The organism is Vibrio natriegens NBRC 15636 = ATCC 14048 = DSM 759, from assembly GCF_035621455.1.
Taxonomy (GTDB): domain Bacteria; phylum Pseudomonadota; class Gammaproteobacteria; order Enterobacterales; family Vibrionaceae; genus Vibrio; species Vibrio natriegens.
In genome coordinates, this window is sequence record NZ_CP141823.1 from 461,370 (window position 1) to 519,040 (window position 57,671).

The following is a 57,671-nucleotide window of genomic DNA, read 5'->3' on the forward strand; positions in this document are numbered from 1 at the left end:
CAAATTCATGAGTAAACCCAATACCGCTTGGTTGTACATGGGTACACCCCGTCAACATCAAGCCGACCCCATGAGCACGCGATCGATAATACGCCAGTTCTTCATCAGAAATAGTTTCATCTTCATTAGATGACCAAGTGGTCATCGGTGCCATCACAACACGGTTTTTTAAGGTGATACCGTTAGCAAAAGTAAAAGGTTGAAATATTGGGTCAATCATTAGTAACTAAAACCTCTAATTACATCGTTAATCATTAAGACATTCATCAGCAATGGTATTAAAAATATTTTTCAGTGAGTGAGTCATTCTGTCTCGGATAACGTCACTACTTTCAAACAGACTTGTTCTTAAAAATCTGTGGATTGAGTTAAGCTTGCGAATTGCGACGTTTCAGCCAAGCGAGACACCAACGTTGGCGTCACAAAATCAATGGCATCATTGCCAATCAAAAGCTGTTTCGGTTGCTTTTCTAAGTTTGCGACTCTCATGATTACGTTGGCTAATTTCGCTGGATCTCCTTGCTGCTGACCGTCCGCAGCGCTTAACAACTCTCGTGCGTGGCCGTAAGGTAAGTAATCCTCAATTTGGTTTTCACCGTAACTCGCTGATGAATCATTGAGAAATTCTGTACGGAAAAAGCCAGGTTCAATCGCCGTAACTTGTATGCCAAATGGGGCAACTTCATCCGCTAAAGCGAGCGTCATCCCTTCAACAGCAAATTTTGATGCCGAGTAGAAGGTTGCATTTGCCACTGCTTTCACCCCTGCAATTGAAGACGTATTAAAAATGCGCCCACTGCCTTGAGAACGCATGACTGGTAGTACAGCACGCAAGACATTGGCCATGCCAAATACGTTAGTGCCAAACTGCGCTTCTATTTGTTCTGAAGTTGCCTCTTCAAATCGTCCCAGTAAACAGTAACCGGCGTTGTTAACCAGCACATCAATCCGTCCAAAACGTTTGACTGCTTCACTTACTGCTTGTTGTGCCTGAGACTCGCTCGTAACGTCTAATTCCAATAGCTGAATTCTATCTGCTGGGGCGTCAGCAAACACTTCTCTCAATCGGTTCAAACTGCGGCCTGTCGCCACAACTTTATCGCCTTGTTCCAATGCGGCTTTAACAATGTCTGTTCCCATACCACGGGAAGTACCCGTTACAAACCAAATGCGGCTCATGATGGCTCCTATTTGTTGCGTATGATTAGTTCCCGCGTACAAGTGTCTCGCCTGCTATTGCGGTTGCTAATGTAATAATCCTCTCGAAAGTCACTCATATTGCCATTCTGGGTAATGAGGAGTGACTCAGAAGCATGTTTTGATTTACATGAAATACGGCTTATCTGCGTCAGTATTCGGTTTATTTACACCTAGGTTCGCGCCAATGTGCAGATCTGGATTGACGATGACTTTAGCAATCAAATCACCGACACTCTTACGTGAGACGACAGTGCCTTTAAAAGGCTGCCCCTTCTCTGTGATTTCATAATCCACTTCGTCGTCGTCCATCAGCCAAGCAGGTCGCAAAATGGTGTAATCTAAACCAGAGGCTTCAATGGCATCAGCAGCGCGGCGATAATACTTCAGCGGCTCACCGATAATGTTGTCGTTCCACTCACCAAACTTACCGGGGATTTCATCATAGATACCCAGAGACAGAACAAATATAAGTCGTTTCACGCCAGTTTCTTGCATCGCATCGATAACAGCTTCTGCTTGTTTATCTAGGTCATCACCGATTAGGTTGGCATAGACAATATCTTGGCCTGACATTGACGATTTAAGTAATTCACGATCGAGCACGTTACCCACTACGATCTGAGCTTGGGCCGGGTCAAATTCGGCTAATTTTTTAGGGTTTCGTAAGAACAACGTTTGATTAATTTCTGGTTGGTTAGTCAAAAATTTCACCACCCATTGCGCTATCTGTCCACTGGCACCAAGAACAAGAACATTACTCATATTTAATTTCCTTTAATTTCTAAATAGGATTTAATATTTGCTTATTGCCTGAATTAAATTTGAGTTATGGAGATATTAATTGCTATCAACCATAACAACTCGGTATCGAGCTCCCTGAAATCTATACTTCACAACGTCCGCGTAATCTGGACTGTGATACCAGGCTAACGCATCCGACTTTGATGGAAACTCTAAAAGGACGACACCTTCCGGCCCTTGTCCTTCTAATGCTTGTTGACTTCCGTAAGCAGAAAGCACTTTTACAGAATGGCCATCAAGGGTAGGACGCACATTCTCCATGTACTTGTCCAAAGAACTCTGGTCCGTCGTACTCTCACGAGTAAAAATAACGTAAGTTGGCATAATGACGCCTCTCTGAAAAAAGATAGAGTGGTTAACACACAGATTCTTTGCTAGAAGAAACCTCGTTTGAGGAAGACGACCTAGCTTTTGTTCATAGCACCGACACAGAATTATCAGTGTCAGTGCCTAATCCATTTATCGATGATGACTATTTCAGCGCATCTTTGAAGAATGGGACCAGTTGAGATACGGCTTCGTCGACATACTTTGGTACGTCATACAGCGACATGTGGTTCGCACCTTCAATCACATACAATGTTTTATCTGCACTCGCCGCACGTTCAATCAAGTCGTCACTCATCCATTTACTGCCTGCAACACTGCCTGCAATCGCGAGAATTGGTTGAGTCAGAAACGCTTCTGCTTTGTGGTATGCGTCATAAGTAATGATTTGGTTTAGGTTACGTGTTAAAGCAAAACCTGGTGCATTCGGATGCGCGCAACGTGGTGTGTGGTAGTATTCCCATGCTTCACGGAGCTCTTCATTTGGCGCATCTTCTTCACGCATCGGCGCAAGAGGAATAATGGCGAACTCACCGCTGCTGGCGTCCGTGGTCCGAGCGTTAGAGCCGAACTCTAAATAGCCCACCGCATCAGCGTCTTGGACATTGTTTTCCCAACCGTTACGGAACATTTGGCCGATGTTAACTGCGCTTACCATGCCGAGAGCTTTAATTCGACGGTCATTAATGGCTGCATTTGCACTATATCCAGCACCTGCACAAATACCCATCGCGCCAATTTTGTCATTGTCGACATAAGCCAGAGTGGTTAGGTAGTCAACGACCGCACTAACATCTTCCGTGCTCGTATAAGGATTTTCCATCTGACGAGGCTCACCCGTGCTTTCACCTTGGTATGAGCGGTCGAACGCTACAGTGATTAGACCGTTTTCAGCCAGTTTTTTTGCATACAAACCCGCTGTTTGTTCTTTCACACCGCCGCCTGGGTGTGACACAACGACTGCTGCATATTGCTTGCTTTCATCAAAGTCTTTCGGGAAATTGATGACGGCAGAAATTTCTATACCTTGACCATTTAGATTTTTGAAAGTGACTTTAGACATAACGGAATTCTCCTGTAGGGGTTAACTGTTCGTCATGGGATGACGTAAGCTTCGAGGTAATCTTAATGAATGGACTGTGTTTGATAAATATCGTTTTACCTACATGACTGTTTAGCTATACTTTACAAACGTTATTTTGTTAGGCTCTGAATATGCCAATTGAACCCTCTCTTGTTTCTTCGTTGACGTGGTTTGCACATGTTGCTCGTCATCGCAGTTTTACCAAAGCAGCCTCTGAAATGGGGGTAACGCGCGCAGCCCTATCACAACATGTCAAAGGGTTAGAGCAGCAGCTACAAGTCCGTTTGTTAAATCGCACCACACGTAACATGTCGCTGACAGAGGAAGGCCAGCGTTTACTAGACATCTTGCACCCATCACTTATGAGTATTGAACAGGTTGTCAATGAGTTGAATGAATCTCATATTGAACCCTCAGGCTTGATACGGATAAGCGCATCTAGGACGGCAGCTAGGCTTCTTATCGAGCCACATCTCAACGAATTTTTGACGCTATATCCCAAGATACGTTTAGAGCTGATTATGGAAGATGGATTTACGAATATCGTCGCGGAAGGTGTCGATGTGGGTATTCGTTTGGGGGTCAGTTTAGAGGAACATATGGTTGCGGTTCCCATTACTCCCTCTTTAACGAATGCGATTGTGGGGTCCCCTGCTTACTTCAAGCAACATGGTATCCCCAAAAATCCAAATGACTTAGAAGCACACAACTGTCTCGCGTACCGATTCACCTCCAGTGGAACGATAGACCACTGGTCTCTGACATCACCGGATCAAGAGAAACACACGGTCATTTATGAACCGAAAGGGAGTGCCGTGTTTAATGACGATTACAGTATGTTACAGGCCGCTATACAAGGGGTCGGATTGGTTAAGCACATTGATTTGTGGGTATTAAAACATTTAGAAGAAGGAGCATTAACGCGAGTCCTTACTCCTTGGTGTCGGCCTTTTCCCGGATTTTATCTTTACGTTCCTTCACGAGAGAACATGCCTAAAAAAATACGTGCCCTAATGGATTTCTTGGTCGAAAAACGTGAACTTCTTAAATCGTCACTAAAGTAATCCCTATACTAGGATTGTCTCAGATGAAGTTGCTGCACTGCGTCGGCGGTGCTTTTCGTATAGCATGTTGATCTGGCTTTCCTCACTACAGAACAAATCCGCGATTTACTCTCTCTCGCAGGCCAACACGAACTAACTGACATGCTCGAAATTGTTAAGCTGTGTTTATCCACTGGTGCGCGTTGGAACGAAGCCGCACAATTAAAAGGCAGTCATTTTATGATGAACGGTGGCAACATTCTGGTTCTGCGCGACGTATTAGGCCATGCTGATATCTCGATGACAATGCGCTACGCACACTTCGCTCGCGATCATTTATCTAATGTAATTACCCGTAACCCTCTTAGCAATTTATAGCCTGTCGCCACAAAATTTTTTAGAGCTCTGTCGCCACTTTGTCGTCACTCGTCAAATTTAGGGCAAAAAAAGAGCCGCTAAATGCGGCTCTTAATTATTCGAATTTTCCGATATTCAGTCGACTTACTCTTTGCCGAATACGTTGTTCTCTTGCTCTTGTACGCGGATGAAAGTCGTACGCTTCGTTAGCTCTTTAAGCTTCGCTGCACCTACGTATGTACAGGTTGAACGCACGCCACCAAGGATGTCCTGAATAGTGCCGTGAACACTGCCGCGGTAAGGTAATAGTACGGTTTTTCCTTCAGCTGCGCGGTACTTAGCCACACCACCTGAGTGCTTGTCCATAGCCGACTGAGAAGACATGCCGTAGAATTTCATGAAGGTTTTGCCATCTTTCTCGATAACTTCACCGCCTGACTCTTCGTGACCAGCCAGCATACCACCAAGCATAACGAAGTCTGCACCGCCACCGAATGCTTTTGAAACGTCACCCGCGCAAGAACAACCACCATCACCGATGATCATACCGCCAAGACCGTGCGCCGCATCACCACATTCGATGATTGCAGAAAGCTGCGGGTAACCAACACCGGTTTTAACGCGTGTCGTACAAACTGAACCTGGGCCAATACCCACTTTGACGATGTCTGCACCAGCAAGAATTAGCTCTTCACACATGTCACCTGTAACAACGTTACCAGCAGAGATAACTTTGTCTGGGAATTCTGCGCGTACGCGTTCTACATACTCAACGAGGTGCTCTGAGTAACCATTGGCGATATCAACGCAGATGAAAATGAACTCATCAGAAAGTGCCATGATGTCCTTGGTTTTTTGGAAGTCTGCATCCGACGTACCGGTAGACACCATCACGTTGTTCAGTGTTGCTTTGTCTGCTGATTTCGCAAACTCCGCCCAATCTTCCACTGTGTAGTGCTTGTGCACTGCTGTCATTACACCATGCTCAGCTAACGCAGTAGCCATTTCAAAGCTACCAACCGAGTCCATGTTCGCTGCAATTACAGGCACACCAGACCATTGACGACCACTATGCTTGAATGTAAAATCGCGGGTTAAATTTACTTGAGAACGGCTTTTAAGGGTAGAACGTTTCGGGCGAAACAGTACATCTTTGAAACCTAACTTAAGTTCTTGTTCGATACGCATTGTGTAATTCCTTGATTCATATGTCTATGTGTCATCTCAGAGTGCGTAGTGAAGTCGTTGGCAGACGAGTTCACTGTTCTTCGGACACAAAAAAACCGGAGCGTTGGCAGACGCTCCGGTTTTCAGCATTATAGGCTGTGATTTATTTCCTACAAGTCTGATATTTGAAATTTTTTTGTGTTACCATCTTGAAAATCGCATATCAAAAACACCGCTAAAACCATCAAATTTTTTTCTTATTTAACAAATTCAACAAGTTAAAATGTCATGGCTCTCAAACGATTGCGCAAACCGTTGCGTCTCAGTGACCAGATTCAGACGTTTCATATCTCAAATCCGTCAAATTCCACGCAAGTAATACCCTAATCGGCAGCTTGAAATACAAAGATTTTCACAAAATCGGACCAAAATTTCATGGATTCATGGCAAAGCGAAGCGTTTCTACGACATCACTGGCTAACAATCCTCGCTCTCCATATTGGCTCACATTGATATCCGCCGCGTGGCTATGGATCATGACGCCTAATCTGGCAGCGATAGAGATTGGTATACCTTTCGCCAGCAACGCACCAATAACACCGGAGAGCACATCTCCCATTCCTCCGCTTGCCATACCCGGATTACCAGCCAGACAAACATACATTCGTATGCCATCATAAATGAGCGTCCCAGCGCCTTTCAGCACCACCACACCACCAAAACGTTCGTGCAACTGCCTAGCGGCTGAATACCGGTCACGTTCAACGTCTTGCGTGGTCACATTTAACAAACGCGCGGCTTCTCCCGGATGTGGGGTCATCACTCGTTGGTTATCGCATACTAACGTTCCATCATAACGCTGGCTGAGCATCGCCAATATATTCAACCCGTCGGCATCGACGACTTTGGGTTTATGCGGCTGTGACAAATATTGATACGCTTGATATGCCCACTCATCATCGCCAAATCCAGGGCCAAAAACTAATGCATCAGCCCATCTAATTCGCTTAGTCAGTTCATTTTCGGTATTCCGCAACTCATCAGCGGTAATACTTTGGCTCATCACTTCTGGGCAAGCGATTTGCAGTGGCACTAGGCTCGTTGGATGGGTTATCCCTGCAGTCAGTCCCGATCCACTGCGCACAGCAGCCGAAGCGCAGAAGCGAATCGCGCCGGACATTCCGAGATTGCCACCGACGCAAAGCAATTTACCGTTATCGCCTTTGTGAGCGGTTGGTTTTTGTGGAGGTAAAAGTCGAGGGATGACTTTGTGATCGATACCTAACGCACTCTCCTCTTCTATAGAGTCAAACTCTACATTGACGCCCAAGCCACGAAAGTGCAATTCACCCACATGACTTCTCGCCTGGGCCGTCACTAAACCTTGTTTGACACCGATAAAAGTAACCGTGTGGTTTGCGTATATTGCATCACCTAACACAGAGCCCGTGTTGGCGCATAATCCTGAGGGAATGTCGACTGAAATGACCGGACACAGAATTTGGTTAATTTGCTCAATATAGCGGCGATACTCTTTTCTCACTTCACCGCTCAACCCTGTCCCCAGTATTGCGTCGATGATGACATCCGCTTCAAGTAATGCGGTGTTCCAGTCATCCCAGCTGCTGTTTTGGCCATCAACGGTTTGCCAATCTTCGTAAGCACAGCGAGCATCGCCAGTAAGTGAAGAAGTATCTCCAAGCTGAAATACCTTCACATTGAGTTGGGCTTGCTTAGCGAGAGAAGCAAAAACATAACCATCTCCACCATTATTGCCTTTACCGCAAACGACCAATACATTCTTTGCTCTGGGGTAGAGATGCAGAAATTGCTCGTAAACGGCCATCCCAGCTCGTTGCATCAAGCTATACATTGAAACGCCAGCCATCTGCGCAGCAATCACTTCACCATTTTTGACTTGTTCTGCTGTATAAAGTTTTAAAGCAAGATTAAAGTCCATAACCACATTCTTCGTCACAAGCACACAAAATAAGTATACAAAAAAGGCACCCAATGTGGATGCCTAATACAATTATTGATGCTGTGAGGGCGCTCTATGGCACACCGTGTCCTTTAGACGCAACCCAAACACGATACCACTGTTCACGAGTCAATTCGATGTTTAATGCATCAACAGCCGTTTGAACGCGCTCAATCTTACCAGAGCCAATAATTGGGATTGGATTAGAAGGCAGACGACGAACCCAAGCGTAAATCACCTGATCAATACTGGCCGCACCGACTTCCTCACGAATGGCTTCTAGCTCATTACGTACACGAACCGCCTGTTCACTATCGCCGCTGAAAATAGAGCCACCACCTAAGCAAGACCAAGCCATTGGACGAGTGCGCAACATTTGCATCTGATCCAACGTACCATCGTGCGCAACCTCAAAGTTAAGTGGGTTGATTTCCACTTGGTTTGTCACGAGTGGTTTGCCCAAACGCGATTGCAACAACTCAAACTGACGCGGCGTAAAGTTTGAGACACCAAAGTGTTTCACTTTACCCACTTTATGCAGCTCTGAAAATGCTTCTGCCACTTCGTCAGCGTCCATCAAAACGTCTGGGCGGTGAATAAGCAGAACGTCGATTTCGTCTACATTTAAACGCTCAAGTGAGTTGTTCACCGATTGGTAAATGTGCGCAGAACTCGTGTCGTAATGGTTGATTTTACGCTCTGGCGTTTTATCACCACATAAGTTGATATCACACTTGGTTACGATCTGAATGTGTTCACGAACGCTTTTGTCCAACGTTAACGCTTCGCCAAACAGTGCTTCACACTCGTAGTTACCATAAATATCGGCGTGATCAACCGTTGTAATACCTAGCTCCACATGTTGCTTAAGGAAGGTCAAACGCTCTTGAGCCGTCATTCCCCAATCTACAGCGCGCCAGTATCCTTGAACCAGTTCTGAAAATTCTGGGCCACTTGGTGCAGTCACTACTTTTGCAACCATTGGTTCTCTCCTTTATTTAATCTGCTTTCATCCTAGTCTTGTTTTCGCGCTGTCTCAACGGGTAAACTTTCGCAATTCGAACTGGAGTACGAAATATGTCTTTTGCCCAACGATTATCGACTTTAATTGGCGAAGAAAGCATCAGCGGGTTTGCACGCCGTGTTGAAGTGTCAGAAGCCTTGATTAGAAAATATTTAAAAGGTAGTGAACCGAGCCTAACAAAAGCGAACCAAATTGCGATGCGAGCAAACTGCTCTCTTGAGTGGTTGGCTACAGGGTGCGGGTACCTTTATCGCCGTGCTGAAGTGGTGGATTTGGAGGCGTATAAACTCGCTTTTCAACACGTGATGAACGAAACACTGCCAGAAGATGAGCAAGAGATGCATCGTAAACTTATCGCTGGTTACCAATATCTGCGCTCACATAAAAAAGCGGATGGCTTTTTAGATGAGTCTGCGATGGCAACGTTTCTCTCATTACATCATGAGAACAAAAATCAGCACGAGCCTAAAAGCGCGTAACTCGAAGCGTGATCATGTCACCATCACTAATCAGCGACACCGCCAAACTTGGAGACGCTGATTGAAACTCACTTGATCTTACCCACTGAATTCTCCGATTGGCTTCTGGTGGGTAACGATTCATCATTAAGATGACTTCTTTATCTACATCGTCTGCTGACTTATTTTTCAGCGAGCTAAGCACATCCATTTCTTGATCATCAAAATGGATACTTTTTATTACCAAGCCATCTTTTCTTAAGTTAAGAATTAGGTCATTCCAGCTCTGCCATTGGAATTGCGCCAAAAAAACAAATTCTGCCGTTTCCTGACGTAAAATAATTTCACCGTACAAATGCTGGTGATAGTAGCTAAATTCGTCTAAACAAAGCGTATCAACAGACGGTTCCGAATCGTTCCATTCGGTATCACACCGATACCAAAGGCCACCTTTTTGAATGGTGCTTTTTACCTGATCCAAGGGTTGATCAGACAATACGCTGTGCCACCAATGATTATCCATCGCCAAGGTGGACTGTGGCAATAAAGCACTACAAAAGGAAATTAAGAAAAGGGATAAGAAACGCATTGGGTTTTATCAAGGCAGCAACAGTTGGCAAAACATTATCGTGGAATGAAAAATTATCAAGCAGGGTGCAACAAATAAACTCTAACAATTCAAGATGACAGACATTAAGAAGGCGCACATTTCAAGTGCGCCTCTACCTCGTTACTCAATCGTGAGTGTGCGAATCGGGAAGTCTACAGATGCATCCCAAACTTAAAACGAGGAATTACCGTAGGGTTTGAATCCATCCAAATTGTGAGTAAAACGTCACATCCCTCCTTCTGAAGCAGTCATGTTGCTTTACACTTAAAGCATGGTTCATTTTTCTCAGAAAACAAGCTTTCTCTGTAAAAAAACAACGTCAGATATGAGATCAATAGCACAACATTTGCGAATACTATCGAGTCAGAATCTTTGAGCTACCAATAGTGGAAAGCTAAATTGCAACTTTGCCGATTAGGTCTAGACTCTTCCGGGCGTATAATTTCCTCCGTCCCATCAAACAGAAGCAGGAGAAACCGTTAATGACCAAGAGAGAGAGAATTGTGAAGTCTGTGTTAGCGCACGTGCCGAAAGATGCGATTAACCAGTTTATCTCTCGAGGGTCGACACCAATATCGGTTTTGTTAATGGCCGCTATCGTAGGCATACTTGCTGGCGTTGTCGGAACTTACTTCGAACATGCCGTCCACCTCGTTTCTGAAACTCGTACCGAATGGCTAAAAAGTGAAATTGGTAGCATGTTACCGCTATGGCTGGCAGCCGTACTTATTAGCGCCATGTTGGCTTTTGTCGGCTACTTCCTTGTTCACCGTTTTGCTCCCGAGGCTGCAGGTTCCGGCATCCCTGAAATAGAAGGCGCGATGGACAATATTCGTCCAGTCCGTTGGTGGCGCGTGCTACCAGTGAAGTTTTTCGGTGGTATGGGTGCGCTAGGATCAGGCATGGTGTTAGGCCGTGAAGGTCCAACGGTACAAATGGGTGGCGCTGTCGGTCGAATGGTGACAGATATTTTCCGCGTAAAAGATGACGACACAAGACACTCTCTGCTCGCTTCAGGCGCGGCCGGTGGCTTGGCCGCGGCGTTTAACGCGCCGTTAGCAGGCATCATGTTTGTCGTTGAAGAGATGCGCCCTCAATTTCGCTATTCATTGATTTCCATTCGTGCGGTGATCATCTCCGCCATCATGGCCAACATTGTGTTTCGGGCGATTAATGGCCAAGATGCGGTGATCACTATGCCTCAGTATCAGCCACCAGCATTACAGTCTCTTTGGCTGTTCCTACTACTAGGGGCTTTGTTTGGTGTATTCGGCGTTATCTTCAATAAACTCATCACCATCGCTCAAGATAGCTTTGTGGCTATCCACAAAAACGATCGTAAGCGTTACCTTATTACGGGATCGATTCTAGGTGGTGTATTCGGTTTACTGCTTTTATACGTGCCACAATTGACGGGTGGCGGCATCGCACTCATCCCCGACGTAACCAACGGGAACTACTCCATCACACTGTTAGTTCTGCTGTTTGTTGGCCGTGTTGTAACAACATTACTTTGTTTTGGCTCTGGTGCACCTGGCGGTATTTTCGCGCCAATGCTCGCTTTGGGTACCTTATTTGGTTATGCATTTGGTGCCAGTGCAGAAGTGCTGCTACCAGCCCTAGATATTGAACCGGGCATGTTTGCGATCGCAGGCATGGGCGCTTTATTTGCAGCGACAGTACGTGCTCCAATCACAGGCATTCTGCTGGTTATCGAGATGACCAATAACTACTACCTTATTTTACCGCTCATCATTACCTGTCTGGGCGCAGTAATTATTGCCCAGTTACTAGGCGGACAACCGATATACAGTCAGTTACTTCGTCGTACGCTTAAAAATGACAAGCTACGTCAACAAGATCTACCAGAAAATCAAGCGTCTTAAGCGTTTAGTCCCCATTTCGCTCCAAATAATCTTTTATCCGGAAGGGTTGTTTGGAGCCGATTACCTGCTACTTTTGCATCTTTTACCAAATATTCGATACCAAACTCACAAAATTGCCATTCTATGATCGTTCCCCTATACCTTTATGAGTAACTACCAATAAAACTTGCTAGTATTCGCGCCTGATAGAGCAATTGTTCCATGACATTTGGCTTTGTTTAACCTGAGCAAAAAATAGACACTAAGACATTTTTTCAGGTAAAACCTTTTCAGAAAGCTAGGTCGGTATTAACGTTTTATACGAATAGAATCATTTCGGAGTAGATTTGAACTGGAGAAGACTTGTACAGTTTTATAGTGTCCCACCCTCTCAGGCAGCATTGGCACTTGGTATTATTGGTTTAGGTCAAGCCTGGGCGCTTTACGTTCCAGCTATCGGTGAACCAATTCGACCATTTCTCTCGTCACTTGGCGCTCTGTTACTTGCTCCGGTGCTGATCAAATATGCGACTAGCCCTCGCTTATTCATCGTCGATATTCGTAATCCATTAAGCGGCAGTTTAATGGCACCGATGAGCATGGCACTTCTGATCCTGACAGATTACCTTGCTTCAGTGTCACCTATTATCGCTTACCCATTGTGGTTTTTAGCGCTTTTGCTCCATTTTTCTATGATGGTGCTCTTTTTCGGCTTTCAGCTCACTAACTTTAAAATGTCGAATATTGTTCCCAGTTGGTTTCTGTACCCTGTGGGGATAATAAGTAGCTCGCTCGCTGGCTCTCAATTCGGGCATAACGTGTTCTCAGAAACCGTTGCGCTAATGTGCATTGGCATTTATTTCTTTATGTTGCCTTTGGTTTTATACCGCTTAGTTTTCTTTGGGTCGTTACCCAGAAAGGCGCGCCCTACTCTGGCGATCATGGCTGCTCCTGTAAACTTGTCACTAGCAGCCTATTTAGTGAACTTCCCTGAGCCAGACCCAATCCTCACAGGAGCGTTAGCGGGTATCGCCATCACAATGACCTTGCTGATTTACCTGTGTTATTTCCGACTACTGCGATTGAAGTTCCAACCGTCTATAGCAGCGGTCACATTCCCGTCGGTTATCAGTGCAATTGCCATGCACCGATTAACCACATTTTTTGCAGAATCACACCCGCAATGGAATTGGCTGCATGACTTTGGCTTTTTAGAGCTGAGTATTGCTACGGTATTGGTCGTTTGGGTGTCGGCAGGCTATGTGAAAATGTACTGGCCAGAAATTGTCAGATCCCGCTCCAAGCAAGCATAAAAAAAGGATGGCATCGGCCATCCTTTTTTCGTCAATTCGATTTATCGTAAACCGTGCAGAAATTCGGCACGTGTCGCTGGGTTGCTCTTGAAAATGCCTCCCAACGCAGTGGTCGTTGTTTCACTGGTTGCGTCCATAACACCACGTGATTTCACGCAGTAGTGCGTCGCGTCAATCGTCACAGCCACATCGTCAGACTCTAGAAGCGTTTGTAACGCGATAAGAATCTGCTGTGTCATACGTTCCTGAACCTGTGGACGCTGAGCAAAGAAGCGTACAATTCGGTTAATCTTCGACAGGCCAATGATTTTGCCACGAGGAATATACGCTACAGCGGCTTTACCATCTATTGTCACAAGGTGGTGCTCACAAGTGCTGGTTACAGTGATGTCTTTCACTCGAACCATTTCACTCACGTTCATCTTATTTTCGATAACAGTGATTTTCGGGAAGTTCGAATAATCCAGACCAGAGAAAATTTCGTCCACGTACATTTTTGCAATGCGATGCGGTGTTTCTTCTAGGCTATCATCCGTAAGGTCAAGCTGAAGGAGGCCTAAGATCTCACGCATGTGGTACTCGATCTTTTCCTTTTTCTCTTCACGGCTTACGTTATTAGGACGCATTGGCGTTTCTAATCCACGTTGCTCTAGCGCTTCTTTTACTAACTTCGCTGACTCGCTAAGACCTGACATTACACTTCCTCTTTCATAACTGCCGCTCTCAGATTGAAACACATTTCTCGTTGATTCATTCCGTTTGCGCTTCGGTCGCTCAGTTTAGTGATTTATATCCAAAACACATAACAAAAATAGACTGAGCGGTTTTCTCGACTCCACGAGGACTTTTTACCCCTTTTGGATGGGTGACAAGGATACTCGGATTTTTGAATAATTACATCCATATTTTATCGGTGGGCTTTGTCACTTTATGATAAAGTTGCCTCAAAACATAAGAATATAGGACTATCTCAATGGGCTGCTGCGACGCACCTGGCTTGATGCCAATTGAAGAAGCGATGGAGAAGATGCTATCGCAAATCAAACCAATCCAAACGACTTTGTCTCTGCCACTCGCTGAAGCATTGGGTTATGTACTTGCCGAAGACATTTTATCTCCAATTCACGTACCTCCGTTCGACAACTCCGCAATGGATGGTTATGCAATCCGTATTCAAGATCTGCAAGCGTCATCAACGTTGCCTTTAGCCGGAAAGTCATTTGCAGGCCAGCCATTTGAAGGCGAATGGCCGCAAGGCACGTGTGTTCGTATCATGACGGGCGCACAAATACCGCAAGGCTGTGATGCCGTCATCATGCAAGAAAACACGGAAGTAACGGATTCTGGAATCCTGTTTAACCAAACTGATGTAGAGCCTCAGAACAACATCCGTCCTACTGGTGATGACATCCAGCAAGGTGATATCGTACTCGCCAAAGGCGCACGCCTGACACCTCGCGATATTCCGATGATCGCCTCTTTAGGTGTCAGTCATGTGACTGTCGTGCGTAAACCAAAAGTGGCCTTTTTCTCTACCGGTGACGAGCTAAAACCATTAGGTGAGTCGCTTGAAGCGGGTCAAATCTACGACAGCAACCGTTACGGTATTAAACCTCTGATCGAAAATTTCGGTTGTGAACCAGTAGACCTTGGCATCGTCCCTGATTGTCCAGAAACTCTTAAAGCGACATTTGAACAAGCGCAAACACTGGCGGATGTGGTTGTCACATCGGGTGGCGTGAGTGTAGGTGAAGCCGATTACACCAAAGATATTCTTGAAGAGCTGGGCGAAATCGGCTTCTGGAAACTGGCGATTAAACCGGGTAAACCTTTTGCTTTTGGCAAACTTTCCACAGCTTGGTTCTGTGGTCTTCCAGGCAACCCGGTGTCTTCAATGATGACGATGTATGTTTTGGTTCAACCAATGCTGGCTAAATTAGCCGGGCATACAGAGTGGAAAGAGCCATTATCCATCCCTGCGATTACTAAGACGGCTTTCAAGAAAGTACCGGGACGTGCGGATTACCAGCGCGGGATTTATTCGTTAGAAGACGGCAAGTTCGTTGTAGAAAGAACAGGAAACCAAAGCTCTGGTGCATTTCGCTCAATGAGTTTAGCCAATTGCTTTGTTGTACTTGAGCGCGAACGTGGCCGAGTTGAAATCGGTGAGACGGTAAACATTCAACTATTCAACTCAACACTTTACTAGGATTGCACCGTGGATATTCTTTCTGATCAAGAAATGCTGCGCTACAACCGCCAGATCATTCTGCGTCAGTTTGATTTTGACGGGCAGGAAGCACTTAAGCAGAGCTCAGTCCTGATTCTTGGTGCTGGCGGGCTGGGCTGTGCGTCAAGTCAGTACCTTGCGACTGCGGGTGTTGGTAGGCTGACATTAGTTGATGATGACATTGTCGAGCTGTCTAACCTTCAGCGTCAGGTACTGCATCACGATGTCGATATCGGTCGTAACAAGGTTGATTCAGCCCGCGATGCGCTACGAGAGCTTAACCCTCACATCGCCATTGATGCCATTGCCAAGCGTCTTGATGATGCAGAAATGCAATCCCTGATTGAACAACATACGCTTGTTGTGGATGCATCGGATAACGTAGAGACGCGTAACCAGCTTAACCGTCTGTGCTTCGCAACGAAAACGCCGTTAATCTCCGGTGCAGCGATCCGTATGGAAGGTCAGGTAAGCGTATTCACGTACGATGATCCAGCACAACCCTGTTATCAGTGCTTAAGTGCCCTGTTTGGCAGTGATGCTTTAAGCTGTGTGGAGGCTGGGGTAATGGCACCAGTGGTTGGCATTGTCGGCGCAGTGCAAGCGATGGAAGCGATTAAAGTGATCGCCAATTACGGTCGGCCAATAAAAGGCAAAATACTTATACTTGACGCACTAAGCATGTCCTGGCGAGAGATGAATTTAATGAAAATGCCAACCTGCCCGGTTTGTAATTAGCGAGATAACATTCAAAAGCTCAACCTATCGTTGAGCTTTTTGCTATGGGACGAAAGCGATTTTTGCGCAAAGCGGCATCCAACTTTGAACAGACATTTATTTTCCTGTAAAACAGTAAGATTACTCAGGTTTGAATATACGGAACTCAATCTTGGACAATCCCCAAAAATACATTTTGGTTCTAATCAGCTTGACCGCCGTTTTACTGCTTCTCTGGTTAAGCGCTTCAAACACTGAGAGAACCGTGACGGCAACCGTAATAAATAACACGCTAACACAATCTTTAGATGGTCAGCGTCGCTACCTGACTATCAACTCACCCGAGACTGGCCAACAACGCGTTTCTGTTCCAACATCAGTGGTATGCCCTGTCGGTTCGACGGTAACATTAAGCCAAGCCACAGAAACAACCATTGAACAGTCATTCTCATTTGTTCGTTGTGATTAGCGTGTCTCCAGATCATATGGGTATTAATAATAAGGATTTAACGATGCAAACATTGATTGACGCGAAGGAATTAAGTGCCCTATTAGGCCAACCCAATGTGAAAATATTGGACGCAAGCATAAGCTTCCAAATCCCTTCTGAGGGAAAGAAGATCACCGATAAATGGATCCCGGGCTCACTGCGTTTTGACTATGACAACGACTTTTGTCTACCCGATTCCACGCTGCCACATATGATGCCGACTGAAGATGGATTTAATACCAGCGCACAACAGCTTGGCCTGCATAAAGATGATCTTATCGTCGTCTACGATAACTCTGGAACGCTTGCATCGCCTAGGGCATGGTGGATGTTCAAAGCGATGGGACACGATAACGTAAAAGTCCTCAATGGCGGATTACCTGCGTGGATAGACAGCGGCTTCCCTGTCGTAGATTCACTTTCAGCACCTTCTGAATTAGGTACATTTGCCGGGACTCTGTTTGAAGAAGCGTTCTTAGACGCGCAAACCGTACTCGAACACTCAAAAAATCAAAGCGCAAATATCATTGATGCACGTTCGAAAGCGCGCTTTTTAGGCGAAGTACCGGAACCACGTGCTGGCCTTCGCAGCGGACGCATTCCAACCTCAATCTGTTTACCATTTCAGGAGCTGATGACGGATGGCCACATCAAACCCGTTTCGGAATTAGAGCAAGTGTTTAGTGATCTTACGATTCAAGATGACCAACGCCTTATATTCAGCTGTGGTTCAGGCGTTACTGCCTGTATTTTGTTGTTAGCCGCGCATCAATTAGGCCTGCGAAATGTGTCTGTGTACGATGGTTCGTGGACGGAGTGGGGTTCAAGCCTTCACTTGCCAATTGAAATTTAGCAAACAAACAAGTCACGAAACTGCATAACAGTGAAAACAAAAACCGCCCTCAAATGACGGCGGTTTTTCTTCTTTTAGATACAAGTAATATCACTACTTTCTCATCATGATGCCTGAGAAGCCGGTTTTTCCGGCTGACGATAGTTGATCATACAGATCACGACGATCACAGCGAGCGCTACCAATCGGTAAATGTCTGACATAAACAGCACACCTAGAGCCATCGCCAGTAAAACACCACGTTGCCAGTATTGTAATGGCGAGAACAGACGCCCTTCGATACCACCCGCAAAGGCGACAAACAGGCTGATTGTCGAAATCACACCAATCACAAAGTGCATCGGTTCACCTTCAATCCAGATCAGGCCAGAAAAGGCCATCATTGCCGGAATGAGGAAAAAGCCCTGAGCTAGTTTAAATGCCTGCACCGCAGAACGCATTGGTGATGCATTCGCAATCCCCGCCCCCGCAAATGCAGCTAGCGCAATTGGCGGCGTCACATTTGAAGTTTGCGATAACCAGAAGACGATCATGTGCGCAGTTAGTACCCCTAGGCCAAAGTCCATCAGGGCAGGAACCGCCATAATTGACAGAACGATGTAGGCCGCCGTTACGGGTAACCCCATTCCGAGAACCACGGCAGCTACCGCAATCAAGGCTAATACCGACCATAAGTGGCCGCCCGACATTGCGATCAGGAACTGCGTAAACTGCAGACCAATCCCCGTCTGACCAACGACACCCACCACGATACCAGCGGTTGCACAGGCGACAGAAATAGGAATAGTCAGAAACGCACCTTCTCTCAAGCCTTCAATAAACAGTTTGAGACTGATTCGACTATGCTTACGCGTCATCGCCGCTAACAGGATTGCCACACACCCGAAAACACCAACCAACACTGGAGAGTAGCTCATCATTAGCAGTGCGGTGATCAGAACAAGCGGCAGTAAATAGTGCCAGCCATCTTTCAACACTTTAGAAATCTGCTCAGTTACCGTCATCCCCTGAAGACCTAGCTTACAGGCCATCAGGTGCACATAGAGCAAGGTACAGGCAAAGTACAAAATAGCCGGAGCGATAGAGACCAATAAAATATCGCTGTATGGGATACCGGTAAACTGCGCCATGACAAACGCCCCCGCCCCCATTACCGGTGGCATGATCTGCCCACCAGTCGATGCAGCCGCTTCGATGCCCGCCGCTTGCTCTGGCTTATAACCGAGCTTTTTCATCATCGGTATGGTTAACGCACCTGTGGTTACGGTGTTTGCGATTGCCGATCCTGAAATTGAGCCAAGAGCCGCTGAAGCAACCACACTCGCTTTCGCCGGACCACCTCGATATTTACCTGCCAGAGCAAATGCCATATCGATAAAAAACTGACCAGCACCAGTCACCTGCAAAAACGCGCCAAATAAAACGAACATGAACACTACACCAGCGGCAATCGCTAGCGGCGCACCATAAACGCCATTGGTCGAATAGATGTGGAAGCGAACAATCTCTTCTACAGAGAACCCTTTGCTCGCGACGTTATCGGGTAATACATCACCAAACATCGCATAGGCTAAAAACAGTGCTGCGATCACTACCATGACCAGCCCGACAGTACGCCTTGTCGCCTCAAGCAGCATTACGATTAAAACAACGCCCGCCGCTTGTTCCACCGAGCCTAAACCATCAAGCAGGAAACTGATGTCATCGTAGTCAAACATGGCAATAGTGGTCGAAGCCCAGCAAGTTAGGGCAACGAGAACAAAATCAATCACTCTTCCTGTCAGGTAAACAGGTACAGAATGTCGGGACTTGAAGGTCGGGTAAACCAAGAAAGCAATCGCTAAGACCCAACTGACGTGAACTGGGCGAAATACTGGCGCCGATAGGCTGGCGACAATCCCCTGCCAAACTTGAAAGACAGATAAAGCGATAGCCGCAACGGCGGCTATCGAAAGTATCACGTCGGTAATTTTCTGGTTACTCGGATGAATCTTACTCATCACTTACTCCATGTAACTTTATCTCAATCCACTTAAGCGCTTGAACATGCGTTCAAATTGAAAACTGACAAGTGCCGCAGTGGATTGGTTTTACTTCTTTAATACGAATTACTTGGTTTGTTCCTGAAAGTACTTCTCAGAACCTGGGTGTAGAGGAACACCGTCCAGTTTGGTCATATTTTCGATGGTGGTGAACTTAGTTACGCCCAATACCTGACGAATCTCATCGATGTGCTCAAACGTCGTTTTTGTCAGTTCATAAGCCATATCTTCGCTCATGTTTTTATTCACAACCAAAACGTTCCAAACCGCTGGCACCTTAAATGCAGGCACTTTGTTGTAGGCATCAGCAGGTACGTCAAGCTCTAGATAAGAAGGGTAATCTGCCGCTATTTTCTTCAGCTCTTCATCGCTGAAACTTAGTACACGAATGTCACGAGTCAGAGCCAGTTCAGTGATTGCACCAACACCAACACTACCAACGATGACACCAGCATCAATCTGGTTGTTCGCGATAGCACTAGTGGTCGCAGTGTAGTTCAGAGACTGAGCTTTGATGTCGTCTTCTGTCACACCCAATGTGTTTAGGATATTGATTGCACTAACGCGAGTACCTGAGCCCGGCGCACCAAGAGAAACGCGTTTACCTTTTAGATCGGCAACCGATTTAATGTCTGAGTTAGCTGGAACAATGAACTGCACAGCATTTGGATAAAGTGCAAACAACACCGCAACGTCCATCTTACGAGGGAACGGTTTCGTGCCTTCATACGCTTGCAGCACTACGTTGCCTTGAGCAATACCAGCAAGCTGTTTATTGGTAGAGACTTTAATGGTGTTTTCAACAGAGGCCGCAGTCACTTCTGCGCGCATATTAAAATCCGGTAAGTTCTCGCTCCAAATCTTAGCCAACATGCCACCTAGCGGGTAATAAGTACCACTTTGACTACCGGTACCAATAGTGTAATTTTCCGCCATCGTTGATGCTGAAAATACGACAGCAAGTGCCACTAGCCCATTCCTTAGTGCTTGGTACATAAATGCTCCTTGTTCTTTTAGATTGATTGTTATAGCCAAATAACCTTGAGATCTTTGAGTCGCAGAAACGGCAACGCTCTGACCCTGTTTCTTGAAGTCATTTGGATATACTTCATAAAGTTATGGTGTGCTCAGGGAGAAATAGCAAACGAGAATGAGATGAAATGAGAGCTTTGTGCGCTATTTGTGTGCCACTCAGAAACGGATTGAAACTTTCCCTGTACTTTATCGCAGTCAGAATGCGTGGGAGAACACGACGACTAACCTGACTGAATTCGCAACAAAACAATGAAAATTGTTCTTCTTCCAACCATGGAGAACTGCGAGTGCGGGCTAATATTTATATACTTTGCTTCAATTTGCAATCATTAAAAATGCACACTGCAACAAGAATTATGTGATCAGAAAGGCGATAAGCAAGGTGATAGAATTGAATGAGTCATATTTAAAATCAATAAATTACCATTGAATTATCATTTTAACGATCACTAGAACAAACCGTAAATTCCGATTTATTTAAACAGCACAAGTGAATATAAAATCATCATCAACGAATAAAAAGTGTCTTGTTCATGATTTACCCCTAGCTAATCGGGTTCCAATGAGCCGCGAGGAATGCTTTAAACTAATACTTTAAACTTAGGAAGGAAATCCGGCTGCGAGTGATTTCTAAACACTCGCAACCCTATTACATTAATCGCACAATATTCGTACTAACTATCCGATACTGTTTTGCCGTTCATTTGCTCATCTAAGTTGAGTACCGTTAATGCGTTACTCACGCTAGTGGCAATAACGTCAATCGCGCCCGTTCTTAAAGCTCCGAGTAATGCCAAAGGTTTACTGTTCTCGGCAGCAATAGCGATCACTTCAGAAACGGAGCGGAATTCATCAATGCCAAGACCGATAATACGGTCGCTCATCACCGTCTTTGCGGATACGCCATTAATGTCGAAAAAATCATACCCCGCGAAATCTCCAACGACACCTTGCATCATTCTCGACTGCACGACTTCTTCTGCGGTAAACCAACCGAGATCGACCATGTAGCTGTTTTCACTCATGTCGCCGATTCCAACCAGAGCCACATCGGCTTTACGTGCGAGGTCCAGAGTCTGCTTAACCGTCGCGTTTTGCATGAAAGCAAGTTTCTGCTCCCGGTTTTCTGCATAGGCTGGTGCATATAGCGTTTCTGATGTGCCGCCGTAGCTTTTGGCGAACTGACGGCAAATATGGTCAGCGTTAAACATGCCTCCACGTGGGTGAATACCGCCGATACCACAAACAAACTTAACGTCTCTTTGAGGGATAACGCCTACGTGATGCGCGACCGCAGACACATTGCGCCCCTGACCCACCGTCACTACAGTACCATTTTGTAGCGTGCTCGCCATGTATTTAGATACCAGCCCAGCGACTTGTAACCTTTGCTGCTCTTCGCTTGGCTGATCTAAAGCCACCAAGGCGCGCTTCACGCCAAAACGTTCGATCAGCCTTTGCTCAATCTTAGCGCTAAATACCGGGTGATATTTAACTGTGATCTCCACGATGCCTTCATCTCTTGCTTGCTTTAGCATACGTCCCACTTTCGCGCGGGAAACAGCAAACTTTTTCGAGATCTCTTCTTGTGTTGCCCCATCTTGGTAGTAAGCAACCGAAATCTCAGTCAGAAGATCGGTACTTTCATCAGATACATCGTTAATAGATTTACTCATATTCAACCTGATTTGTATTTTATCTGTGCCCTTCACTCGAGCAAATACTCAACGCCATTACAAGCGCTCACGAGCGTAGCATATGTCACACCTGCCCTTCACTTCAACATTTGCTCATCACAAAAACAAATTCTCAGATTAAAATAGGGCTTCGCTAATGCCCTTATAAGCCATGTGCTATATGGGCAAACGTTTATCTAGATAATAGTGGGCCAAGGCGGGAAAAAATAATTGATGAATGTCACTTTCCCCCCAGATCAACAATTGACTTTTCGCACAGATCAGATAATTATGGAGGCATCATTTACTCAGAGTTAGAGCAAATGTTCACAACAAATGTTCAAACGCTGAAAAGTTAAAAGTTAGTGAGCAGAACAGATTTCTACTTCCGCTGGCTAACGCGCTTGCAAATGCACTTTTCATACTGACAGCAAAGTATGAGCCCAATGAAATAGGATGATCGGAATGAGCAACAAATTAGAGCAACTTCGTAAACTGACGACTGTAGTCGCTGACACTGGTGAAATCGATGCAATCAAAAAATACCAGCCAGAAGACGCAACAACTAACCCTTCTCTGATTCTGAAAGCCGCTCAAATTGCTGAGTACGCTCCTCTAATCGATGCTTCAATCGAGTATGCAAAATCACAGAGCGACGACAAAGCTCAACAAGTTCAAGACACTTGTGACATGCTTGCTGTAAACATCGGTAAAGAAATCCTGAAAACTATCCCTGGCCGTATCTCTACAGAAGTTGACGCACGTCTTTCTTACGATATGGAAGGCAGCGTAGCAAAAGCACGTCAGCTAGTTAAAATGTACAACGATGCTGGCATCGCTAACGACCGCATCCTTATCAAACTGGCTTCTACTTGGGAAGGTATCCGTGCTGCTGAAATCCTAGAGAAAGAAGGCATCAACTGTAACCTAACGCTTCTATTCTCATTCGCCCAGGCTCGTGCATGTGCTGAAGCTGGCGTATTCCTAATCTCTCCATTCGTTGGTCGTATCATGGACTGGTACAAAGCGAAGGAAGGTCGTGACTTCGAAGCTTCAGAAGATCCAGGCGTACTATCTGTATCTAAGATCTACAACTACTACAAAGAGTACGGCTACAACACAGTAGTAATGGGCGCAAGCTTCCGTAACATCGGTGAAATCCTAGAACTAGCAGGCTGTGACCGTCTAACTATCGCTCCAGCTCTACTTGCTGAACTAGAAGCGGCTGAAGGCGAAGTTGTTGAGAAGCTAGTTGACTCTAAAGGCACTCAAGAGCGCCCAGCGCCAATGACTCATTCAGAGTTCCTATGGGATCACAACCAAGACCCAATGGCAGTAGAGAAGCTTGCGGAAGGTATCCGTAACTTCGCGATTGACCAAGGTAAACTTGAAGACATGATCGCAGCGAAGCTGTAATTACACAGAATCACAAAAGGGGAACGTTTGCGTTCCCCTCTTAATTTTCCTTTCCTAGAATTAAATTTATTCGGTAACTATTATGGATCGTAAACATCTTGCCAATGCAATCCGCGCACTAAGCATGGATGGTGTTCAACAAGCTAACTCTGGCCACCCAGGTGCACCTATGGGTATGGCTGATATCGCTGAAGTTCTTTGGCGCTCTCACCTAAACCACAACCCATCTAACCCTGAATGGGCAGACCGCGACCGTTTCGTTCTTTCAAACGGCCACGGCTCAATGCTGATCTACTCTCTACTGCACTTGAGCGGTTACGAGCTATCTATCGACGATCTGAAAAACTTCCGTCAGCTTCACTCTAAGACTCCAGGTCACCCAGAGTACGGCTACGCGCCAGGTATCGAGACAACAACAGGTCCTCTAGGTCAAGGCATTACTAACGCAGTTGGTATGGCAATGGCTGAAAAAGCACTTGCTGCACAGTTCAACAAAGAAGGCCACGACATCGTTGACCACTTCACTTATGCATTCATGGGTGACGGCTGTCTGATGGAAGGTATCTCGCACGAAGCATGTTCTTTGGCGGGCACTCTAGGTCTTGGCAAACTGATCGCGTTCTGGGATGACAACGGCATCTCTATCGATGGTCACGTTGAAGGCTGGTTCTCTGACGATACACCTAAGCGTTTTGAAGCGTACGGCTGGCACGTAATCCCAGCGGTAGACGGTCACGATCCTGAAGCAATCAACGCAGCAATTATCGCAGCTAAAGCAGACCCTCGTCCGACACTAATCTGTACTAAAACTATCATCGGTTTCGGTTCTCCTAACAAGTCAGGCTCACACGACTGTCACGGCGCGCCTCTAGGTGCAGAAGAAATCGCAGCAACACGTAAAGAACTAGGTTGGGAGTACGGTCCTTTTGAAATTCCGCAGGAAATCTACGCAGAATGGTCAGCGAAAGAAACAGGCGCAGCTAAGGAAGCAGCGTGGGACGAGAAATTTGCAGCTTATGAAGCAGCATACCCTGAGCTGGCAGCTGAATTTAAACGCCGCGTAAACGGTGAACTGCCTGCAGAGTGGGAAGAGAAAGCGAACCAAATCATTGCTGATCTTCAATCAAACCCAGCAAACATCGCGTCACGTAAAGCATCTCAAAATGCGCTAGAAGCGTTTGGTGCTCTACTACCTGAATTCATGGGCGGCTCTGCTGACCTTGCACCTTCTAACCTGACTATGTGGTCTGGCTCTAAGTCTCTTGAAGCGAATGACTTCTCAGGTAACTACATCCACTACGGTGTGCGTGAGTTTGGCATGACAGCGATCATGAACGGTATCGCGCTACACGGTGGTTTCGTTCCTTACGGTGCAACGTTCCTAATGTTCATGGAATACGCGCGTAACGCAATGCGCATGGCTGCTCTGATGAAAGTTCAGAACATCCAGGTTTACACGCACGATTCTATCGGTCTTGGCGAAGATGGCCCAACTCACCAACCAGTTGAGCAAATGGCTTCTCTACGTCTGACTCCGAACATGAGCACATGGCGTCCATGTGACCAGGTTGAATCAGCAGTGGCTTGGAAACTGGCTATCGAGCGTAAAGATGCACCAACAGCACTTATCTTCTCTCGTCAGAATCTAGCACAACAAGAGCGTACTGCAGAGCAAGTTGCAGACATCGCGAAAGGTGCTTACATCCTGAAAGATTGCGAAGGCAAGCCAGAGCTTATCCTTATCGCAACAGGTTCAGAAGTTGAGCTAGCGGTTGAAGCAGCAGCGCAACTAACTGCAGAAGGCAAGCAAGTACGTGTTGTTTCAATGCCATCAACCGATGCATTCGACAAACAAGACGCCGCTTACCGTGAAGCAGTACTACCATCAGACGTGACAGCGCGTATCGCTATCGAAGCGGGCATCGCAGACTTCTGGTACAAGTACGTAGGCTTCGGCGGCAAGATCATCGGTATGACTACCTTCGGTGAATCTGCACCAGCAGGCGAACTGTTCAAGATGTTCGGTTTCACTACAGAAAACGTAGTAAACACAGCGAAAGAATTGCTTGCTTAATCAAAGATTAGCTTTCAAGCAATTGCTATAAAAACAGAGCCCCGCTAATACAGCGGGGCTTTTTATTGTCTGAATAAACGAGAATTCTTACGACGGCTTATCTTCAAATCGAAGCGCCAGTTGATAGAAATCTTTGACCTGCTCTTTTAGCTGCAGGCTGTTTTTCTCCACAGAATGAGTCGCCGCCAGGTTTTGCTCCGCCGTCGAGGCGATAGACTGGATATGCAAGTTCACGTCACTGGCCAGTTTTAACTGATTATCCGCGGTCTGAGCCACATCAACCATTAAGCCGCTCATGGTCTGCATCATCTGTTCGACTTCCGATAGACGTACCGTACTTTGTTTTGCAACTTCAGAACACGTATCCGTCTGCTCTTTATTCGCCAAAATGTCTTGTTGCCAGCTATGTATGGTCGACAACATGGTAGAGATGGACGCCTGTATTTGCTCGGTTGCATTAGAAGTGCGGCCAGAAAGTGCTCTTACTTCATCCGCTACTACGGCAAAGCCACGACCTTGCTCACCTGCTCTTGCCGCTTCAATTGCCGCATTTAATGCCAGCAAATTGGTTTGATCAGCGATGCCACCGATTTCTTCCATCAAGTGACTCACTTTTTGTGCCTGATCACTCAATTTATACGTCGTTTCAGTGGCTTGCTCAGCTTGTAAACTCAGCTGGGTCAAATTACTGTGGGTCTGAATGATGGTCTCTTTTGCCATCAAACACGATTTTAGCGTGTCATCAATCAATAGATGGGCATCATTGGTTGTGGATGATGCAGAGTTTGCTGAGATCTCAACTTCTTGCATGGCATCGCGGACTCTATGAATATCGATATTTTGCTGATTGAGCGCATCATGCACTTCAGCCGTTGTCTGGCTGAGATCTTCGGCGCACTCTTGTAACGGTAAAGCGGAGTCTGTCATACGCCCCAGCACTGTTCGAATACGAGCTGACAGCATTTTGATATGGAAATCCGCTATAGAGAACGCGCTATCACCCGAGTATATGAGCCTACTAACACTGTCGTACTGCTTTTGTAATTTTTTAAGTTGTTGAGGAGTATCAATCAATTCTTGGCGAAATAGCAGGGCTAACACACCAGCTGGCAAGAGACTGGCGATCCAAGCTAAAGGGCCTTCAGCAGACAGAGCATAAGCAGCAGCTGGGGCGCTCAGTGCACCAAGCAGAATAGCGTAGCGTAACGATTCATTGATCTTTAAAGACCAAGTTCGACCAGATTTCTCTGCCGCTTTCATACTCTTATAAGCTTTAGCAGCAATATCAACCCATTCACGTTTTGGCTTAACACGCACAGACTGGTAGCCTACGACCTGATTATGTTCATATATTGGCGTGACATAAGCATCAACCCAATAATATCTACCAGATTTAGTACTGTTTTTGACCATGCCACGCCACGCCTTACCTTGCTTAAGACGAGCCCACATGTCACCAAACGCCCCTTTTGGCATATCGTTATGACGCACGATGTTATGATTTTGGCCGATCAACTCTTCATTTGTATATTCTGCAACACGACAAAATGCGTCGTTACAGTAAGTGATAACACCTTTCAAATTCGTAGTTGATACCAGTTCCTCAAACTCTCCGACCAGAGTCTCCTGAGTTTTGTTATTTGAATTGACTGACATAGACAATGCTTCTCACATTTTTAGTTATCATTCGGTAATAATTTGTTGAGCTATTACGAAGTATTTGATTCACGACCCTCTACGGGTAACTCTTTAACGGCAAGTCCTCACTTTTCTTAAGAGTAAACACAGAGAAATTTACGCAATTGCATGCACTCAAAGGACTGGCCAAGCCTTTAAGAAAACACAGGCGCTAAGCAGTTTTTACGCGGGAATAACCAAACTGCATGTGGATTCAGATCGGTATGTCTGTCAGGAAAAAATATAAAGAGCCAGAGGCATCGACCTCTGGCTCTTTATAAGTATATAAGGTTAAGGAGTGTTACTTATTGCGACGTGCTTTCACTGCATCTGAAAGCTGACGTAACACAACTTCAGTGTCTTCCCAGCCGATACATGCATCAGTGATAGACTGACCATAAGTTGCAGCCTTACCATCAACAAGATCTTGGCGACCTTCTACCAGATGCGATTCAATCATCACACCAAAAATAGCATCTTCTCCGCCAGCAATCTGCTCTGATACATCATCCGATACCAGCATCTGACGCTTGAACTGCTTAGAGCTGTTAGCGTGGCTGAAGTCGATCATCACTTTCTTAGGCAGACCTGCTGCATCTAGCTCATCTTTAATTTGGGTAACATGAGCCGCGCTGTAGTTTGGTTCCTTACCACCGCGCAAAATAATGTGACAATCTGGGTTACCTGCGGTTTCAACAATCGCAGAGTGGCCGTATTTGGTTACCGATAAGAAGTGGTGAGACGCACTTGCCGAACGAATTGCGTCAGTCGCAATCTTGATGTTTCCGTCAGTACCGTTTTTAAAGCCAACCGGACAGGACAAACCTGAAGCTAATTCGCGGTGTACCTGTGATTCTGTCGTACGTGCACCTATCGCGCCCCAGCTAATAAGATCGGCAACGTATTGAGGCGTGATCATGTCAAGGAACTCACTGGCTGTTGGTAATCCCATATCAGTGAGGTCAAGAAGCAGTTTACGTCCGATACGCAGACCATCGTTCAGTTTGTATGTGTCATTTAGGTACGGGTCGTTAATAAGTCCTTTCCAACCTACGGTCGTACGTGGCTTTTCAAAGTAGACTCGCATCACAACTTCTAACTGCTCACCTAGCTCGTCGCGAAGTACTTTCAGCTTTTTACCGTATTCAACAGCAGCTTGCGGATCATGGATCGAACATGGACCCACGATAACAAGCAGTCTGTCGTCTTTTCCTTCCAAGATGTTATGAATAGCATTACGACAATCAAAAGTAGTTGAAGCAGCGGTTTCAGTGGTTGGAAATTTCTCTAAAACTGCAACAGGTGGCAACAGTTCTTTTACTCTATTTATTCTTACATCATCAGTTTGAAACATTACTTCTACATCCTGGTTGTTGTTTATGACCCAGCTTTTTGCTTACTAAGAGCATTGCAATATTGTTCATAAAGCAAGCAGCAACAAGGGCTGTGGTTCATTTTTGACTTTCGATGCAAGTAACTTATCGGCTTAGCCGTAGACTTTCAATCACTTTTTGCAAATAAATGCAAACAATCTACCAGTGTTAAATAACAAACACAGTGTAAATTTTTATTTACGGAGAAAAGTTCAAAATTATCATATATTTTCTTATACCTTTGAAAATCTTTACTACAATGTAAGAAATATCAGAAGTTTGTGAGGTATTGAATACAGAAAAGTATAGCTAGTTCTTATATTTTGTTGCTTGATATGAAATGAATTAACTAATAAACTAATTTCCTATAATAACTGGTTTTTTCTTTAATTTTGATAACACGACGTATAAATTAATATGCAATCAATACAAGGAAACATTATGAACAAAGTAGCAATTGCAGTAGCAGCGGTGGTAGCTGGTGGTAGCGCTCTTTTGAACACTGCGCAAGCTGAAATGTATATCGGGGGCAAAGTGGGCATGAGTACACTCGATGATGCTTGCTATCTAAACAGCCCTTGTGATGATGAAGCATTCGCGGCCGGAATGCACGTTGGCTATGGCTTTAATGAATATTTTGATCTTGAATACGGTGTAGACTTCCTAGGTAACTACGAAGCTAACTTCAAGACAGCTGCAGGCGCTGATACTATCGATGGCGACCTGTGGGCAATGACTCTTGCACCTAAGTTAAACCTACCTCTTTCAGACGATTTTAACTTGTTTGCTAAGATCGGTGGTGCTTACATGATGTCTGGTGACGAAAAAGATTTCGTTCCAACAGGCTCGCTAGGTGCTGAATACGCTCTAAACCGAAACCTAAGCCTACGCGCTGAGTACCAACGTTACCAAGATATGTCTGATGACGTATGGGACGATATGGACGCAAACTTCTTCTCTGTTGGTGTTAACTACACATTCGCAGCTGCTCCTGTAGTCGCGGCCGTAGTTGAGCCAGAGCCAGAGCCAGAACCAGTTGCAGTTATGAAAACTCACAAAGAAGAGTACGGTTCAGGTACGTTTGAGTTTGATAGCGCAAAACTTACACCTGAAGCTACTGGACGTCTTGACAACTTCGTTGAACACTTGAACGAATACCCTCAAGCTAACGTAGAGATTACAGGTTACACTGATAGCTCAGGTCCAGCAGCGTACAACCAAAAACTGTCTGAGCGTCGTGCTCAAGCGGTTGCTGATTACCTAACAGCAGCAGGTATTGATGCAGGCCGTCTGACTGTGTCTGGCATGGGTGAAGAAAACCCAGTAGCTGACAACAGCACTAAAGAAGGTCGCGCTCTAAACCGTCGTGTTGAAGTTGTGGTTCCAGAATTCGAGTACGAAGTAATCGAAATGGTTCAACCATAAGCTCAGTGATATCAGTATATTGATTGACAAAAGGGGTGCAAACGCACCCCTTTTTAATGGCAATTACATAATATACAAATGGCTAACGGTTAAACTTCTCATTTATTTACGGTTTAGCGAAGAATACCAGCTCATCACCGTCGACCATGACACAATCCATCCCTGCCGCATGTGCAGCTCGCTTACCCAACTCCGTATCTTCAAAAACTAGGCAACCTGACGCATCTAAACCGAGTTGTTCTGCCGCCATAAGAAATGTGTCTGGAAACGGCTTATGATTTTCAACATCTGTAGCAGTAACGACTGTATCCAGCTTGTCTAACAGACCCGCATGACTGAGTAAACGCATCGCACTGTCGCGTTGGCTCCCCGTCCCTACTGCGATTTTTTTAAAACCGCGATACTCTTCTAACACGACGTTAGTACAAGGGATAATCTCACCGTGCAATTCCATCGCCGCGAAGGTTTCCATCTTAAACTTAGAAACTTGCTTAGGGTCAAGTGATAACCCATGTCTGTTATTTAATTCGATGACAATCTTAAAGCTCGGCATACCACCTAAACTATGGAACCAATCCTGACAAAATGGAAATTCGAACCGGTCGGCGGTTGCTTGCCAAGCAGCAAGATGGGCCGGCATCGTATCAAGCAAGGTACCATCCATATCGAAGATGAACCCCTGATATGGCCTGAAATCAATCGTGCTCATGTCTTTTCTTCTATTCTTACATCTGTAATGTTAATTTATCAGCTCTTTCAATCGTCCCTATCGGCATTCTCTTATCATGCTCAAAATTTCGAACTCCGTCACACTTCAGGAATGGGAAATCCAGTTATCCCCAATAAGAGCTCAAGGAAATGGTGGGCAGAACGTTAATAAAGTAGCGACTGCAATTCATTTGCGCTTTGACATACGTCACTCAACTTTACCGGAGTTTTACAAAGAGCGATTACTCGCGCTTTCGGATAGCCGTATCACAAAAGATGGCGTGATTATTATTAAGGCACAACAGTTTCGCACGCAGGAACAAAATAAAGAAGACGCTCTGAATCGGCTGCAAGAACTGATTGAATCTGCTGCTATACAAAAGAAGAAGCGCATTAACACTAAACCGACTCGCGCTTCACAACGTCGTCGCCTTGACAGTAAAAACAAGCAGGGCACTAAAAAGCAGCAACGTAAGAAAGTACAGTATTAAGCAAAAGCAGATAACAAAGTAAAAATTTCATCCTCACCTCACCGGCAGCTCAATACGCCCGAGCAATTTTTCAGGAAAAAACAATATGACTATTCGGCAAAAACTCTACTTCCTAGGAGCTATCGCCATTTTAGGCATTGTGACCCTTTTGGGTACCTCATCTCATTTCGCCAACCAGAGTAATGAACTTAACCACGCCATTAAGCATGTGGGTGATTTGGAAATTCGCTTATTAAATTTGCGACGTAATGAGAAAGACTTTCTTCTTCGTAGCGATTTAAAGTACTTAGAAAAATTTAACGACAATGTTGACCTATTTATCCAACTTGAAGAGGAACTTGCTGAAATACTAACGCATTATGACCTCCCATCAAGTCACCAGTTAAAAACAGACCTGCTGGCTTACCAAAGAGGATTTCAGACTCTGGCATCCGCTTCTCAACAATATGGTCTTAACAGTGAAAGTGGACTTTTAGGACGATATGAACCGCTATTGCTCGATGCGAAAAAACTTGCCGACCACCAGCAGATTCTGGCACTTATTCATTTTGATAACGCGGTAAAGGCAGGTCAATTCGAACCTAACTCGCTAGGTGGTATTGATGCACCGGAACTGCTGAAGGTTGCAAAGCAACTTGCCAATCAGAAACAATTCATTGGGGTCGCTTACAACAAAGGATTACTTGGTGAGACTAGAGCACTCTCTCATGCAGTAGAAACGCAGTTCGATACTTTCTCGTCGATGATTGATTCTGCAGCCACTCAGCGCGAAGAGAGTATGAGCACCATTAAGCAAGTCATTACGGCTCTGGTACTGATCGTTCTATTTGTGCTTATCTGGCAAATATCTCGATCAATTAACGTTCGCGTAAGTAGCCTATTAACAACAATAAAGACCATCAGCGAGAGCAACGATATATCAATACGCTCCGATCTAGCGGGTAAAGATGAATTGTTTGATATCAGCCATCACCTTAATGATCTGCTGGAAAAACTTGAGCGTTTAATTCAGAACACGCAAGAGAAGTCGATGCAACTGACCGCAAGCACCGACAATATGCACCGTGAGCTTGAAGGCGTCATGGAGCAATTTCACACTCAAACCGATCACACCGCCTCTATGGCGACAGCGGTTCAACAGATGGTCGCGACCATCGGTGAAATATCAGAAAGTACGTCTGTTGCTGTAGAAGGCGTTCATCAAGCCGCCAACAATGCAGAGCAAGGACGTACAGTCGTCGAAGCCACTGTGACGAATATTGGCCAGCTGAGTGGCATTTTATCTAACAGCCAGCAATCTATCAGCTCTTTAAATCAGCATGTCGCTAAGATTGGCGGCGCGGTAAATATCATTCAGGAAATCGCTGAACAAACTAACCTGCTCGCGCTTAATGCAGCTATCGAAGCTGCGCGTGCTGGTGAGCAAGGTCGCGGTTTCGCCGTGGTTGCTGATGAAGTTCGAGCACTGGCCAGTCGTACGCATCAATCTACTGAAGAAATAACGCGAGTGGTCACCGATATTCAGGTGCAAATGTCGGCCGTCGTGTCCGATATCGACCAGTGTAACGATCAAGGGCAACAAACGCTGAGTGCTTCTGAGCAGCTGGACGCTAGCCTGCAACAAATTATCACTGACATGCATACGATTCAGGGGAACTCGGAGCGTATTGCTTCTGCGATTGAGGAGCAAGGTATTGTGATGAATCAGGTTAGCGACTCAATCAATGAGCTCAATGTGATCTCGGAAAATAATATGCAATCAGCAAAAGAGTGCTTACTGGAAGTAGATTCCGTCTCGGCTCAAGCTCATGATATGGATGATGCCGTTGCAGAGTTTAAAACTCGCGTCGCCTAATCCGCTAAGATAGTTCCAAATAAAAAGCCCGAAGTGCATGACACTTCGGGCTTTTTCATTTAAAGGGCGATGACCAACGTTTGCTCATCACTACTCATCATCAAGAGGGACCATTTTAGTATTGCCTCCATGCACCTTCTCACGTTGTTTCTGAACCAGAGCATAGAAACCCGGGATCAGGAATGTACCCGCAAGAAGCACACATAGCAGGCCACCAATCAGGGAAATACCCAAAGAGTTCTGACTCACATGCCCGGCACCAGCAGCAAAAATCAATGGGAAAATACCCAAGATAAATGACCACGACGTCATGTTTACCGCTCTGAAGCGCAATGTACCACCCTTCACCGCCGCGCTGTCGATGTCCGCATCTTTTTCTTCGCGTTCTTGCTTAGCAAACTCCACAATCAAGATCGCGTTCTTCGCGGCTAAGGCTATCAGCAGAACCAGACCAATCTGCGCATACAAGTTCAACGGCGTTCCAGTTAAGTTCAGTGCGAGGAAAGAACCGAGTGTCGCAACTGGCACGACGAGAATAATAGCCAGCGGGATACTCCAGCTCTCATACTGTGCCACCATGAACAGGTAAATGAAGATCAGTGCCAATGCAAAAGCATAGATAGCCTGATTGCCAGCCAGCACTTCCTGATAAGCCATACCCGTCCACTCATAGGTGTAACCTTGAGGCAGAACCTCTGCCGCGACACGCTCCATGGCTGCGATCGCGTCACCACTTGAATAACCCGGTGCTGGTTGGCCTTGAATAATCGCGCTGCGGTACATGTTGTATCGCCATGCAACATCTGGCTCAAACACCTGCTCATAACTAACCAGTGTGCTTAGCGGAACCATATCTCCACCAGCCGTACGCACGTGGAAACGTTCTAAGTCCTGCATGCTACTACGATGTTGGCTGTCCGCTTGCATGGTCACTCGGAAGTTCTTACCAAACATGGTGAAGTCATTCACATACAAACTGCCTAAGTTGCCTTGCAGTGTCTGGAAGATTGAGGACAATGAAATACCGAGTTGCTGCGCCTTTTCACGATCAATATCAACGTAGTAATGCGGCACGTTGGCACGGAATGTACTGAAGGTATAAGCAATTTCCGGCGCTTGGTTTGCCGCCTGAATCATCTCACCCATCACCATGGACAAGTCGGTACGGCTGCGTCCCAAGGTATCTTCCAACACAAATTCAAAGCCCGACGCAGCTCCCATACCCGGAACCGCAGGAGGCCCCATCGCAAACACTACTGCCTGTGGTAATTTCATCGCAGCAAGACCGTTGATACGGTTAGCAATGCTATTTGCAGAGTGGTCACCATCTAACGCGTTTCTCGTCTCCCAGTCGTGCAATTTAATGAACATCGAAGCGCCATTTGAAGCGGCAGCTCCAGTCATGAATGAATAACCGTTTGCGACAGTCACACCGTCAACACCAGGTTCCTGCTCTACCATTTGCATTAGCTCACGCGTTACCTCTTCAGTACGAGACAAAGACGCAGAATCTGGTAGTTGAACATTTACCAGCAAGATCCCTTTATCTTCCTGAGGAACAAATGCAGTGGAGGTTGTCTTGGCAAAGAAAGATACCGCCGCAACTGCAACAATAAAGAAAGTCACAAGTAAAAGTGATTTCTTCACCAGGAAGCCTGCAACCTGACCATAGCCTTTGGTCACACGCTCTAGACCACGGTTAAAGGCCTGGAACCAGTTTGCCGTGTTGCCACCACCTTGCTTTAGCACCAATGAACATAACGCTGGAGAAAGCGTTAACGCATTAATCGATGAAATCACTACCGAGATACAGATAGTCAGCGCGAACTGACGATACATGATGCCGGTAATACCAGGTAGCATTGCCACCGGAAGGAACACGGCAAGAAGCACTAAGGTTGAGGTAATGATTGGCCCAGTTACCTCTTTCATCGCAAGCAGAGTGGCTTTACGCGGTGAAATGGTTGGATCCTTCGCCATGGTTGTATCCACGTTTTCGATAACCAAGATAGCGTCATCCACCACGATACCAATCGCGAGAATCAAACCAAACAGAGTAACAGTATTAATGGTAAAGCCTGTTACTTGCATGATGGCAAACGTACCGATCAGCGACACAGGAATCGCGACCACCGGAATCAACGTGGCACGCGCACTGCCTAAGAACAGATAAGTAACCGCGATAACCAATAAAATCGCTTCTATCAGTGTTTTGACGACCCCTTTAATTGACTCAGAAACAAACACCGTTGTGTCATAACTGGTTTCGTACGCCATGCCCTCTGGGAAGTCTTTACTCAAACGCTCAAGCAGTTCCATTACCGCTTGGCCACTTTCCAGCGCATTGGCATCTGACTGAAGGGACAACGCAACGATAGACGCGTCTTGACCACGGAACTGACCATTACCGTCGTAGAACTTTTTACCCAGTTCTACGCGTGCGACATCTTTTAAGTAAACGGTTGAACCATCGGAATTGGCGCGAAGTACGACATTTTCAAACTCGCTAACACTCTCCAAACGGCCTTTTGTCACTAGGTTGAACTGTACTTCTTGCGGGTTATTGTATGGCGCGGCGCCTACTCGACCAGCCGCGACCTGAACGTTTTGCTCGGCCAACGCAGAATACACATCTGATGTTGTCAGCTTGAGATTGGCCATTTTTTCAGGGTCCAACCAGACTCGCATCGCGTATTCACCACCGCCAATCACGTTAACTTCACTGATCCCTTTAGCGCGGGCAAGCTGATCTTTTACATTCAAGTTAATGTAGTTGATCAAGAACTTATCGTCATACTTGCCGTCTGGAGAATAGAAGTTCAGCACCATCAGAAGATCAGGAGAACGCTTTTTAACCGTCACGCCTACCATGCGTACTTCTTGTGGCAATTTGGATTCAATCTGCGACACTCGGTTCTGAACGTTAACTTGCGCCATGTCGGGATCGGTTCCGACATCGAAAGTAACGTTCAAACTGTAAGAGCCATCGTTGGCACTTTTCGAAGACATGTATATCATGTCTTCAACACCGTTCACCGAGGTTTCTATCGGGTCGGCAATCGCTTGTTCGACAACTTCAGCACTTGCTCCGGTGTAATACGCCGACACACTAACTGAAGGTGGACTGATTTGTGGGTATTCTGCAACTGGCAGGATGGCTAATGAGATAGCCCCCGCCAAGGTCAAAATGATGGAAATGACCAGAGCAAACTTTGGTCTTTGTATAAAGAAACGACTTAGCATTCTGCCCCCTACTGCTTATCTTCAGTCGGAGTTTGAATACTCACTTCTACGCCATTGCGAACACGCTGTAAGCCCTGTGTGATCACCGAATCGTTTTGATCCAGACCATCACGAATAATGATCCCTTGCTCTACTTGCGGCCCCAGCACAACGTTACGTCGCTCAGCCACATTACCTTCGGTGGTGATCATTACAAAGTCTCCCTCCAGATCCGTTTGTACCGCGCGACGTGGCACGACAATCACATCTCTTGTGTTCTTATCGCGCAAGTTCACTTTGATGTGCTGACCCGGCAATAGCTTATGATCAGGGTTGGTGACAATCGCTCGCATCGCAATCGTGCCAGTTTGGGTGTTAATGCGGTTACCCAAGAAATCGAGTTGCCCTAAGTGCTCAAAGAATTCTCCATTTTCCAGCTCTAGCTGTACTTCTACATTACTGGATTCCGCGGAGCCATCCCCTTTCACTTTGTCCATACCCATCGCCAGACGTTCGCGCTCACTGACACTGAATGAGGTGTGAACGGGATCAAGGCTAACTAATGTGGTCAACACCCCTGATGATGGAGAAACCAAATCACCAGTACTTACTTTGGTATCACTGATACGGCCGCTAAATGGTGCACGAATCTGGGTATAAGAGAGGTTAACCTCCGCTAATTTCAACTGGGCGTTAGCTGCTTCAAGTTCCGCTCTGGCACCTAATAGCGCCGCGGTCAGAGCGTCAAACTCTGACTGAGAAATACTGCCGCGAGGAAGCAAGTTTTTCCCGCGTTGGTGGTCAAGCTCTGCTTTCTTAAGTGCCGCTTTAGCTTGCGCCAATGCTGCTTTCGCACTTGCTACCTGAGCTTCGAAAGAAGAAGGCTCGATGGTATAAAGCAATTGGCCTTTTTCTACCATTTGCCCTTCATCAAAATGACGCGCTTTCAGGTAACCTGAAACTTGAGCGGTAATATTGGTATCTTCTACCGCTTCAATTCGGCCGATATACGACTTGCTTGGTTGATAGTCGATAACAATGACATCCTGTGTCACAACGAGAGGAGCCTGACTCCCTCCCTGGGTATTTTTCACTTCTCCGCATCCTGCAAGGATAGTAGTGGCCGCTATTAGTGCGACAAGTGTTTTCTTTTGCATGTATTTACCATTTTTATGGAACAGGATATTATTAAAAAACCCTTCAACCTTACCGTCTGTAGAGTGCGAATTCTCCTACATAAATTATGCAAATCGTTTCTAATTGTAATTAAATGAAACCAAGTAAAATTAACGTGATGCGATGGAAATTTTTTTATGATCTTTATTAATTCTGGAGTATGAAAATCCATCAAACATCAACGCAGTGTATGACTACTTTTCTCTCCCCCTTCACCAACATCTAGAGCCTGTCGACCAGACTCCCTTACCTGACAGAACGATGAAAAGTGAGCAATTAAGCGTCAGCACTCGTTTTTTGACTATTTTTTACAACAAAATGAGTTATCATTTCGATATTTCAAAGCCTTCGATCGAGAGGATGTACATGATTTCTAAATGGGCGAAACGTTTTTACCAAATGGCCGAATTGGTGGCATCTTGGAGTAAAGATCCCTCCACACAAGTTGGTGCAGTAATTACTAAGCAAAACCGTATCGTTTCTGTTGGCTTTAACGGCTATCCACACGGGGTTTCCGACAGCGTGGATACCGATGAGCGAGAACTTAAATACTTAAAAACACTGCATGCAGAAGAAAACGCTATTCTGTTTTCTAAGCGTGATTTAGACGGCTGTGACATTTGGGTCACGCATTTTCCGTGCCCTAACTGCGCGGCAAAAATTATTCAGACTGGCATCTCACGCGTACATTGCCCAGAGCAATCAGAAGATTTTCTGTCTCGCTGGGGAGATAAGATTCAGGTGAGTCAGGATATGTTCGATCAAGCTGGCGTAGAAGTGGACTGGCTGCCGTTAGAAGAAATCGAAATTGAAGGAACAGACGTTCGTTAACCTTCATTTAAAGTAACACTAAAAACACAACAGCCCAGATATCGTCTGGGCTGTTTCTATTTGTTCGCGGCAGTCACTATCACTTTTGGTATTTCTTCGCCGTGAGCTCTGCAATTTTGGCGATCACCAACACCGATTTTTCCATCATTTCTACTGACACGAATTCATGGATACCATGAAAGTTAAAGCCGCCAGTAAAGATATTTGGGCAGGGTAGCCCCATAAACGACAAACGAGCCCCATCGGTTCCGCCTCGTATTGGTTTAATCAGAGGCTCAACATCACAGGCTTCCATCGCTTGCTTTGCCAGGTCGATAATATGCGGATAAGGCTCGACCATCTCACGCATGTTGTAGTAGCTGTCTGTGATTTTGATTTCTACACAGCCATGTTTCAGACCGGCGTTCATCTCATCGACGAGCTGACGCATAAAAGCTTTACGACTTTCCAAACCTTCTCGCTCAAAGTCACGAATAATATAGCTCAGCTCACTATGAGCAATGCCAAGGCTGCCTGATTTAAGGTGGTAGAAGCCTTCATAACCTTCTGTGGTTTCGGGCGTTTGGTCTTCGGGCATCTGAACCTGAAATTTGGCCGCCAGGTTCATCGCGTTGACCATCTTTCCTTTTGCAGTTCCGGGGTGAACGCTGACTCCGTGAAAAACAACGTCAGCGGTCGCTGCATTGAAATTCTCATATTCAAGTTCACCTTGAGGACCACCATCAACGGTGTATGCCCATTGTGCACCAAACTTTTCAACATCGAATTTATCAGCGCCCCGACCGATCTCTTCATCGGGCGTGAATCCAATGCAAATATCGCCGTGAGGAATATCAGGGTTTTCAATCAGCATCGCCACTGCTGATAATATCTCTGCGATACCTGCTTTATTATCTGCGCCCAAAAGGGTCTTGCCATTGGTCGTGATTAGGTTGTGACCATGAAGCTGATGCAAATCAGGATATTGAACAGGTGATAACACTTCGTCACCGAGCCCCAGCGCAATATCGCCCCCCTGATAGTCTTCCACAAACTGAGGCGAAACATTTTTACCGGACGCATCTGGCGCAGTATCCATATGCGCGATAAAACCGATAGCGGGCACATCGTAATTCACATTAGAAGGCAACCTCGCCATAAGGTAACCATGGTCGGTTAAAACAACATCACTTAAGCCGAGGTTAATCATTTCCTGTTTTAAATGTTGTGCAAAAACGAGCTGCCCCGGACTACTTGGACAGGTCGTCACTTTGGGATTTGATTTGGTATTGAACGTGACGTAGTGAAGAAATCTTTCAACTAAATGCTTCATAATTATTCTCATTACTCTAGGCTTCTTAGCATGTTACGCCCAACGTAGAATAAGAACTTGCTTTGAATCATTTTCTATTTAAAAACAGAGCTAATCCTACCGTTCAATCGAGAAGCTCCTGTGCTAACGAACGCCACTGGGCAACCTCGCCGCGAAAATGGTTCCACTGCTTTTTCGTCATGGACTTAGAGAGCGAAAGGGTGAGTTGGTCCACCAGCGCGAGATTGTGATCCATATTTTGAGATAGTTGGTCACTATAAAAACTTTCTGGCTCAAACATTAATTGCATGAACACTTTCTGATAAATAACACTGTTGGATTTATTGTCGAACATATATTCGATCTCTTGATATATTGATGCTCGATAATTACGCCATAAAGGGCTATTGAGAATAACTTGATTAGAAAATTGCGTCACATAGCGTTGTTGATCATCATTTAGCTCCCCTATCCATTCTGTCACCCACTCTTCCGTATTTTCAAAAACAATCTTTCTCACTTCCTTTTCTGTCTTATCCGCATATTTAGCGTTTCTCTTCTTATAGTCCTTTTGTACGTTAAGTAAAAACTCACGTTGCTGCTGCGGCGTTAATAACAAGCTTAATGAGAACAATTCGGGCGCGACCTTACTAATAATGCGGTTATAATGCTCTCGGAATCTTTCTCGGCTTTGCTGTAAGTAATTTAACGTAATATCTTCCTCTGTCATGGTTTCCATTTCCTTTAAATGGTCGACATAACGAGGCAGCTCTTCTTGCTTGTGCCACTCAGCTAAGAATAACAACCGCTCTTCTAGCAAACTTTCTTGCTCTTGGTTGAGCGTGACATAATCGTCCAGATATTCGAGGACAAACCAATCTAAATTGTTATAGAAAAACTTTTTAGTACAACCAGCCAGGAGAAAAATGGAAACCAATATAAGGCTGTACCGAAGTACTTTATTAGATACGTCATGTAATTTAATCACTTACCGAATTCCCTTTTCTTTTGTTTACCCTCTATAATCAGTGGTATCACTTAATATTGCGGCAAACTTACCTTGATGTGACAAATATTTGTTGTCACCCTAATAGAATATAGAGTTTGAAAAGAACTTTTTGATCACTACTATCCGCAAAAAAGTGAATTAGAGCGTATTGGTTGGCTAAAAAACAAATCGAATAGCGCTCCCTAAACGGCATATAATTTGCTTGAATAATTCTAGGATAGTTTATGGAGGCTAAGTATGGCTGCCGTTGAGCAACTTGATAACTGTGTAGAATATGAAATTCTATATTTTGAACAGGGAAGAATGTTCCGCATGATGGTTGACGCCGAGAACAAAGACTCGGCTTATGAATTTTATTTAGGATGTGGGAAGCATATTAGCGACTTGTACTCTATTCGCCCAGATTATTGAAAATCCACCTCTATGCATAATAGAGGCGGGGTTGATCATTGTTATTGCTACTTGCTATCGCCAAAACGTTCTAAATAGAGAACAGTAGCCGCTGTGCGAGAAGGGACTTTTAGTTTTTTGAGCAAACTCTTCATATGCACTTTGACTGTCGACTCTGAGATGAATAGACGGTCTGCAATTTGTTTGTTTCGAAACCCTTTCGCCACTTCTTTGAGTATTTGGCTTTCACGTTCGGTTAACGCATCAAATACGTCTTCTTGCTCGCCGCGCTCACTAAGATACTTTGCTACTTCCTGACTGTATGTTTTGTCGCCACTATGAGCCTGCTTCAAAAGCTCTACTAGCTCATCTGGCTCAGTATCTTTCAGCAAGTACCCATCGGCACCGGTGCGAACAATCGCATCAATATCCGCCGGGCTATCCGAGACCGTTAAAATAACAATGCGCGCTTCACATCCGTCAGCTCGCAAGGCTTTCAGCGTATCCAAACCAGACATTCCCTTCATATTGAGGTCAAGAAGCACTAAATCCAGTTCCAATTCATGCGCTTTAGCAACAGCGTCTGCACCGTTACTCGCTTCTGCAACAACTTCAAACTCTGGCTCGAAACTTAATAGTTGTTGAATACCACGTCGCATCAGTGGATGGTCATCCACCAGCATTACTTTACACGCTGTCAATGTTTACTTCCTTACTATGTTGGAATTCTAGTGTTACGGTACAACCATTGTTTTTCGACGCGACTACATGAAGATCTGCATGTAGTCTTGTTGCTCGCTCTTGCATGATACTCATACCGTAATGATTAATTTTTTGGTCTTGATGATCAAAGCCTACTCCGTCATCTTCTATTGTTACAGTGATCTTGCCGTCACAATCGAGGCACTGAATAACAATATTATCCGCCTGTGCATGCTTTATCGCATTCAGGGTCGCTTCTCTGATCAATTGCAGTAAATGCACCTGTTGATGCGCGTCTAATTCTGTTGAAGAAAGACGGTTGTTTAAGGATATCTTAGTCGCCGTTTGTTCATTTAATGTAGCAACCATTTCTTGTAATGCCTGCCCAAAACTCCCCTCCTTTATTGTTAAGCGGAAGGTTGTGAGTAGCTCTCTTAACTGAGTATACGCAGCCGATAACCCCGTATCCAGCTCAGCAATCACCTGATTCGCTTGTGATATAGCCTTTTCATCCGGCAAATTTTTCACGCTTCTCTTCAGCAAAGCGACTTGAATTTTCAGGTAAGAGAGAGCCTGAGCCAGTGAGTCATGCAGTTCACGCGCGATGGTCGCCCGCTCTTCCATCAACAATATTTGTTCCGCTTGTCGCTGAGCTCGATTGTAATAAACTGCTCGGGAAAGAATCTGTACAAAGTTTTCAATTAGCGTTTCATTTGGGCAAGGCAGCCCTGCCTTCCAATACAAGTACCCTAAGTGCTCGCCATCAAGTACGAGCGGATCTGCGTGGCACGCTTCATCGCAGTCATGGCAGCACTCTTCCCCCTCGGCAAGAATCCAATTTGGCTCCCCCACCTGCTCGATCTCGAGCTTAACCGCCTTAATACCTTCCAGACTTGCAAGGTGCTGTAAAATAGCCTGAAAATTATCTTGGCCGATTCGTGAAGCCGTCAGTTCTTTTGATGAATCATAAAGCACTTCGAGAGACTGGTTCGCCTGCTGCAATTTACGAGTTTTTTCGTCAACCGCTTTTTCTAACCCCCGGTAGAGTTTGCCAAGATCGGTAGCCATACGGTTAAAAGTACGTGTTAGTATGCCCATTTCATTATTGCTTTGAACTTCAAGCGAAATATCAAAGGTGCGGTTTTTAATCTGCTCACTCGCGACGACCAAAGATCGCAACGGTTTAACCACTTCGCGGCGGACAAAGAGAACAACAAAGACACTTGCGCACAGAATCCCGCCAAGACCAAGGCCACCGACCCACGCTAAGTTGATCAACTTTTGTTCTGAAAAGCTTTGCAGCTTAAACACAAACGCATCAATCTGCGCAACAAACCCCGCAACCAACATTTGATAGTCGCTCGGATCCTCTTGCTTCAGAACCAATTTGAGTTCATGCCATCGAGCAATTAATCCGTAATAGTCTTGGGTTATATCTTCAGGTACTGACCAGTTTTGCAACGCTTTCATCGAAGGTGAATAAATCGAACGCTCAAAAGTTTCAATATGATCCGAGTAATCTACCGACTGGATTTGAATATCATTAGCCAACCGATAACTCTGCATGCGCATTGACCCTGCAACATTGACCGCTTCAGCATCGTTGAGGCTAGACGCGAGCGTGAAAATAGCGAATCCAGTGGTAGCAATCGATAACAGCAGAATGATCAGCATTGCAGATGCAATCGTCCCAGTTACTGACTTTTTCACATTTTTAAACAATCTGAATTCCTTACTTTATTGTCCGACTGGCTTATGCAGTGAGCCCGTGACGCTTCAGCGCCCTCAATATGTGATCACTCGCGACAGAATTAATTGATCTAAAACAATATTACCCCCCAATTAACCCCTTGGAGGTATTTATACGAATATGTCAAAAACTACAATTTCGTTAGCGTTAATGACAGTTTATTAATGAAAATTGTGGGCTAAGCTTATTTGAGTACCAAATTTTAAGATGAACATCCGCATTGAGGTGGTTAAGTGGTAAACCTTTCAAGAAGAAGACTCTTTGCAAGAAAAACGCACACCAATGATGCAGTACGCTTACCTTGGTTAGCACAACCTGAGCAGTTTACAGATGGTTGTACTCGATGCGGTAAGTGTATCGATGTCTGCGAAACTAAAATTATAACTAAAAGTGACGGCGGCTTCCCTTCGGTCGACTTTAGCATTGATGAATGTACGTTTTGCTATCAATGCGCAGATGCCTGTCCCGAACCACTATTTTTAGCAGAAACAGAGCAACCTTGGCAGGCAAAAGCACAAATAAATGACAACTGTTTAGCAAAACAAAATGTTGAATGCCGTAGCTGCGGTGATATGTGCGACCCAATGGCGATTCAGTTCAAATTGGAGCTTGGGAAAGTAGCGCAACCAAATTTAAACCTTGATGAATGTAACGGATGTGGCGCATGTGTCTCTGTGTGCCCTACTTCATCCATCAATGTGAGCAATATAACAGCCTGAGCCGTACACATAGAAAGGCAATAACTGAGAGAACGATATGTCTCTAAATGAAGTGCATATTTCAAGTTTGGTAGTACACGTACTGCCTGAGCATCTGGATGAGATCAAGGCCCAGATCGAAGCGTATGAAAACGCCGAGATATACGGTGACAGTCCAGAAGGCAAAATCGTTGTGGTGCTGGAGACCGAAAACCAGGGATTCATTACCGATACTATCGATGCGATTAATAATTTACCGAATGTCTTAAGTACCGTCTTGGTTTACCACCAAATTGAGACTGAACTTGAACAAACAGATAACCAAGACACTGGAACACAACATTCCCAAATTGAGGGTGAAGTATGAAAATGACAAGACGTGCGTTTGTGAAAGCAAACGCGGCTGCATCGGCTGCTGCTGTAGCAGGTATTACATTACCAGCCTCTGCCGCAAACCTGATTGCCAGCTCTGACCAGAGCAAAATCACATGGGACAAAGCGCCTTGTCGTTTTTGTGGTACAGGTTGTTCTGTTCTAGTTGGTACGCAAAATGGCAAAGTGGTCGCTACACAAGGTGATCCAGAAGCGCCGGTAAACAAAGGTCTGAACTGCATCAAAGGCTATTTCCTGTCTAAAATCATGTACGGTCAAGACCGTCTGACACAGCCATTGCTGCGCATGAAAGATGGCAAATACCACAAAGATGGCGAGTTTACGCCAGTATCTTGGGATGTCGCTTTCGATACGATGGCTGAGAAGTGGAAAGCATCGCTAGAGAAAAAAGGCCCAACTAGTGTCGGTATGTTCGGTTCTGGTCAATGGACCGTAATGGAAGGCTACGCTGCAGCAAAAATGATGAAAGCAGGCTTCCGTTCAAATAACATCGACCCGAACGCACGTCACTGTATGGCTTCTGCGGTAGTTGGCTTCATGCGCGCCTTTGGTATTGATGAGCCGATGGGATGTTACGACGACTTCGAGAACGCAGATGCATTCGTTCTTTGGGGTTCTAACATGGCAGAAATGCACCCTGTACTGTGGACACGTATTACTGACCGTCGCCTGAGCCACCCTCATGTTCGAGTTAACGTCCTTTCTACCTACTACCACCGTTCATTTGAGCTGGCGGACCATGGCTACATTTTCAATCCTCAGTCTGACCTTGCGATCGCTAACTTCATCGCCAACTACATCATCGAAAATGACGCGGTAAACTGGGACTTCGTTAACAAGCACACCAACTTCACTCAAGCAGACACCGATATTGGTTACGGCTTACGTGATGACGACCCGTTACAAAAAGCGGCTAAAAATCCAAACTCAGGCAAACTGACTGCTATCTCTTTTGAAGAGTACAAAAAGTCTGTTGCTCCTTACACCGTTGAGAAAGCATCGGAAATCTCTGGTGTAGAAAAAGAGAAACTCATCGAGCTTGCGAAACAATACGCGGATCCAAACACAAAAGTGATGTCACTTTGGACCATGGGTATGAACCAGCATACTCGCGGCGTATGGATGAATAACCTGGTTTACAACATCCACTTGCTAACCGGTAAAATCGCGACTCCGGGTAACAGCCCGTTCTCATTGACTGGTCAACCATCAGCTTGTGGTACTGCGCGTGAAGTGGGTACCTTTGCTCACCGTCTGCCAGCAGACATGGTGGTAGCAAACCCTAAACACCGTGAAATCGCAGAGAAGATCTGGAAACTGCCTGAAGGCACCATTCCACCAAAACCAGGCTTCCACGCGGTTCTTCAAGACCGAATGCTAAATGACGGTGTATTGAACTGTTACTGGGTTCAATGTAACAACAACATGCAGGCGGGTCCGAACATTAACACTGAGCGTCTTCCTGGTTACCGTAACCCAGAAAACTTCATTGTGGTGTCAGACCCATACCCAACTGCGACAGCGCAAGCGGCCGACTTGGTACTTCCTACCGCAATGTGGATTGAGAAAGAAGGCGCTTACGGTAACGCAGAACGCCGTACTCAAGCCTGGTATCAACAAGTTGGTACGGTAGGCGAAGCGAAATCGGATCTATGGCAAGTCATGGAGTTTGCGAAGCGCTTTAAGATGGAAGAAGTGTGGCCAGAGGAGTTACTCGCAAAAGCTCCTGAATACCGTGGTAAAACCATGTATGACATGCTGTTTAAAAACGGTCAGGTCGACAAGTTCCCTGTCGAAGAAGCACGTGAACTAAACGACGATTCTCATCACTTCGGCTACTACGTTCAGAAAGGCCTGTTCGAAGAATATGCAACATTTGGTCGCGGTCATGGTCATGACTTAGCACCTTACGATGTTTACCACACTGTACGCGGCTTACGCTGGCCTGTGGTTGATGGTAAAGAAACGCAATGGCGCTTTAAAGAAGGCTCTGATCCGTACGCTAAAGCAGGCTCTGGTTGGGACTTTTATGGTAACGCAGATGGTAAAGCGAAGATCATCTCCGCGCCATACGAAGCGCCACCAGAAATGCCAGATTCCGAATACGATTTATGGCTATGTACAGGCCGTGTTCTTGAACACTGGCATACTGGTACCATGACTCGCCGTGTTCCTGAGCTTTACAAAGCGGTTCCAGATGCGGTGTGCTACATGCATCCTGAAGATGCGAAAGCACGTAATGTTCGTCGCGGCGAAGAAATACTGATCGCGAATAAACGTGGTGAAGTACGAGCACGCGTAGAAACGCGTGGTCGTAACCGCCCTCCACAAGGTTTGGTATTCGTACCGTTCTTTGATGCTCGTATTTTGATTAACAAGTTAATCCTTGATGCAACTGACCCACTGTCAAAACAGACAGACTTCAAAAAGTGTCCGGTCAAAATCACTAAGATTGCTTAACCCTTCAGATATCGAATAAAACGGCCGCCCACGCGGCGGCCTGAAAAAGAACTTAAGCCTTAAAGGCGGAGAAGAAACGATGAAAAAATTACTTGTCGCACTTTTATCTGTAGGTGCTTTGGTGACAGGCATTGCACAAGCTGAGTTAAACAACCCAGGTGGTACTGGTGGACTAGAATCTTTGCGTGGCATGTCTCAACTTGAAGATACTCGCCCTGCTGACGAGTTTAAAGACTTCCCAAAAGATCAAATCGTTGAGGATAGCTTTGTTTATCAGCCACCGCTGATTCCACATAGTATTCGTAACTATGAGGTGTCTTTAAACGCGAATAAATGTCTTGCCTGCCATAGCTGGAAAAATGCAAAAGACTCTGGCGCGACAAAAATCAGCGTAACCCATTATGTTAACCGTCAAGACGCTGTGCTTGCCGATGTCTCTCCTCGTCGCTTCTTCTGTTTGCAGTGTCACGTTCCGCAAACCGATGCGAAGCCATTAGTGGAAAACGAATTCCAAGCTGTAGATTCGCTTCAGTAAATGAAACGCGAGTGCTAAGAGGTTACTTATGAAAATACTTAAAGCGTTTTGGAATAGACTGAAGAGCCCAAGCAAAGCTGCCGCTGGTGTGGTTTTATTCCTCGGTTTTGCTGGCGGTCTGCTGTTTTGGGGCGCATTTAACACGGGAATGGAAGCGACAAACACCGAAGAGTTCTGCTCTGGTTGCCACGCGCCAATTGTTGCTGAGATCAAAGAGACTATCCACTACTCAAACCGCTCTGGGGTACGAGCGATTTGTTCAGACTGTCACGTTCCGCATGAGTGGACAGATAAGATCGTACGTAAAGTTCAGGCTTCAAAAGAGTTGTTTGCTCACTATGTTTTGCGCACTATCGATACGCCAGAGAAATTCCAGGAACGTCGTGGACATTTGGCAGAACGTGAATGGGCTCGTATGAAGAAAAACGACTCTTTAGAATGCCGTAACTGCCACGAGTTCGACTATATGGACTATTCACAACAAGGCTCTCGTGCTTCTGCGCAACACTCTACAGCGTTGGCTTCAGGCGATAAAACCTGTGTAGATTGTCATAAAGGTATCGCACACAAATTACCTGATATGCACGGCGTAGAAGGCTGGCAATAAGGAGAACTGACCATGAGTACACTAGAATCTGTGATTTGGCACATCCTAGGATACAGCGCAATGCCAGTAATCATCTTGTCTGGCTTTGTTGGCGTCGCTGCCGTTTCTCTATGGGTGTTGTCGCTGGGTAAAGACAAGAACCTGTAATCCAAACAACGCAATGCATGGATACCCGAAAGCAACCATGTTCCAAACTTGTTCATGCATCAACCATTAAACAGCGCTGGGATAATCTCAGCGCTGTTTTGTTTTACGCCGGACCAGATAAAAAAAAGCGACCACGAGGGCCGCCAAGAGTATCGCCAAAATAATAATGCGGAAGGAAACATAACCATTTAAGGTCATTTCACAGGCAATACCTGTTTAACGTAGGTTCCCGGCGCTTCATCAATCACAGGATTGTTTTCAGAGCCAACAGGGAATGGTTCAACCTGCTCTTCTGGATTGAACTGAAGTAGCCATTCGTTCCAATGCGTCCACCAGGACCCATCTTTACGTTCAGCACTGCTTAGCCATTCCTCGGCAGAGTCTTCTAGCGTATCGTTCAACCAATAGCCGTACTTGCCCTTAGACGGTGGATTGACAATACCTGCTATGTGCCCAGATTCACCTAGTACAAACGTCTTGTTACCACCCGTGTTCAGAGCGCCACGGTACGTGCCTTGCCATAGTGCGATATGGTCTTCTTTGGTCGATACAAAGTAGCTTGGGATTTTAATCTTATTTAGATCCATCCAAACACCGCCGATTTTCACGCCTTTATCTTGTATCAGTTTGTTTTCCAAATAGAGCTCTCGAAGCAGGAAGTTATGCGCGGCAGCACTCACGTTGGTACTATCGCTGTTCCAGTACAACAAGTCGAAATCTACCGGACTATTGCCTTTCAAGTAATTGTCCACGTAGTAGTTCCAGTACAAGCTGTTCTCACGCAACAAACTGAATGTCACACTTAAAGAACGGCCATCCATGTAACCTTTCGCGTTGTTCTGCGCTTCTATCGCACTGATGATGACATCATTAATGTAGGCACCCACTTCTCCCGGCTGAGAAAAGTCGAGAAGCGTCGTAAAGAAGGTCGCGGATTTAATGCGTTTCTTCATGCGCTTCGCCGCATAGTAGGCAACAGTACTTGCAAGAACGGTCCCGCCGATACAGTAACCAACGGCATTGACTTGCTCTTGACCAGTAATGTCTTCAATCGCTGCGACAGCTTTTACCACACCTTCAGTAACATAATCGCCAAACTCAACGTTCGCTTGCTCTTTACCGGGATTACGCCAGGACATCATAAATACAGTGTGTCCTTGCTCCAGCAACCAGCGAACCATCGAGTTCTTCTCGGTGAGATCAAGAATGTAGTACTTGTTAATGAACGGCGGTACGATCAGCAATGGCGTTGCATTCACCTTTTCCGTCACCGGACGGTATTGGATCAGCTCAAACAGTTCATTTTTGAAAACCACATCACCTGCCGTGGTGGCGACATCTTCACCAACACGGAAAGCATTGTTGTTGGTCATACGGATTTTTAAAATATCCGCGCTCGACTCAACGTCTTCCTTAAACTGCTCTAAACCTACTAATAAGTTTTGACCGTTTTGTTCAAGTGTCAGTTTTAAAAGCTCTGGATTGGTCGCGATGAAGTTAGATGGGGAGAGGGCATTGATGGCTTGGCGGGAAAAGAAAATAATTCGCTCTTTTGCCTTCTCATCTAAGCCTTCTAATGACTCGATGGTGTCCAAGTACGTTTTACTGAACAAAAGGTAAGATTGCTTGATGAAGCTATACATCGCCTCATTTTGCCAATCCTCATGAGAGAAACGCTTGTCTCCCCTTTCTGCTTCTATTGTTTGCGTCTTGTTACCTGCCAGAACAACGTTCTGCCAGATTTGCAATTGTTGCTCCCACCATTCAGCTTGCAGCTTAAGAATAGCAGCAGGTTGATTGGCAGCTTGTTCAAACAGTTTGGCAGTGTCCTCAAAGTTCACTTCTTGCATAGCCTTGTTCAAAGGAGAATTCACGACTGCCTTGTTGACTTCGAAATCATGCCACCATTGTTGATTGGTTTCCTGAAGCTTTACAAGATAGTCCGAAAAGAAGTGTTGAAACATAGTCTTACTCCTATATTCGGAAAAAACAACGCCGCCCAAATCTAGGGGCGGCGAGAATCGGACAAATTACGCTGGAGTAACAGTCTTAAGATTTTCCGAAGTCATTTTCTCAACGTCTTCTTTGAATTCTTTTGCGATAGCTTGCAGCTTGTTGCTGTCATCCATCATTTGTTGAGAAAGCTTAGTCAGTACGCTTAACTGCTGGCTATTGAACGCAGTCAGAGAAGTCACGTCTTTGATTTCTGACGCTGCTTTCATTTGCGTAATACCCATTTCACTGTACGTGCGCATCGCGTTAAGTTGAAGCTCAGTTAGTACTTCAACGTTTTTAGTCACAAGCTTGTTGAACTTCAAGTAAGGTTCTAGCGTTTTTTCTGTTTGATCGCTGAATGTTTTGAAAAAATCAGTGTACATGGTGTATCTCCTAGATAAATGAATATAAATGTCCGTTTAAAAAAATTACTTAATTGCTTTTAGAATGACAGCTGTCCCCATACCGCCACCCACACACAGTGAAGCTACACCGTATTGGGCGTCCTGCTTATGAAGTTCGTGAACTAAAGTGACCAGAATTCGGTTGCCAGAGGCACCAAGTGGATGACCTAATGCAATCGCACCGCCATTAAAGTTTGCTTTATCTTGAATCGAACTGACTGGAACTTGGTTTGTTTCCGCCAACTGATGAATCACCCCAAGAGCCTGAGCGGCAAAGGCTTCATTCAGCTCGTATACATCAATATCCTGAATATTAAGCTCTGCTTTCTTGAGCGCTTTATTCACTGACTCGACTGGCCCTAGCCCCATGATCTTTGGATCGATACCTGACTGCGCATAACTGACAACCTCAGCCAGAGGTGTCAAACCATGAGCTTGAACCGCGCTTTCTGATGCCACGATGATCGCACTCGCTCCATCGTTGATTCCTGATGCGTTACCCGCTGTGACTGTACCTTCACGGTCAAAGGCCGGGCGAAGCTTGCTCAAGCCTTCAAGTGTCGCGTTTGCCTTAGGGTATTCGTCTGTATCGAAAATAATCGTTTCACGGCGCTGAGTTACTTCAACCGGTACGATTTCATCTTTGAATTTGCCTGCTTCAATCGCGGCGACCGCTTTCTGTTGGCTGGCTAAAGCATACGCGTCTTGCTGCTCGCGGCTAATGCCCACTTCCTTTGCCACATTTTCCGCAGTCACACCCATGTGGTACTGATTGTAAATGTCCGTTAGGCCATCGGTGATCAAAAGATCTTTCAGTTCCATGTTGCCCATTTTATTCCCATCGCGGACGCTACTAGGAACGATGAACGGGATTTGAGACATCACCTCAACGCCTGCAGCAACAACCACTTGAGCATCACCGCTGCGAATGTGAGAAACCGCATCCATCACGGTTTTCATGCCACTACCACAAACCATGTTGACGCCATACGCTGGTACAGACTCCGGAATACCCGCAAATATTGCTGCCTGACGACCTACGCCCATCCCTTGGCCAGCACTAACGACGTTACCAACAATCACTTCATCAATCTTGTCGCTGCCGAGATTTGCAGCTTCAAGCGCCCCTTTAATTGCGACTGCTGCCAGATTGCCTGCTGAAGTATTTTTTAAACTTCCACCAAATGCGCCAATAGGTGTACGCTTTGCTGCTACGATATAAACTTTTTCCATCATCTCTATCTCTATCCTTAGTGCATGTAAAGGCCGCCGTTCACCGACAGTGTTTCGCCGGTGATGTATGCGCCTGCATCACTCACTAAGAAGCTAACAGATGCTGCAATTTCTTCTGGTGTCGCTAAACGCTTCATTGGAATCTGATTAGTAATCGATTCCAACACTTCTGGCTTCATTTGCTCTACCATTGGTGTCCCTGTGTATCCTGGAGCAATCACATTAACGGTAACGCCTGAACGTGCGCCTTCAAAAGCCAACGCCTTAGAGAAGCCGATCATGCCTGCTTTCGCAGCCGAGTAATTTGCTTGGCCAAACTGCCCTTTCAGACCGTTAACCGACGAGATATTGATGATGCGCCCGCTACCTTTTTCACACATTGCTGCGAAAATTGGTTGAGTAACGTTGAACAAGCTATTCAGGTTGGTATTGATTACATCGTTCCAAGCTTCTGCGGTCATCTTCTTAAAGACGCCATCACGAGTGATACCTGCGTTGTTGACAACAACATCAAGCGTCCCCTCTTCTTGAAGCAAAAGGGCTAGCGTTTCTGCACACTGAGCAGTGTCGGTAACATCTAACTCTAAAAGGCGAACCTGATCTTTGGTAAACCCTTTGCTGTTAAACCACTCCAACGCACACTCATAGTTGCCAGTGTTGTAAGTAGCGATGACACGATAGCCATCGTTGACGAGTTGAGAGGAAATTGCGGAACCAATTCCGCCTTTTGACCCGGTGATCAAAGCGACTTTATTCATTGACGACTCCATTCTTTATCGGAAAATAAATCAAACTACTAATTACAAAATCTAATTGTTTAATAATTTATTCGGCAGAAATCCTTTAACGCCTTTTATTTTAATTTAATCCATAAGTATTACATTTCAAATAATACTATAGTCTATTTTCGTATTATTGATTTAGATCTCACAAACAATGAAAGGTTAAATAATTGTTAAATAATTAGCAATTAAATATAAGTCATTGTTTTAAAATGAAATTAAATCGTAGATAAACTCAAACGAAAACCACAAAAAACCATAAAAATCAATAACTTATAAAAACAAGAACAAATTACACCATTTAGTGAAATAAGATCATATTTAATATTTACCAAGCGTTTTATAAACAAAAAATAGAGTATTAGTTCAAAATTAATTATTGATTATATTAATGTAAACGTTTAACACGTTTAAAACAGCCTCTTTAGTATCGTAATTAAACTTGGAATATGAACTGTAAAAGAGAACTATTACTAATAATTAATTTATAACTATAACAATCAAATTAAAACCTTCGCTCCGAGCTGGTGCAAGCGCACTAATATGACGCGCTGATTAAACATTGATGTATTTTACTTTAATATAATTAATTAAGTTCAATAATATAAATATAAAAGTGATTAAAAGTTAGTAGTAGCATCTGTAACGACTTTGCACTATCTTTGTGAGTCGTCCTTTTATTAGCTAATCGATACCACCTATGAATATGACATTGCTTAGTATGTTCATCCCTACCTTCTTTTTCGTCTCTATTACGCCAGGGATGTGTATGACACTTGCACTCACGTTAGGAATGAGTGTCGGGTATCGCCGCGCATTGTGGATGATGATGGGAGAGCTCGCAGGAGTTGCCCTTGTGTCGATTTCAGCAGTGCTGGGCATAGCGGCAATTATGCTTAATTATCCGTGGTTGTTTATCGTCCTTAAATTTATCGGCGGCGCCTATTTGCTTTACCTAGGCATTGAAATGTGGCGCTCCCGAGGAAAACTAGCAATCAATCTAGAGACAGAATCCGCCTTGCCTCAGGGCAACTGGAATTTAGTCATTCAAGGTTTCGTAACTGCGATTGCGAACCCAAAAGGCTGGGCTTTTATGATTTCTCTACTCCCACCATTTATTGATCAGAATGCTGCACTTGCGCCTCAATTGGCCGTTTTAATTTCCATTATTCTAATGTTTGAATTCATTTGCATGTCGCTTTATGCAACGGGAGGAAAAGGCTTAAAGCGTGTATTAGGTCATTCAAAAAATGTACGCCTTATGAATCGCGTCGCTGGCACTTTGATGATGGGTGTTGGAGTTTGGCTATTAATGAGTTAATGGTATAGCGCTGACTTCTGATAGCGCTCTAATAGCGTTCCCAAATAGTTTCTCTGTCTCCAACAATAGTATTTCCATTCCCATGAAATAAAAAACGCCACTTCAGAACGAGTGGCGTTTTTCTCTTAGCTATAAACACAAATATGCATTAAGGCGCAGTGTCAATCTCTACTGGTAAATAATGTTTTGGCTCCAATTTCAATCGCTCTGGTAAAACGGTACCAATTGAAATAGACGACCAAGTGCCAGATAGAACACCAATAAACATAGCAGTAGAAAATCCGGCCAACGCAGCTCCGCCCATGATCCACAATGCCCCGACTGTGATTAATGTGGTTCCGGATGTCACCATGGTACGAGAAAATGTCGCAATGACAGCTTGATCATTGATCTCTTCTGTTTTCCAGCTCTGCTTCGCGATAAGCAACTCTCGAATTCGGTCAGCGATGATGATCGAGTCATTCAGAGAGTAACCAAGAATCGCCAAAATTGCGGCAAAAACGGTGAGGTTAAACTCCATCTGAGTAATCGCAAAGAAACCTAATACAAGCACCACATCGTGTGCGAGGGCGAATAATGATCCGCTGGCTAAACGCCATTCAAAGCGAAAACATAAGTAAGCCAAGATGGTTAAGATCGAAACGAGCAGCGCGAGACCACCTTGCTCAAACAGATCCTGACCAACTTGTGCCCCAACGATACTGTTACTGACCACATCGACCTGATGCGAAATCGGCTTTAATACATCCGCAACACTTGGTAGCTCTTGGCCTTGTTCTGGCGCTGAATAACGGATAACCCAGCGACCTTCTTCGCCAGAACGTGTCACAGATGTCGATTCACCCAATTCAGGCTGTAACGCACTGAGCAAATCTTGATTGGTTAACTGCTTGTCTATTTTAACTTCTGTCACCATCCCGCCGGTAAAATCGAGGCCCAGGTTTAACCCTTTCATTCCCAACGCGGCTAGCGCAATCACAGTTAAAATTAGTGAAACTAAGGTAGTAAAGTAGCGAATTTTACGAATATGCTGCTGTAATATTTTGACCATGATTAAACCCTCACATCACGACGGGCATCGCGGCCCCAAATTAAGTTGATCATTGCTCGAGAAGCAAATACGCCGGTAAACATACTGGTTAACAGCCCCAAACCTAGCGTTAAAGCAAAGCCTTGGATTGGACCGTTACCAATCGCGTACAAAATCACAGCGGTAATCATGGTAGTAATATTGGCATCAAGGATGGTGGCAAATGCGCTGTCAAAACCAATATCGATAGCCTGTGCAAAACTTCGGCCTTCGCGCATTTTGTCCTTAATTCGTTCAAAGATAATCACGTTAGTATCAACAGCCATGCCGACCGTAAGCACTAAACCTGCGATGCCCGGCAGAGTAAGAACTGCGCCCGGTAACAGAGCGATCAGCCCCAACAAACAAAGCATATTGGCACACAAAGCCACATTCGCGACCCAACCTAAACGGCGGTACCAAAGCGCCATAAACGTCAGCGTTAGTCCTAGACCTAAAGCCAGTGCCGCAAAACCATTTTGGATATTTTCGGCACCAAGAGAAGCACCAATGGTGCGCTCTTCAACAATGGTGACCGGTGCGGTCAGAGAGCCAGCTCGCAGTAAAAGTGCCAGCTGCTGTGCTTCATCCATGCTTCCTGCGCCAGTAATACGGAACTGGCTGCCGAGCTGAGATTGAATCGTCGCTACACTGATGACACGTTCGTTACGCTCGGTTACACCGCGTTCATTCGTCTTGTATTCACGGTAAACCGTCGCCATTGGCTTACCAATATGGGTAGCAGAAAAGTCACTCATTTTCTTACCACCAGCATGGTCAAGCGAGATGTTTACCTCTGACATGCCCATTTTGTCCACACCAGCACGAGCGTTCACAATATGCTCACCAGTCAGGACCGGACGCTTACTCAGTGTCACGGTGCGACCATCATTGTCTTTCAATACCAAATCTTGACTGCTTTGCGCTTTGCTTGCGTCTTTCACTTCATAGAAAGCCAGACTTGCCGTTGCACCAATCACATTTTTCGCTTGTGCTGGGTCTTGAACACCAGGTAGCTCAATACGAATGCTCTCTTTACCCTGACGCTGAACAAGTGCTTCCGTAATACCCAACTCTTCAATTCGACCACGCATGATCTTCAGGTTCTGCTGTAGCGTCGTGGACTGGAATTCCTGGATATTTTGCTCACTAGGCTCCAGCACGAATCCTCTTACTGAGCTTTTTGCTACCCAGCCTGGGTAATTTTGCTGCAAGAACTGGTTTACATCAGCGAGTGCCTTTTCACTCTCACTGTTGACGGCAATACGATTACCACTTTCAGCGCGAACCTGAACGCCACGTGTTCGATTGTCACGCAGGTCAGCTTTGATCTCATCGATCAGTGCGTCTCTTTGCTCTTCGAATGCTTTGTTTACATCAACATTCAACAGGAACTGCACACCACCACGTAGATCAAGGCCCAGCTTAATCGGGTTAAAGCCCATCTCGCTCAACCATTCTGGCGCAACAGAGACATACGAGAAGGTGATACTGTCCTCTTTATCCAACTGTTTATTGAGCAGAGCACGAGCTTTACTTTGTGCGTCTTCACTGCCAAAAACGATGGTTGTTTTGCCATCCTTTTCGATGATTCTGTCGGTAGAAATATGGTTCGTTTTGAACAATTGATTGAGTTGTACCAGTGACATTTCAGTCTGGTTTGGGTCAGCGAAGGTCACTTGGATCGATGGCTGCTCGCCAAACCAGGTCGGAATGGCACTCAGCGTTAGAATAATGATTGTCGCAATAAGCACGACATATTTCCAAGCAGAATAGTGGTTTAGTAATTTTCTACTTTTGGCTGGTTTTGGTGTTTTCTTCATATAAACATCATCCCCTCACCCTTAGGTGAAGATTTACTTTGATAGAGTCAAGACACGACAACCTACGCCCAGAAAATAATCCAGGATAAAGAATGCTCAGAACACAGATCTGTTCTGATGAATACCGTCGTCGTGTTGAGATTGCACAGAATGTGCAGAGTGATGGTGTTTAGGCAGAAAACTGACTATTGAGAGCAACATACATCGCGTTGGTTTCTTTCCAACCAGAAAGGCGATAGTCGCTTGTGAAATGATGAAAAATGGACTGGTTTTGACGCCAGTTAATATTGATCAGGCTGTAACTATAGCCAACATCCGCATAGAAAGGCGCATTAAGGTCGCCGACAAAATCGACATCTTCTTCATCAAGCCCTTCTCGGACATGAGAGAGCCAGCGTTGCGAATTAAATATCGCCGACGAATCTGAATTTGCATGACCTTCAGATACCGGCGCGCGCGTGGACTCTTCTGACGCCTCAGAAAAATCATCGTCTGAAATTGGGGATGTGCTTGCTGCAACAAAAGGCTGCAGTTTACTGAA

Annotated in this window: 51 protein-coding genes and 1 pseudogene (2 of these 52 cut by a window edge); 23 read left to right on the forward strand and 29 right to left on the reverse strand. The window is 45.4% G+C overall.

Annotated elements, in window-relative coordinates:
• The 5 genes from VER99_RS16560 to VER99_RS16580 form a co-directional block, all read right to left on the reverse strand.
• Positions 1 to 220: the 5' end (the start) of an NADH-dependent flavin oxidoreductase gene (locus tag VER99_RS16560; protein WP_020334193.1), read on the reverse strand. 914 nt of this gene lie to the left of the window's left edge; only the first 220 of its 1,134 coding nucleotides appear in the window; it begins with the start codon at positions 218 to 220; the stop codon falls past the left edge of the window.
• A gap of 128 nt (positions 221 to 348) precedes the next feature.
• Positions 349 to 1,179 (reverse strand): SDR family oxidoreductase, encoded by an 831-nt coding sequence (locus VER99_RS16565; protein ID WP_020334192.1) that lies wholly within the window; start codon positions 1,177 to 1,179, stop codon positions 349 to 351.
• A gap of 144 nt (positions 1,180 to 1,323) precedes the next feature.
• The gene (locus tag VER99_RS16570) at positions 1,324 to 1,962 is read right to left on the reverse strand and encodes an SDR family oxidoreductase (protein ID WP_020334191.1); all 639 of its coding nucleotides are present in this window, start codon (positions 1,960 to 1,962) and stop codon (positions 1,324 to 1,326) included.
• A gap of 75 nt (positions 1,963 to 2,037) precedes the next feature.
• Complete coding sequence (locus VER99_RS16575) at positions 2,038 to 2,325, reverse strand: DUF1330 domain-containing protein (protein ID WP_014233829.1); 288 nt, start codon at positions 2,323 to 2,325, stop codon at positions 2,038 to 2,040.
• 148 nt (positions 2,326 to 2,473) lie between these two features.
• Positions 2,474 to 3,391 carry an alpha/beta hydrolase gene (locus VER99_RS16580; protein WP_020334190.1) on the reverse strand — a complete coding sequence of 306 codons (918 nt, stop codon included), beginning with the start codon at positions 3,389 to 3,391 and terminating at the stop codon, positions 2,474 to 2,476.
• 152 nt (positions 3,392 to 3,543) lie between these two features.
• Here VER99_RS16580 and VER99_RS16585 point away from each other — a divergent pair, with 152 nt between their 5' ends.
• Positions 3,544 to 4,476 (forward strand): LysR family transcriptional regulator, encoded by a 933-nt coding sequence (locus VER99_RS16585; RefSeq protein ID WP_020334189.1) that lies wholly within the window; start codon positions 3,544 to 3,546, stop codon positions 4,474 to 4,476.
• A gap of 72 nt (positions 4,477 to 4,548) precedes the next feature.
• Positions 4,549 to 4,833, forward strand: a pseudogene (locus VER99_RS16590) (hypothetical protein); the annotation flags it as partial.
• 123 nt (positions 4,834 to 4,956) lie between these two features.
• Here the strand turns inward: VER99_RS16590 and VER99_RS16595 are convergent.
• The 3 genes from VER99_RS16595 to VER99_RS16605 form a co-directional block, all read right to left on the reverse strand.
• Positions 4,957 to 6,000: a GMP reductase gene (locus VER99_RS16595; protein ID WP_014233825.1), complete on the reverse strand. Its 1,044-nt coding sequence runs from the start codon at positions 5,998 to 6,000 to the stop codon at positions 4,957 to 4,959.
• A 412-nt stretch (positions 6,001 to 6,412) separates the two neighbouring features.
• Complete coding sequence (locus tag VER99_RS16600) at positions 6,413 to 7,939, reverse strand: bifunctional ADP-dependent NAD(P)H-hydrate dehydratase/NAD(P)H-hydrate epimerase (protein ID WP_020334188.1); 1,527 nt, start codon at positions 7,937 to 7,939, stop codon at positions 6,413 to 6,415.
• Positions 7,940 to 8,033: 94 nt separating this feature from the next.
• Positions 8,034 to 8,942 carry an aldo/keto reductase gene (locus VER99_RS16605; protein ID WP_020334187.1) on the reverse strand — a complete coding sequence of 303 codons (909 nt, stop codon included), beginning with the start codon at positions 8,940 to 8,942 and terminating at the stop codon, positions 8,034 to 8,036.
• Between the two features lie 95 nt (positions 8,943 to 9,037).
• Here VER99_RS16605 and VER99_RS16610 point away from each other — a divergent pair, with 95 nt between their 5' ends.
• Positions 9,038 to 9,463 (forward strand): transcriptional regulator, encoded by a 426-nt coding sequence (locus tag VER99_RS16610; RefSeq protein WP_020334186.1) that lies wholly within the window; start codon positions 9,038 to 9,040, stop codon positions 9,461 to 9,463.
• Here VER99_RS16610 and VER99_RS16615 read toward each other — a convergent pair.
• Positions 9,450 to 9,938: a hypothetical protein gene (locus VER99_RS16615; protein ID WP_236614656.1), complete on the reverse strand. Its 489-nt coding sequence runs from the start codon at positions 9,936 to 9,938 to the stop codon at positions 9,450 to 9,452. The genes VER99_RS16610 and VER99_RS16615 overlap by 14 nt on opposite strands.
• A gap of 596 nt (positions 9,939 to 10,534) precedes the next feature.
• On the opposite strand from VER99_RS16615, the gene clcA reads away from it, so the two are divergent.
• Both clcA and VER99_RS16625 read left to right on the forward strand, forming a co-directional pair.
• Positions 10,535 to 11,938: a H(+)/Cl(-) exchange transporter ClcA gene (gene clcA / locus VER99_RS16620; protein ID WP_014233820.1), complete on the forward strand. Its 1,404-nt coding sequence runs from the start codon at positions 10,535 to 10,537 to the stop codon at positions 11,936 to 11,938.
• Between the two features lie 326 nt (positions 11,939 to 12,264).
• Entirely contained in the window at positions 12,265 to 13,230 is a 966-nt protein-coding gene (locus VER99_RS16625) for a TDT family transporter (RefSeq protein WP_020334184.1), read from the forward strand.
• Positions 13,231 to 13,271: 41 nt separating this feature from the next.
• Here the strand turns inward: VER99_RS16625 and folE are convergent, their stop codons facing one another.
• Positions 13,272 to 13,925 (reverse strand): GTP cyclohydrolase I FolE, encoded by a 654-nt coding sequence (gene folE, locus VER99_RS16630; RefSeq protein WP_014233818.1) that lies wholly within the window; start codon positions 13,923 to 13,925, stop codon positions 13,272 to 13,274.
• A gap of 278 nt (positions 13,926 to 14,203) precedes the next feature.
• On the opposite strand from folE, the gene moeA reads away from it, so the two are divergent.
• The 4 genes from moeA to VER99_RS16650 all read left to right on the forward strand — a co-directional run bounded on the left by moeA (position 14,204) and on the right by VER99_RS16650 (position 17,520).
• Complete coding sequence (gene moeA / locus VER99_RS16635; protein ID WP_020334183.1) at positions 14,204 to 15,439, forward strand: molybdopterin molybdotransferase MoeA; 1,236 nt, start codon at positions 14,204 to 14,206, stop codon at positions 15,437 to 15,439.
• Between the two features lie 9 nt (positions 15,440 to 15,448).
• The gene (gene moeB / locus VER99_RS16640) at positions 15,449 to 16,198 is read left to right on the forward strand and encodes a molybdopterin-synthase adenylyltransferase MoeB (protein ID WP_020334182.1); all 750 of its coding nucleotides are present in this window, start codon (positions 15,449 to 15,451) and stop codon (positions 16,196 to 16,198) included.
• A gap of 151 nt (positions 16,199 to 16,349) precedes the next feature.
• The gene (locus tag VER99_RS16645; RefSeq protein ID WP_020334181.1) at positions 16,350 to 16,646 is read left to right on the forward strand and encodes a hypothetical protein; all 297 of its coding nucleotides are present in this window, start codon (positions 16,350 to 16,352) and stop codon (positions 16,644 to 16,646) included.
• Positions 16,647 to 16,689: 43 nt separating this feature from the next.
• Entirely contained in the window at positions 16,690 to 17,520 is an 831-nt protein-coding gene (locus tag VER99_RS16650; RefSeq protein WP_020334180.1) for a sulfurtransferase, read from the forward strand.
• Positions 17,521 to 17,624: 104 nt separating this feature from the next.
• Here VER99_RS16650 and VER99_RS16655 read toward each other — a convergent pair whose 3' ends face one another.
• The 3 genes from VER99_RS16655 to VER99_RS16665 form a co-directional block, all read right to left on the reverse strand.
• A complete protein-coding gene (locus VER99_RS16655) occupies positions 17,625 to 19,520 on the reverse strand; it encodes a TRAP transporter permease (RefSeq protein WP_020334179.1) in 1,896 nt (631 codons plus the stop codon).
• Positions 19,521 to 19,628: 108 nt separating this feature from the next.
• Positions 19,629 to 20,558, reverse strand: a complete 930-nt coding sequence (locus VER99_RS16660; RefSeq protein ID WP_020334178.1) for a TAXI family TRAP transporter solute-binding subunit — start codon at positions 20,556 to 20,558, stop codon at positions 19,629 to 19,631.
• 713 nt (positions 20,559 to 21,271) lie between these two features.
• The gene (locus VER99_RS16665; RefSeq protein WP_020334177.1) at positions 21,272 to 22,273 is read right to left on the reverse strand and encodes a sugar-binding transcriptional regulator; all 1,002 of its coding nucleotides are present in this window, start codon (positions 22,271 to 22,273) and stop codon (positions 21,272 to 21,274) included.
• A gap of 465 nt (positions 22,274 to 22,738) precedes the next feature.
• Between VER99_RS16665 and tal the strand changes: the two genes are divergently transcribed.
• Together tal and tkt are read left to right on the forward strand one after the other, a co-directional pair.
• The gene (gene tal / locus VER99_RS16670) at positions 22,739 to 23,689 is read left to right on the forward strand and encodes a transaldolase (RefSeq protein ID WP_014233810.1); all 951 of its coding nucleotides are present in this window, start codon (positions 22,739 to 22,741) and stop codon (positions 23,687 to 23,689) included.
• 82 nt (positions 23,690 to 23,771) lie between these two features.
• Positions 23,772 to 25,763: a transketolase gene (gene tkt, locus VER99_RS16675; protein ID WP_020334176.1), complete on the forward strand. Its 1,992-nt coding sequence runs from the start codon at positions 23,772 to 23,774 to the stop codon at positions 25,761 to 25,763.
• Positions 25,764 to 25,850: 87 nt separating this feature from the next.
• Here tkt and VER99_RS16680 read toward each other — a convergent pair whose 3' ends face one another.
• Together VER99_RS16680 and aroG are read right to left on the reverse strand one after the other, a co-directional pair.
• Positions 25,851 to 27,419, reverse strand: a complete 1,569-nt coding sequence (locus VER99_RS16680; RefSeq protein WP_020334175.1) for a methyl-accepting chemotaxis protein — start codon at positions 27,417 to 27,419, stop codon at positions 25,851 to 25,853.
• A gap of 322 nt (positions 27,420 to 27,741) precedes the next feature.
• Positions 27,742 to 28,794, reverse strand: coding sequence for a 3-deoxy-7-phosphoheptulonate synthase AroG (gene aroG / locus VER99_RS16685; RefSeq protein ID WP_014233807.1), 1,053 nt, complete (start codon positions 28,792 to 28,794; stop codon positions 27,742 to 27,744).
• 460 nt (positions 28,795 to 29,254) lie between these two features.
• Between aroG and VER99_RS16690 the strand changes: the two genes are divergently transcribed.
• Entirely contained in the window at positions 29,255 to 30,238 is a 984-nt protein-coding gene (locus VER99_RS16690) for an OmpA family protein (RefSeq protein WP_014233806.1), read from the forward strand.
• A 106-nt stretch (positions 30,239 to 30,344) separates the two neighbouring features.
• On the opposite strand, the gene VER99_RS16695 is transcribed toward VER99_RS16690, so the two are convergent.
• Complete coding sequence (locus VER99_RS16695; protein WP_020334174.1) at positions 30,345 to 30,947, reverse strand: beta-phosphoglucomutase family hydrolase; 603 nt, start codon at positions 30,945 to 30,947, stop codon at positions 30,345 to 30,347.
• A 76-nt stretch (positions 30,948 to 31,023) separates the two neighbouring features.
• On the opposite strand from VER99_RS16695, the gene arfB reads away from it, so the two are divergent.
• Together arfB and VER99_RS16705 are read left to right on the forward strand one after the other, a co-directional pair.
• The gene (arfB, locus tag VER99_RS16700; RefSeq protein ID WP_014233804.1) at positions 31,024 to 31,437 is read left to right on the forward strand and encodes an alternative ribosome rescue aminoacyl-tRNA hydrolase ArfB; all 414 of its coding nucleotides are present in this window, start codon (positions 31,024 to 31,026) and stop codon (positions 31,435 to 31,437) included.
• Between the two features lie 85 nt (positions 31,438 to 31,522).
• A complete protein-coding gene (locus VER99_RS16705) occupies positions 31,523 to 33,292 on the forward strand; it encodes a methyl-accepting chemotaxis protein (protein WP_020334173.1) in 1,770 nt (589 codons plus the stop codon).
• A gap of 90 nt (positions 33,293 to 33,382) precedes the next feature.
• On the opposite strand, the gene vmeZ is transcribed toward VER99_RS16705, so the two are convergent.
• Together vmeZ and vmeY are read right to left on the reverse strand one after the other, a co-directional pair.
• On the reverse strand, positions 33,383 to 36,535 hold the full coding sequence (vmeZ, locus tag VER99_RS16710) for a multidrug efflux RND transporter permease subunit VmeZ (RefSeq protein ID WP_020334172.1): 3,153 nt from the start codon (positions 36,533 to 36,535) through the stop codon (positions 33,383 to 33,385).
• Between the two features lie 8 nt (positions 36,536 to 36,543).
• Positions 36,544 to 37,671 carry a multidrug efflux RND transporter periplasmic adaptor subunit VmeY gene (vmeY, locus tag VER99_RS16715; RefSeq protein ID WP_020334171.1) on the reverse strand — a complete coding sequence of 376 codons (1,128 nt, stop codon included), beginning with the start codon at positions 37,669 to 37,671 and terminating at the stop codon, positions 36,544 to 36,546.
• Positions 37,672 to 38,056: 385 nt separating this feature from the next.
• On the opposite strand from vmeY, the gene VER99_RS16720 reads away from it, so the two are divergent.
• Entirely contained in the window at positions 38,057 to 38,521 is a 465-nt protein-coding gene (locus tag VER99_RS16720; protein ID WP_014233800.1) for a dCMP deaminase family protein, read from the forward strand.
• A 79-nt stretch (positions 38,522 to 38,600) separates the two neighbouring features.
• Here the strand turns inward: VER99_RS16720 and pepT are convergent, their stop codons facing one another.
• Positions 38,601 to 39,833: a peptidase T gene (gene pepT, locus VER99_RS16725; protein WP_020334169.1), complete on the reverse strand. Its 1,233-nt coding sequence runs from the start codon at positions 39,831 to 39,833 to the stop codon at positions 38,601 to 38,603.
• A 103-nt stretch (positions 39,834 to 39,936) separates the two neighbouring features.
• Positions 39,937 to 40,800 (reverse strand): DUF6279 family lipoprotein, encoded by an 864-nt coding sequence (locus VER99_RS16730; RefSeq protein ID WP_020334167.1) that lies wholly within the window; start codon positions 40,798 to 40,800, stop codon positions 39,937 to 39,939.
• A 258-nt stretch (positions 40,801 to 41,058) separates the two neighbouring features.
• Here VER99_RS16730 and VER99_RS16735 point away from each other — a divergent pair, with 258 nt between their 5' ends.
• Positions 41,059 to 41,232 (forward strand): hypothetical protein, encoded by a 174-nt coding sequence (locus VER99_RS16735; protein ID WP_014233797.1) that lies wholly within the window; start codon positions 41,059 to 41,061, stop codon positions 41,230 to 41,232.
• 47 nt (positions 41,233 to 41,279) lie between these two features.
• On the opposite strand, the gene VER99_RS16740 is transcribed toward VER99_RS16735, so the two are convergent.
• Both VER99_RS16740 and narQ read right to left on the reverse strand, forming a co-directional pair.
• On the reverse strand, positions 41,280 to 41,894 hold the full coding sequence (locus tag VER99_RS16740) for a response regulator (RefSeq protein WP_020334165.1): 615 nt from the start codon (positions 41,892 to 41,894) through the stop codon (positions 41,280 to 41,282).
• Positions 41,895 to 41,898: 4 nt separating this feature from the next.
• On the reverse strand, positions 41,899 to 43,635 hold the full coding sequence (gene narQ / locus VER99_RS16745; protein ID WP_020334164.1) for a nitrate/nitrite two-component system sensor histidine kinase NarQ: 1,737 nt from the start codon (positions 43,633 to 43,635) through the stop codon (positions 41,899 to 41,901).
• A gap of 261 nt (positions 43,636 to 43,896) precedes the next feature.
• Here narQ and napF point away from each other — a divergent pair, with 261 nt between their 5' ends.
• The 6 genes from napF to VER99_RS16775 all read left to right on the forward strand — a co-directional run bounded on the left by napF (position 43,897) and on the right by VER99_RS16775 (position 48,503).
• Positions 43,897 to 44,382, forward strand: a complete 486-nt coding sequence (napF, locus tag VER99_RS16750; protein WP_014233794.1) for a ferredoxin-type protein NapF — start codon at positions 43,897 to 43,899, stop codon at positions 44,380 to 44,382.
• A 37-nt stretch (positions 44,383 to 44,419) separates the two neighbouring features.
• A complete protein-coding gene (locus VER99_RS16755; protein WP_014233793.1) occupies positions 44,420 to 44,728 on the forward strand; it encodes a chaperone NapD in 309 nt (102 codons plus the stop codon).
• Positions 44,725 to 47,214, forward strand: a complete 2,490-nt coding sequence (gene napA / locus VER99_RS16760; protein ID WP_020334163.1) for a periplasmic nitrate reductase subunit alpha — start codon at positions 44,725 to 44,727, stop codon at positions 47,212 to 47,214. The genes VER99_RS16755 and napA overlap by 4 nt, the downstream gene beginning before the upstream one ends.
• 79 nt (positions 47,215 to 47,293) lie before the next feature.
• Positions 47,294 to 47,749, forward strand: a complete 456-nt coding sequence (locus tag VER99_RS16765) for a nitrate reductase cytochrome c-type subunit (RefSeq protein WP_014233791.1) — start codon at positions 47,294 to 47,296, stop codon at positions 47,747 to 47,749.
• A gap of 28 nt (positions 47,750 to 47,777) precedes the next feature.
• A complete protein-coding gene (locus VER99_RS16770) occupies positions 47,778 to 48,356 on the forward strand; it encodes a NapC/NirT family cytochrome c (protein WP_014233790.1) in 579 nt (192 codons plus the stop codon).
• A gap of 12 nt (positions 48,357 to 48,368) precedes the next feature.
• Positions 48,369 to 48,503, forward strand: a complete 135-nt coding sequence (locus VER99_RS16775) for a TIGR02808 family protein (RefSeq protein WP_014233789.1) — start codon at positions 48,369 to 48,371, stop codon at positions 48,501 to 48,503.
• 194 nt (positions 48,504 to 48,697) lie between these two features.
• Here the strand turns inward: VER99_RS16775 and phaC are convergent, their stop codons facing one another.
• From phaC to VER99_RS16795, 4 genes are all read right to left on the reverse strand, one after another.
• A complete protein-coding gene (gene phaC / locus VER99_RS16780; RefSeq protein WP_014233788.1) occupies positions 48,698 to 50,467 on the reverse strand; it encodes a class I poly(R)-hydroxyalkanoic acid synthase in 1,770 nt (589 codons plus the stop codon).
• A gap of 66 nt (positions 50,468 to 50,533) precedes the next feature.
• Complete coding sequence (locus VER99_RS16785; protein ID WP_014233787.1) at positions 50,534 to 50,881, reverse strand: phasin family protein; 348 nt, start codon at positions 50,879 to 50,881, stop codon at positions 50,534 to 50,536.
• Between the two features lie 45 nt (positions 50,882 to 50,926).
• Entirely contained in the window at positions 50,927 to 52,135 is a 1,209-nt protein-coding gene (locus VER99_RS16790) for an acetyl-CoA C-acetyltransferase (protein ID WP_031779209.1), read from the reverse strand.
• A gap of 17 nt (positions 52,136 to 52,152) precedes the next feature.
• Positions 52,153 to 52,893 (reverse strand): SDR family oxidoreductase, encoded by a 741-nt coding sequence (locus tag VER99_RS16795; RefSeq protein WP_014233785.1) that lies wholly within the window; start codon positions 52,891 to 52,893, stop codon positions 52,153 to 52,155.
• 724 nt (positions 52,894 to 53,617) lie between these two features.
• Here VER99_RS16795 and VER99_RS16800 point away from each other — a divergent pair.
• Positions 53,618 to 54,238 (forward strand): LysE family translocator, encoded by a 621-nt coding sequence (locus tag VER99_RS16800; protein WP_024372999.1) that lies wholly within the window; start codon positions 53,618 to 53,620, stop codon positions 54,236 to 54,238.
• A gap of 148 nt (positions 54,239 to 54,386) precedes the next feature.
• On the opposite strand, the gene secF is transcribed toward VER99_RS16800, so the two are convergent.
• The 3 genes from secF to VER99_RS16815 form a co-directional block, all read right to left on the reverse strand.
• Positions 54,387 to 55,289, reverse strand: coding sequence for a protein translocase subunit SecF (secF, locus tag VER99_RS16805; protein ID WP_020334160.1), 903 nt, complete (start codon positions 55,287 to 55,289; stop codon positions 54,387 to 54,389).
• A 2-nt stretch (positions 55,290 to 55,291) separates the two neighbouring features.
• Positions 55,292 to 57,130 (reverse strand): protein translocase subunit SecD, encoded by a 1,839-nt coding sequence (gene secD, locus VER99_RS16810; RefSeq protein ID WP_020334159.1) that lies wholly within the window; start codon positions 57,128 to 57,130, stop codon positions 55,292 to 55,294.
• A gap of 169 nt (positions 57,131 to 57,299) precedes the next feature.
• Positions 57,300 to 57,671, reverse strand: partial view of a hypothetical protein gene (locus VER99_RS16815; RefSeq protein ID WP_020334158.1) — the 3' portion only. Its footprint extends 108 nt past the window's final position; the window shows 372 of its 480 coding nt (coding positions 109-480); its start codon lies off the right edge, out of view; it ends in the stop codon at positions 57,300 to 57,302.

Bases quoted from the DNA above. Each gene is read 5' to 3' on its own strand.
- VER99_RS16565 (WP_020334192.1), bottom strand. From the start codon at position 1,179: ATGAGCCGCATTTGGTTTGTAACGGGTACTTCCCGTGGTATGGGAACA.
- VER99_RS16570 (WP_020334191.1), bottom strand. From the start codon at position 1,962: ATGAGTAATGTTCTTGTTCTTGGTGCCAGTGGACAGATAGCGCAATGG.
- VER99_RS16575 (WP_014233829.1), bottom strand. From the start codon at position 2,325: ATGCCAACTTACGTTATTTTTACTCGTGAGAGTACGACGGACCAGAGT.
- VER99_RS16580 (WP_020334190.1), bottom strand. From the start codon at position 3,391: ATGTCTAAAGTCACTTTCAAAAATCTAAATGGTCAAGGTATAGAAATT.
- VER99_RS16585 (WP_020334189.1), top strand. From the start codon at position 3,544: ATGCCAATTGAACCCTCTCTTGTTTCTTCGTTGACGTGGTTTGCACAT.
- VER99_RS16595 (WP_014233825.1), bottom strand. From the start codon at position 6,000: ATGCGTATCGAACAAGAACTTAAGTTAGGTTTCAAAGATGTACTGTTT.
- VER99_RS16600 (WP_020334188.1), bottom strand. From the start codon at position 7,939: ATGGACTTTAATCTTGCTTTAAAACTTTATACAGCAGAACAAGTCAAA.
- VER99_RS16605 (WP_020334187.1), bottom strand. From the start codon at position 8,942: ATGGTTGCAAAAGTAGTGACTGCACCAAGTGGCCCAGAATTTTCAGAA.
- VER99_RS16610 (WP_020334186.1), top strand. From the start codon at position 9,038: ATGTCTTTTGCCCAACGATTATCGACTTTAATTGGCGAAGAAAGCATC.
- clcA (WP_014233820.1), top strand. From the start codon at position 10,535: ATGACCAAGAGAGAGAGAATTGTGAAGTCTGTGTTAGCGCACGTGCCG.
- folE (WP_014233818.1), bottom strand. From the start codon at position 13,925: ATGTCAGGTCTTAGCGAGTCAGCGAAGTTAGTAAAAGAAGCGCTAGAG.
- moeA (WP_020334183.1), top strand. From the start codon at position 14,204: ATGGGCTGCTGCGACGCACCTGGCTTGATGCCAATTGAAGAAGCGATG.
- VER99_RS16650 (WP_020334180.1), top strand. From the start codon at position 16,690: ATGCAAACATTGATTGACGCGAAGGAATTAAGTGCCCTATTAGGCCAA.
- VER99_RS16655 (WP_020334179.1), bottom strand. From the start codon at position 19,520: ATGAGTAAGATTCATCCGAGTAACCAGAAAATTACCGACGTGATACTT.
- VER99_RS16660 (WP_020334178.1), bottom strand. From the start codon at position 20,558: ATGTACCAAGCACTAAGGAATGGGCTAGTGGCACTTGCTGTCGTATTT.
- VER99_RS16665 (WP_020334177.1), bottom strand. From the start codon at position 22,273: ATGAGTAAATCTATTAACGATGTATCTGATGAAAGTACCGATCTTCTG.
- tal (WP_014233810.1), top strand. From the start codon at position 22,739: ATGAGCAACAAATTAGAGCAACTTCGTAAACTGACGACTGTAGTCGCT.
- tkt (WP_020334176.1), top strand. From the start codon at position 23,772: ATGGATCGTAAACATCTTGCCAATGCAATCCGCGCACTAAGCATGGAT.
- VER99_RS16680 (WP_020334175.1), bottom strand. From the start codon at position 27,419: ATGTCAGTCAATTCAAATAACAAAACTCAGGAGACTCTGGTCGGAGAG.
- aroG (WP_014233807.1), bottom strand. From the start codon at position 28,794: ATGTTTCAAACTGATGATGTAAGAATAAATAGAGTAAAAGAACTGTTG.
- VER99_RS16690 (WP_014233806.1), top strand. From the start codon at position 29,255: ATGAACAAAGTAGCAATTGCAGTAGCAGCGGTGGTAGCTGGTGGTAGC.
- VER99_RS16695 (WP_020334174.1), bottom strand. From the start codon at position 30,947: ATGAGCACGATTGATTTCAGGCCATATCAGGGGTTCATCTTCGATATG.
- arfB (WP_014233804.1), top strand. From the start codon at position 31,024: ATGCTCAAAATTTCGAACTCCGTCACACTTCAGGAATGGGAAATCCAG.
- VER99_RS16705 (WP_020334173.1), top strand. From the start codon at position 31,523: ATGACTATTCGGCAAAAACTCTACTTCCTAGGAGCTATCGCCATTTTA.
- vmeZ (WP_020334172.1), bottom strand. From the start codon at position 36,535: ATGCTAAGTCGTTTCTTTATACAAAGACCAAAGTTTGCTCTGGTCATT.
- vmeY (WP_020334171.1), bottom strand. From the start codon at position 37,671: ATGCAAAAGAAAACACTTGTCGCACTAATAGCGGCCACTACTATCCTT.
- VER99_RS16720 (WP_014233800.1), top strand. From the start codon at position 38,057: ATGATTTCTAAATGGGCGAAACGTTTTTACCAAATGGCCGAATTGGTG.
- pepT (WP_020334169.1), bottom strand. From the start codon at position 39,833: ATGAAGCATTTAGTTGAAAGATTTCTTCACTACGTCACGTTCAATACC.
- VER99_RS16735 (WP_014233797.1), top strand. From the start codon at position 41,059: ATGGCTGCCGTTGAGCAACTTGATAACTGTGTAGAATATGAAATTCTA.
- VER99_RS16740 (WP_020334165.1), bottom strand. From the start codon at position 41,894: ATGCTGGTGGATGACCATCCACTGATGCGACGTGGTATTCAACAACTA.
- VER99_RS16755 (WP_014233793.1), top strand. From the start codon at position 44,420: ATGTCTCTAAATGAAGTGCATATTTCAAGTTTGGTAGTACACGTACTG.
- napA (WP_020334163.1), top strand. From the start codon at position 44,725: ATGAAAATGACAAGACGTGCGTTTGTGAAAGCAAACGCGGCTGCATCG.
- VER99_RS16765 (WP_014233791.1), top strand. From the start codon at position 47,294: ATGAAAAAATTACTTGTCGCACTTTTATCTGTAGGTGCTTTGGTGACA.
- VER99_RS16770 (WP_014233790.1), top strand. From the start codon at position 47,778: ATGAAAATACTTAAAGCGTTTTGGAATAGACTGAAGAGCCCAAGCAAA.
- VER99_RS16775 (WP_014233789.1), top strand. From the start codon at position 48,369: ATGAGTACACTAGAATCTGTGATTTGGCACATCCTAGGATACAGCGCA.
- phaC (WP_014233788.1), bottom strand. From the start codon at position 50,467: ATGTTTCAACACTTCTTTTCGGACTATCTTGTAAAGCTTCAGGAAACC.
- VER99_RS16785 (WP_014233787.1), bottom strand. From the start codon at position 50,881: ATGTACACTGATTTTTTCAAAACATTCAGCGATCAAACAGAAAAAACG.
- VER99_RS16790 (WP_031779209.1), bottom strand. From the start codon at position 52,135: ATGGAAAAAGTTTATATCGTAGCAGCAAAGCGTACACCTATTGGCGCA.
- VER99_RS16795 (WP_014233785.1), bottom strand. From the start codon at position 52,893: ATGAATAAAGTCGCTTTGATCACCGGGTCAAAAGGCGGAATTGGTTCC.
- VER99_RS16800 (WP_024372999.1), top strand. From the start codon at position 53,618: ATGAATATGACATTGCTTAGTATGTTCATCCCTACCTTCTTTTTCGTC.
- secF (WP_020334160.1), bottom strand. From the start codon at position 55,289: ATGGTCAAAATATTACAGCAGCATATTCGTAAAATTCGCTACTTTACT.
- secD (WP_020334159.1), bottom strand. From the start codon at position 57,130: ATGAAGAAAACACCAAAACCAGCCAAAAGTAGAAAATTACTAAACCAC.